This is a genomic window from Cupriavidus neocaledonicus, from assembly GCF_000372525.1.
GTDB classification, from domain to species: Bacteria; Pseudomonadota; Gammaproteobacteria; order Burkholderiales; family Burkholderiaceae; genus Cupriavidus; species Cupriavidus neocaledonicus.
The window spans coordinates 113377-155371 of the sequence record NZ_AQUR01000097.1 but is presented as its reverse complement, the minus strand read 5'-3'; the positions used below and the strand labels follow the sequence as shown (position 1 = coordinate 155371).

Below are 41995 nucleotides of genomic sequence, written 5' to 3'. Positions count from 1 at the left end.
TCTATCGCCGCCCGGGATGGGCGCAAAAGGCGTGGGAGCATTGGTGCGAACAAGCAAGGCAGAGCCGAATACCTGCCCTCGAACTGTTCGCCCAGCGCCTGAAAGCGTATTGGCACGGCATCCTTGCCCGATGCCGCCATCCGCTGAATACCAGCGTCGTTGAGGGCATCAACAACACCATCAAAGTCATCAAGCGCCGAGCCTATGGCTACCGTGACGAGGAATACTTCTTCCTGAAGATCAAGGCTGCCTTCCCCGGAATTCCTCGTTGAACCTAAAAAAAGCCGGCGGAATGTTCCGCCGGCTTCCGGCCTTATGCGCGCCAGGTGCTGCCCGTGGTGGCACTGGTGGCGCTGCCACCGCTGGTGGCGGTCGCGCTGCCCGTGCTGCCCGTGCTGCCGGGGCTGGCGGAGCTGCTGGCGCTGCCCGCGCTGCGGGCGCTCGATGACTCGCCGACGCGCTCGCTGTCGCGGCGCACGCGGATGTCATTGTTGACTTCCTTGACGCCGTAGGTGCCGTCGGCCATGTCCTCGATGTAGTACTTCTGGCCGCGGTCACGCACGGTGCCGGTCAGCGACACCACGCCCTCGTTGACATCGACGCTGACATCGCTCACGTCCACGCCGCGCGCGTAGCTGAGCCGCTCGCAGATCTGGTCGCGGATGCGCTCGTCGCTGCGCTGGTAGCCGCGCGGGCCGGAGCGCCGTTCGCGCTCGTCGGGCGTGCCGAACCAGTCGCCCACCACTTCGCCGATGCGACGGCCAAGGTTGTAGAGCACGCCGTGTTCGCGGTCATCGTCGCGATCGTCATCGCGGTCTTCATCGGTCTCCCAGCCGCGCCGCTGCGCGTACTGTCGATAGCCCGGACTGTGGCTTTGCACCATGTAGCGGTGTTCTTCCTCTTCGTCCTCGTCCGGTTCGGTCCAGTAGCGGCGGTCGCTGCGCAGGTCGCTGAAGTAGCGCTCGCGGCCTTCGTCGCGGGACGAGCCAGGGCCCGCATAACGCTCGCGCGCCTGGTAACGCTCGCGCGGCTCGCGGGCGCGCTCCACGCTCTGGCGCCATTGCTGTTCCGCGTATTCATCGTCGCGCTCCCAAGCCTGCGGGTCGCGCCATTCGCCGGCGCGTTCCCAGCCGTAGCCCCCGTTCAGGCCATAGCGCAGGTCGCTGCCGTAGCGCTCCTCGCGCGGATAGTCGGGATAGCGCCGGGCGCCGTACTGCTCGTTGAATTCCCGGGCCGGGCGGGCAGGGCCGCCGTAGCTGGTCTGCCCCGGGGTCATTTGCTGGCGCCTGCGCTGTGCTTGCCAGCGGTCGCGTTCCGATTCCGGTTGCCAGTCATCGTCGTCCCATGCCTGGCGGCGTTCTCGTGAATCGCGCGCTTCACGCTCATCGTAGTAGTAGCCCATGCTGATTTCCTGACAAGGTGACGCCCATGTGCGGAAACCGGCGCAAAATCACGCCGGCACCGCGGGCGGATACTCAGGAAGGGGCAAGATTCGTACCGTGCGGCCGAGGGCCCCGCGGCGCCGGCAGACGGGGCACCGGGCGGACTGGCATCCGTGCAACGGTTTCAGAGCGTGTAAGGGATGCAGCCTTGGCGGCGGTGTGTGGCGTAGCCCGCACGCAGCGTCGCAGGCGCACGGGGCGAGGGAGCCGGCGGCTGATCCGGGTCGGCCGCCGGCGCCATACCGGCGTGGGCCAGCTTACTTCTTGCTGGTCTTGGTCGACTTCGACTTGGTGCCGGTGGCGGCCTTCGACGGGGCGGTGGCGGCCGGGCTTGCCGGCGCCGCTTCGATCTTCGACTTGGCAAAGGCGAAGTAGCATTCCTTGTTGCTGCTGTTGTACGACTCGGAATCGCTGGTGGCCAGCACGCCGGTCACGTTGATCTTGTCCCCGGTCTGCAGGTTGCTGATCTTCTTCTGGTTGACCAGCATCGCATCGCGCATCAACGCCTTGCCAGTGCACTGCGGATTGACCGAATCCTTGAAGTAGACCGCGATGGTGTCGTTCGTGATGCTCAGGCCATCGACCTTGGTGATGCGCGAGACCGTGCCCGACACCAGGATGGCCTGCGCGTCCCACTTCTTCTTCGCCGTGATTTCGTTCTTCTTCCAGTCGGCCCAGATGTCGCCCAGCGAAGCCGGCTTGGGGTCGGCCAGCATGCGGAAGTCGCCGCTGAGCACGTCGCCGGTGCCGTCGAGCACGCCGTTGATGGAGGACATGGCGCCATCCATCGATTCACAACCGGCCAGCAACCCGGCCAGGACCAGCCCTGCCATCAGTTTTCCCGTCTGCATTTTGCTTCTTCTCCAGGTCCGCCAGCTCTGTCGGCTGACGCCGGGGCATTGTATGCGTACATCTTGCAAAATCCAACAGAACTGCCAAAAGCGCTGTAACGGTCGAGAAAACCAGAGCAGGCATCCCCCGAACGGGCCAGCCGCAGCGCGGCCGTTGCCGGATGGCGCGCGCCGTGCCGTCGTGCGATCGGTACGCGCTGCGGCGTTTACCCTGAAGGGGCGCGCCAGGCCGTCCGCGCGCGGGCGGGATATGTCAGAATCCGCCGTCGTGCCGGCGCACCTTGCGCAACCAGCGCACCGCGCGGCAACACAGGGGACGCAGCGCGGCGTGGCGCGGGAATACAGGCATGGCAAGCACAACGAGAGTCCTCATCGTCGAAGACGATCCCCCGGCGCTGCGCCGGCTGGTGCAGGCCGTAGACCTGCATGCGGCGGATGCCGCGGTGGCGGGCTGCGCCTCGACCGTGGCGGAGGCGCTGGCGTGGCTGGCGCAGCACGAGCCCGACGTGCTGCTGTGCGACCTCGGCCTGCCCGACGGCAGCGGCATCGACGTGATCCGCAACGCGCGCGTGCGCTATCCCGCCTGCGACTGCATGGTCGTGACGGTGTTCGGCGACGACCAGCATGTGCTGGCCAGCATCGAGGCCGGCGCCATCGGCTACCTGCTCAAGGATGAAACCACCGACCGCATCGCCGCCTCGATCGGCGAACTGCGCGCGGGCGGCTCGCCGATGAGCCCGCTGATCGCGCGGCAAGTGGTGAACCGGCTGCGCGGCGCGCCGCCCGAGGCGGCTGCGCGCGATGCCGCGGCCCCCGGCGCGGTGGTGCTGTCAGTGCGCGAGAACGAGATCCTGGACCTGATCTCGCGCGGCTACACCTACGCCGAAACCGCCCGCTACCTGGGGCTGAGCGTGCATACCGTGCAATCGCACATCAAGAACATCTACGGCAAGCTGGCGGTGCGCTCGCGCGGCGAGGCCGTGTTCGAGGCGGCCAAACTCGGCCTGCTCAAGTCCCTGTAAGCGCGCCATGCCGTCCTGGCCGCCCTGCCTGCGCACCATGCTGGCCCTGCTGCTGGCGTGGGCCGGCCTGCTGCTGCCCGGCATGGCGGCGGCGGACACCATGGCGCTGGCCGAGGCCACGCGCGCGGCCACGCTCGCCGACGGCACCGTGCTGCCGGCGCGCGCGCTGTCGCTGCCCGACTACTGGGACCGGGTGATGCCGGGCAAGTCCGGCACCGTGGTCTACGAACTGCGCTTCGACCGCAACTGGCCCGCGGCGACGCCCGGGGGACTGTTCGTGCCATGGGCCGGCGGCAGCTACGAGGTGCGCCTCAACGGCGTGCTGATCGCCGCCGGCGGGCGCCTGGACGCACCGGCGTCGGCGCTGGCCAAGCGCCCGTATTACGTGGCGGTGCCGCCCGAGCTGGCCAACACGCACGGCAACCTGCTGCGCATCACCGTGGCCGCGCGCGCCTATGCGCGCTCGGGCCTGCTGCCGGTGACGGTGGGCCCGGCCGCCGAGGTGCGCGCGCAGTATGAGCGTGCCTTCCTGCTGCGCGTGGTCGGCCCGCTGATCGCCGCGGTGCTCAGCGTCGTGCTGGGCGGCCTGGCGCTGCTGATCTGGTGGCGCCAGCGCGATCCGCTGTTCGGCCTGTACGGGTTGGCCGAGATTGCCTGGAGCGTGCGCCTGCTCGACTATTTCGTCGATGACCTCGCCATCCCGGCGGAACTGCGCGGCTATATCGTCGCCGCGGCGCGCGAAGTGTTCCTGGGCGCCATCGCCAGGTTCTGCCTGCTGGTGATCCGGGTGCCGTGGCGCTGGCTGCATCGCACCCTCAACGCCTACCTGTGGCTGGCGCTGCCGGTGATCGCGCCGCTCGCCGCCATCTCCAGCCATCCGCTGGTGTTTCCGCTGAGCTGGCTGGTCAAGGTCGGCATCATCCTGACGGTGGCCGGCGCGATGGTGTGGGGCGCGCTGCGCCGGCCCAGCCGCGAGGCGACGCTGCTGGCCGTCACCGTGGGCGTGTCGGCGGTGCTGTTCCTGGCGGACTGGATCAAGGTCTGGCTGACCGGCGACTATTACTGGGTCCATTCGATGACCCGCTATGTCTCGGTGCCCTTCAGCGTGGTGATGGCGTGGATGCTGGTGGAACGCTACACCAGCGCGGTGCTGAGCCTGCAGAACGCCAACCAGGTGCTGACCGAGCGCGTCGCGCAGCGCGAGGCGCAGTTGCGCGCGGCCTTTGCGCGCACGCAGAAGATTGCCGCCGAGGAAACCGCGCTGCGCGAGCGCGGGCGCATCCTGCGCGACATGCACGACGGGCTGGGCAGCCAGCTGGTGACGACCTTGTCGATGCTGGAGTCGGGCAAGGCCAGCAGCCCGGAAGTGGCCACGCAGGTGCGGCATGCGCTGGACTCGCTCAAGCTGTCCATCGATGCCATGCAGGACACCGGCGGCGACCTGGCCGCGGTGCTGGGCAACCTGCGCTATCGCCTGGGGCCGCGCATCGCCGATGCCGGGCTGCAGATCCGCTGGGAGGTAGAACGCCTGCCCGCGCTGCCGGATTTCTCCGCGCGCAAGGTGCAGGAGCTGCAATACCTGCTGCTGGAAGGCATCACCAACGTGCTGCAGCATGCGGCGGCGCGCACGCTCACGGTGACCGCGCAGGCGGACCCGCCCACGCAGGCGATCCGCATCACGCTGGCCGACGATGGTCGCGGCTTCGATACCGGGGCCACGCGCGGCGGGCGCGGGCTGCGCAATATGCAGGTGCGCGCCGCGGCGATCGGCGGCCGGCTGCAGATCCGCTCCGCGCCCGGCGGCACGGCGCTGACGGTCGAGGTGCCGCTGGCGCCGGCGCAGGGCGACGAGGCGGGCACGCCCGGGGCCGGGGCCGCGCCCGCGGCATAAGCCTGGTTCCGGCTCACTGCGCCGCGCGCTGCGGCAGCAGCCGCACCGCCAGCGCGGACAGCGCCGCGGCGGTCGCGAGCGCGGCCACGCCGGTCCAGCCGAAGCGCGCCAGCACCAGGCTACCGAGCGCCGCGCCGGCGGCCATGCCGGTGAACATGCAGACGAACAGCACGGCATTGAGGCGGCTGCGCGCGCCCGGGTCGATGCCATAGACGATGGTCTGGTGCGCGACCAGCGCCACCTGCACCCCCAGGTCGAAGCCGATGGCGCTGGCGCCAATCAGCCACAGCTGCGCTTGCGGGGGCACCAGCGGGGTCAGCAGCATGGCGGCAAACGACAGCGCCGCCAGGGCCGCGCCGGCGCGGGTCACCCGTTCCGGACCGCCGCGATCGGCCAGGCGGCCCGCCAGCGGCGCGCCCAGCGCGCCGGCGGCACCGGCCAGGCCGAACGCGCCGGCGGCCTCGCTGCCCAGGTGGAAGGGCGCGCCATGCAGCATCACCGCCAGCGTCGACCAGAACGCGCTGAAGCCCACCGAAAGCAGCCCCTGCGCCAGCGCCGCGCGGCGCAGCGCGCCATGCTCGCGCCACAGTGCCGCCAGCGAGGCCAGCAGCGCGCGATACGGCAGCGTCGTGGCCGGGGCAAAGCGCGGCAGCTCGCGCCGCGCCACCAGCGCCACCGCCGCGATGCTGGCCGCCGCCAGCATGAACATCGCGCGCCAGCCGAAGTGCGCGGCGACGAAGCCGCTGACCACCCGCGACAGCAGGATGCCCAGCAGCAGCCCGGTCATCACGGTGCCGACCACCTTGCCGCGCTGCGCGGCCGGCGCCAGCGCCGCCGCGGCCGGCACGATATCCTGCGCCAGCGTCGCGGACAGGCCCACCACCAGGCTCGACACCAGCAGCATGCCGATGCCCGGCGCCAGGCCGGCCAGCAGCAAGGCGCCGACCAGCGCCACCGCCTTGGCCACGATGATATGGCGGCGGTCATAGCGGTCGCCCAGCGGCGCCAGCAGCAGGATGCCCAGCGCATAGCCGAGCTGCGTCAGGGTAGGGATGGCGCCGGCGGTGGCATCGCTGGCGCGCAGGTCCGGGGCCATCACGCCGAGCATGGGTTGGCTGTAGTACAGCGATGCCACCGCCAGGCCGGCGCCGGTGGCAAGCAGCAGCACCAGGCGCGCCGGCACGGCCGGGCTGGCCAGCGTGGCCGCGGGGGAGGTTGCGGGAACAGGGGACATAGCGGGTTTGCGCGGTTCGCGAAGCGGTTGGGATGGCCCGAAGTGTTGTCCACGCGCGCCGATTCTGGTAGACGTGCGGGGTGAACAATGGCTATACGAGACGCGTATGAAAGGCCTGCCAGCCACTAACCCCGCCGCCGCCCGCGGCGCGCCCGGCGCGGACCGGATCGACCTGATGCAGACCTTCGTGCGCATCGTCGAGGCCGGCAGCCTGTCGCTAGCCGCCGCGCAGCTGCAGACCACCCAGCCCACCATCAGCCGGCGCCTGCAGACGCTGGAGCGGCTGCTGGGCGTGCGCCTGCTGCAGCGTTCCACCCATGCGATGAAGCTTACCGAAGACGGCGCGCGCTGCTACGAGCGCGCGCGCGAACTGGTGGCCGACTGGGCCAGGTTGGAAGCCGACGTGCGCGGCGTGGGCCACGCCCCCAGCGGCACGCTGCGCGTGGTGGTGCCGCACGCGTTCGGGCAGGAGTTGCTGGTCGGTCCGCTGGCGGACTACCTGCGGCAGTATCCGCAGGTCGCGGTCGAATGGCTGCTGCACGACCGCACCCCGGACTTTATCGCCGAGGCCATCGATTGCGCGATCCATGTGGGCGAGGTGCATGAACCCGGCCTGGTGGCCGTGCGCCTGGCGGACGTGCCACGCGCGGTCATCGCCGCGCCGTCGCTGTTCGACGGCAAGCCGCTGCCGCGCCGCCCGCAGGACCTGGAAAGCCTGCCCTGGCTGGCGCTGCGCACGTTCTACCGCAACGAGATCGCGCTGCAGCACCTGCAGACCGGGGCGCGCCACGGCCTGTCCTTCGCGCCGCGCATGAGCACGGACAGCCTGTACGCGCTGCATGCGGCGGCCCGGCTGGGGCTGGGCGTTGCCGTCGGCTCGTCGTGGATCTTTGCCGACGACATCGCCAGCGGCAGGCTGTTGCACCTGCTGCCGCAATGGCAGGCCGATCCGCTGCCGATCTACCTGGTCTATCCGCACGCGCGCTTCTACCCGGCCAAGCTGCGCCTGTTCGCCGACGCCATGCGGCAGGCCATCCCGACCGCCGGCATGGTCGAACGCAGGCCCGCGCCGCGCGCGCGCGGCGCGGGCCGGATGCCACAAGCGCGCCGATAACGCCTATCCTGTATCGGCCACTACATCCGCCGCGGGCCACCCCGCGCTCCACATCATGGTGCCTGCGTGATCCGCCGCGTCTTTCCCCGGTTTCGGACAAGGGGCCGCATGCTCGCGTTTGCCGCCGCGGTCGTGTTGCTTGCCCTGGCGGGCATCGTCGCCTACAACCTGGTCGGTGGCGAGAAGCGCATCGAGAGGCGCCTCGATCGGCTCTACAGCGTGGCAGACCCGCAGTTCGCGCGCGAACTGGGCGTGTTGCTGGGGCCGCCGCTGGTCGACGGCAACCGCTACCGCGTGCTCAGGAACGGCGACGAGATCTTTCCGGCGATGCTGGGCGCGATCCGCGCCGCACGCAAGACCATCAATTTCGAGTCGTATATCTACTGGTCGGGCGATATCGGCCATGATTTCGCGCAGGCACTGGCCGAGCGCGCCAGGGCCGGCGTCAGCGTCAAGGTGCTGCTGGACGCGGTCGGCAGTTCCAAGATCGACAAGGGCGCGCTCGGCCTGATGACCAGTGCCGGCGTGGATGTGCGCCACTACCATCCGGTGCGCTGGTACACCGTGGGCAAGCTCAACAACCGCACCCACCGCAAGGTGCTGGTGGTCGACGGCCGCATCGGCTTTACCGGCGGCGTCGGCATCGCGCCCGAGTGGACCGGCCACGCACAGGACCCCGACCACTGGCGCGACACCCATTTCGAGGTGGAGGGGCCGGTGGTCGGCCAGATGCAGTCGGTGTTCCTCGACAACTGGATCAAGATCAGCGGCGCGGTCCCGCATGGCCCCGACTATTTCCCCGAGCTGGCGCCGGTCGGCAACGGCCGGGCGCAGATGTTCAGCAGCTCGCCCACGGGCGGCAGCGAGAGCATGGCGCTGATGTACCACCTGGCGATCACCGCGGCGGCGCGCACCATCGATTTGTCGGCGGCGTATTTCGTTCCCGACGCGCTGACCGAGAAGGCCCTGCTGGCAGCGCTGGCAAGAGGCGTCAGGGTGCGGGTGATCGTGCCGGGCGAGCATATCGACTCCGAAACCGTGCGCTCGGCGTCGCGCGCGCGCTGGGGCGAACTGCTGAAGGCCGGCGCGCTGATCGCCGAGTACGCGCCGACCATGTACCACTGCAAGGTGCTGATCGTCGACGACCTGCTGGTCTCGGTGGGGTCGACCAACTTCGACAACCGCTCGTTCCGCCTCAATGACGAGGCCACGCTCAATATCCTCGACGCGGCGTTTGCCGCGCAACAGACGCGGATCTTCGAGGAAGACCTGAAGCTGTCGCGGCCGATGACGCATGAGGCGTGGCGCAACCGTCCATGGCAGGAACGGCTGCGCGACCGCCTGGCCACGCTGATCGGCGCGCAGCTTTGACTGGTCCGGCGATGCCGGAAAAACGGCTCGCCAACGGGGCAGCATGCCCCTGATCGGCGCGCCGTTCGCCCCACTTCAGCGCTTTTGTCGCACCGCATTTGCGCATCGTCAAAAACCCGGACATCTGTGCTTCAGCACGGCCGAACCGGGCCGATAGCAGGGGAAAACCGAGCCCCTCTGGACGATCCATGCCTGCCCTGTTCCTTCCCGCCGAGCGCCTGATGGCGCGCCTGAATATCCGCCGCAAGCTGGCCTTGATCGCCGTGCTGTTCCTGGTGCCCCTGCTCGGCGCGCTGTCCGTGGCGCTGCGCGACGCGGCGCAAGCGCGCAGCACTACCGGCCAGGAGATACGCGGGCTGGCGGTAGTCGGGCACGCGCTCGACTTCATGCGCGAGACCCAGGTCCGGCGCGGCGCCGCGCATGCAGTGTTGTCGGGCAACGCCGCCTTCCGCGCCACCTTCGACAAGGCCGATGAAAAGGCGGCGGCCAGCCTCGCCGCACTGTCGCGCAGCATTGCGCAGAATCCCGACTTTGACCTCGCGGCCGGCATGCGCCAGCTGGAGCAGGACTGGCAGCAATTGCGCGGGCCCGGCCTCGGCACCGCGGCCGGGCCGCTGTTCGAGCGCCACAGTGCGCTGGTGGGGCAAACGCAGGCGCTGATCGCCGACGTCGCCGAGCGCTCGCAACTGGCGCTGGACGGCGAGGCGGGCTCGTACTACCTGGTCAGCCTGCTGGCCGGCCCGATGCCGCGCCTGGCCGAACTGAGCGCGCTCGCGCGCGGGCGCGGCGCCGGCATCATCGCGCGGGGCGGCTATGCCGATGCCGCGCAGCAGGCGGGGCTGGGCGCGCTGGCCGAACAGATCCACGCAGGACTGGACACGGTACGGCGCGACATCGCGCGCGTCGGCAAGGCAGCGCCCGTTTACCGCGCGCGCCTCGATGACGCGCTGGCAAGGGTGGGCGCGATGGACCGCTTCCATCGCACGTTGCAGGTGCGCATGCTGGGGACGGCCGGCATCGACATCGAGGCCAGGGCCTACTTCGACGAAGCCACCGCCGCCATCGAAGGCGTGGCCGAAGCCAGTCGCGAGTTCGCCGCGATCGCCGCCGGGATGCTGGCGCAGCGGGCCGCGGCGCAAGCCCGGCAATTCGCCTGGCTGGCCGGCATAGCGCTGGTGATGGTGGGTGCCGCGTTCTACCTGTTCATCGGCTTCAGCCGCGGCATGCGCGCCGACGTGCGCGAGGTCGCCGCGATGGTCGCGCGCATCAATGCCGGCGACCTGACCGCGGGGCATGCGGTGCGCGGGCGCGACGAGCTCAGCGAGATCAAGCGGCACCTGCTGGCGCTGGCGGCGGGCTGGCGCACGCTGATCGGCGACACCAAGGCCGGCGCGCACAACGTGCTGGCCGCGGCGGACGAGATCGCGCAGGGCAATATCGACCTGTCGCAGCGCACCGAGCAACAGGCGTCGTCACTGGAGCAGACCGCGGCCAGCATGGAGCAGCTGACCGCCACCGTGCAGCAGAACGCCGGCAACGCTGGGCACGCCAGCGCGCTGGCGCGCGAAGCCGCTGCCGCGGCGCGCGCCGGCGGCGACGCGGTCAGCCGCATGCAGCAGACCATGCAGGCGATCGACGCCGACTCCAGGCGCATCGCCGACATCATCGCGGTGATCGACGGCATTGCCTTCCAGACCAATATCCTGGCACTGAACGCGGCGGTGGAAGCGGCGCGCGCCGGCGAGGCCGGCCGGGGCTTTGCCGTGGTGGCCGGCGAAGTGCGCGGGCTGGCGCAGCGCGCCGGCGCCTCGGCCAGGGAGATCCGCATGCTGATGTCGCAATCCGGCGAGCGCGTGGCCGCGGGCAATACGCTGGCGCTGGACCTTTCTGCGACCATGGCCGGCACCGTCGCCGCCATCGGCCGGGTCACGGCAATGATGGATGAGATCAGCCAGGCCTCGCGCGAGCAGAGCAGCGGCATCGGCCAGGTCAACCAGGCGGTGGCGCAGATGGATCAGGTCACGCAGCAGAACGCGGCGCTGGTGGAACAGGCCGCGGCCGCGGCGCAGTCATTGCGGGAGCAGGCGCTGCGGATGCAGCGGGCGGTGGCGGTGTTCCGCACCGGGCTGCAGGCGGACTGATGGCGCGCGGTCAGCGCCGCAGGAGCCAGATCACCACCGAAACCACCACCGACAGCAGGATGCAGGTCGTGATCGGGAGGTAGAAACTGAAGCCGTCGCGAACGATGTGGATATCGCCGGGCAGGCGGCCAAGGCGGTCGAACGGCAGTTTGGCGAGCCAGGGCCAGGCGGCGCCGGCGGCAAGCAGCACGGCGCCCAGGATGAGAAGCAGGCGTTGCATTGGGATGGGAGAGGGCGAGGCCAACCTGAGCATTTGACCGGCGGTCGGCGCCTTGATTCCGGCCTGCGGCAAAGCCAAGTGCCCGATGTGAAAGATTCCCCCAATGTAAATTGAAGGCTGGTGCTTTCGATATGAAATTTCCTTATTGACCGGCCAGTACCGGGTGGAAAATTTCACCTCCACATAAATTTATGGAAGAAAGTACCTTTCAACGGTTCTGGAAACATTTTTTGGGGCGGGATAAGGGGAACAAGTGGTGAATCCTGGCTCCGAAATCCAACGGCTTTTGCCGGGTTAACGCCAATTCTTGGCGCCGATCCCCGTTGCCTAAGATTCGTTCAATTAGAGAACGATAGTTCGCTATTAGAACAACTTGAGCTGGTCATGCCTGCTGGCAGGCGGACCGCGCGATTTCCAAGGCAGACGGAGACAACAGTGCCTCAACCCCTCCCATCCAAGGCTGGCGTCGCGGACGTCCAGGCCCTGATCGACGGACAGCGATTCACTGGCTACCAGTGGCTCATTCTTGTGCTGTGCTTCCTGGTGGTCGCCGTCGACGGCTTCGATACGGCCGCCATCGGGTATATCGCACCGGCGCTGGTGCAGGACTGGGGGATCGAAAAATCGGCGCTCGGGCCCGTCATGAGCGCGGCGCTGTTCGGCCTTGCTTTCGGCGCGATCTTTGCGGGTCCGCTGGCCGACCGCATCGGCCGCAAGAAGGTGCTGGTGTTGTCGGTGTTTTTCTTTGGCGCCTGCAGCCTGGCCACGGCCTACGCGCCCACGCTGGGCTGGCTGACGGTGCTGCGCTTCCTGACCGGCCTGGGCCTGGGAGCTGCCATGCCCAATGCCGTGACGCTGACCGCAGAATTCGCGCCGCAACGCCGCCGGGCGGTGCTGGTGAACACCATGTTCTGCGGCTTTCCGCTCGGCTCCGCCGCCGGTGGCTTTGTCGCCGCCGCGATGATCCCGCACTTCGGCTGGCCCAGCGTGCTGCTGCTCGGCGGCATCGTGCCGCTTGCGCTCGCGCTGCTGCTGGTGATGCTGCTGCCCGAGTCGGTGCGCTACATGGTGGTGCGCAACTATCCCGCCGACCAGATTCGCCGGCTGCTGCGGCGCGTAACCGGCGCGGACGTGGGGGCAGTCAACACCTTCATCACCGGCGAGCAGGCGCCCGCGACCCGCTCCGCCATCGGCACCGTGCTGGCGCCGGGCTATCGCCTGGGTTCGGCGATGTTGTGGTGCACCTACTTCATGGGCCTGGTCATCTTCTACCTGCTGACGAGCTGGATGCCCACGCTGATGAAGGACGCCGGCTTCTCGATCCAGCACGCGTCATTCCTGACGGCGCTGTTCCCGCTCGGCGGCGGCATCGGCACCATCGCGGCCGGCTGGTTCATGGACCGTTTCAATCCGAACAAGGTGATCGCCATCACCTATGCCGCCACCGGCGTGCTGATCTACGCCGTGGGCCAGGGCACCGGCAGCCAGGTGCTGCTTGGCGCGCTGATCTTCCTCGCCGGCACCGCGATGAACGGCGCCCAGTCCTCGATGCCTTCGCTGGCCGCGGCGTTCTACCCGACGCAGGGCCGGGCCACCGGGGTGGCATGGATGCTTGGCATCGGCCGCTTCGGCGGCATCACCGGCGCGTTGCTGGGGGCGGAACTGCTGCGCCTGCAGCTCGGCTTCGACACCATCTTTACGCTGCTCGCCGTGCCGGCATTGCTGGCCGCCGCTGCGCTGGTGGTCAAGCATGTCAGCGGCAGCCGTGCGCCAGGTGCCGATGCCGCCGGCAGCGCAGGGGTGGCCGCTCATTGAGCCTTTACTGTCCCCTGACTGCCCCCTCACCGCGCGGCAGGCGGCATGGCCGCGGCGCGGATGCAGTCGGCCAGCGCTTCGGCCATCGGGCTCAGCGTGCGGTCGCCGTGCCGCAGCAGGCCGATCGGTTCCTCGGTGCCCTGCGTATCGAGCGGCAGCAGGACCAGCTCGTCCTCGGCCACCGCGCGCCGCGCGGCGGACAGGGGCGCCGCCCACACGCAGTCGCTGTGGCGGGCCAGCAGCCGTCCGAGGTAGGCATCCGACGTTTCCACGCATCCGCCCGGCAGGGGCAAGCCGTGGCGGGCCAGCAGGCTTTCGGTGTTGTGGCGGGGGATCGAGCCCGCGGCGGGGATCACCAGCGGCCATGCCAGCACGTCGAGCAAGGTCGGTCGCGAGACGGCGGCAAGAGGATGCCCGGGGCGTACCGCCAGCGCCAGCGAGTCGGGCCCCAGCGATTCGAACCACAGGCTTTCCATGGCAACCGGGTCATCCATGCGGCCAATCACCAGATCCAGCACATCGGCCTTGAGCTGGTCGATCAGGCTCCGGTTCATGCCGGTCTGGACGGCCAGCCCAATCTCGGGATGCGCGGCGCGAAAGCGCAGCAAGGCATCGGTCAGCACCGCCGGCACGACGCTGGGCAGCGCCCCCAGCCGGATGCGCTCCCGGGGCTGCGCCTGCTCGCCGGCCATGCTGTCGGCCGCCGCATCGATATCCGCAAGGATGCGCAGCGCGTGACGCAGGAAGCGCGTGCCGGCGGTGGTCAGCTCCGTGCCCGCACGCTGGCGCACCAGCAGGCGGGTGCCGGTCAGTTCCTCCAGTTCGCTCAGGGTCTTGGACACGGCTGGCTGCGTCAGCCCGAGGCGGTCGGCGGCGCGGCCCAGGTGCTGGGTCTGCGACACCGCGACGAAGCAGTAGAGATGCCGCAGCCGAACGCGGTTGCGGAAGATTTCGAGCGCGGGCCGGGCGGTGGTTTTCATGCGGGAAAGTTATCGTAATTCTCAGAAAACTCAATTTACATGACTTTATGCGTTGCCTAAAGTCCTGCCATGCCAACCACAAGGAGACTGCGCCATGACGCGTATTGCCCAATATCGCCGTCCCTACTGGGACACCCAGCCCGAATACCGCTTCGACCCCTACGCTTCCACGCAGAAGCGCTCGCCCGGCCAGCCGCTGATTGCGCTGCCGCAGTCGCTGTCCGAAGTGACCGGTCCCGCTTTCGGCGCCGAGTTCGTGCACGAGGGGGATAACGATCTCACCATCGGCAATGGCGGCGAGCCTGTCGGCGAGCGCATCCTCGTGTCCGGCCGCGTGCTGGACGAGAATGGCCGGCCGGTGCCGAACGCGCTGATCGAGGTGTGGCAGGCCAACGCGGCCGGCCGCTACGTGCACAAGCGCGACCAGCATGACGCGCCGCTGGATCCGCATTTCTCCGGCGAGGGCCGTACCGTCACCGACGCCAACGGGCACTACCGCTTCAAGACCATCAAGCCCGGCGCCTATCCCTGGCGCAACCACCACAATGCCTGGCGGCCGCAGCATATCCACTTCTCGCTGTTCGGCAACGCCTATGCCACGCGCCTGGTGACGCAGATGTACTTCCCCGGCGATCCGCTGCTGCCGTTCGACCCCATCTTCAACTGCGTGCCGGACCAGAAGGCGCGCGACCGGCTCGTCGCCAGCCTCGACTGGGAGACCACCCAGCCCGAATACGCCCTCGGCTACCGCTTCGATATCATCCTGCGTGGCCGCGATGCCACGCCGATGGAGTAAGACCATGCTTTACGCCACCGCATCCCAGACCGTCGGTCCTTACCTCCATATCGGCCTGAGCGGGCTGAACTGCGCCGACCTGACCGCCAGCGCACCGACATTGGCCGGCCAGCGCATCGTGATCGAAGGCCGCGTCACCGACGGCAACGGCGAGCCCGTGCCCGACGGCATGGTCGAAATCTGGCAGGCCAATCCCGCGGGCCGCTACCGCCACGCCGAAGACACGCGCGAGCTGCCGCTGGTGCCCGGCTTTACCGGTTTCGGCCGCGTGCCGACCGAGCCTGACGGGTCGTTCCGCTTCGTCACCGTCAAGCCGGGCGCCGTGCCGGGTGCCGACGGCCGCCCGCAGGCGCCGCACATCATGGTGTCGGTGTTCATGCGCGGGCTGGTCAGGCACGTCGCCACGCGCATGTACTTCCCGGACGAGGCCGCGGCCAATGCAGCCGATCCGGTGCTGGCGCTGGTGCCGGCCGAGCGGCGCGGCACGCTCGTTGGCATCGATTCCGGCAACGCTGCCGGCAACGGCACGCTGCGCTGGGATATCGTGCTGCAAGGCCCGGGCGAGACGGTGTTCTTCGATATCTGACACGCCGCGCCGGCGGCCGGGGCATGTCCCGGGCCGCCGGCGACAAGCATAATCAGGTGGTCGTCATCGCCACGACCCCTATCGATCGCCCCCATGCCAACCGTCACGCGTCTTACCGATCCCATGTTCGGCAGCCCCGCGGTGCTGGACATTTTCTCCGACGCCGGCACCGTGCAACGCATGCTTGCCGTCGAGGCCGCGCTCGCGCGCGCCGAAGCGCAATGCGGCGTGATCCCGGCCGCCGCCGCGACCGTCATCACCGACATCTGCCGCGACCTCGGCGCCATCGACCGCGAAGCGCTGGCGCAGGCCGCGGTCGCTGCCGGCAATCTCGCCATTCCCTTCGTCAAGCAACTGACCGCGGCCGTGGCTGCGCGCGATGCCGATGCGGCGCGCTTCGTGCACTGGGGCGCCACCAGCCAGGACATCATCGACACCGCGCTGGTACTCCAGCTTGCCGACGCGCTGCGCGTGCTCGATGCCGACCTGATAAGCCTGGGCGAAGCCTGCGCCGCGCTGGCCAGCGCGCACCGCGCCACGCCGATGGTGGCGCGCACCTGGCTGCAGCATGCACTGCCGACCACCTTTGGCTGCAAGGCCGCCGGCTGGCTCGACGCGCTGCGCCGCGACCTCGCCCGCCTTGATGCGGCCCGCGCGCAGGCGCGCGCGCTGCAGTTCGGCGGCGCCGCGGGCACGCTCGCCAGCCTCGGCGATGCCGCGCCCGGCGTTGCCGCCGCACTGGCCCGCGAGCTTGGCCTGGTCGCACCCGTGCTGCCGTGGCATGCGCATCGCGACCGTATGGTCGAAGTGGCCACCACGATCGGCATGCTGACCGGCACGCTCGGCAAGATGGCGCGCGACATCTCGCTGCTGATGCAGACCGAGGTGGCGGAAGTGGCCGAGCCCGCCGGGCCCGGCCGCGGCGGTTCCAGCACCATGCCGCACAAGCGCAATCCGGTGGGTTGCGCGGCGGTGCTGACGGCATCGGTGCGCGTGCCGCCGCTGGTGGCCACCATGTTGTCCGGCATGGTGCAGGAACACGAGCGCGCCCTCGGCGGCTGGCAGGCGGAATGGGACACGCTGCCGCAGATCGTCACGCTGGCCGCGGGGGCGCTGCGCCAGATGGGCGAGGTGGTGGCGGGGCTGCAGGTCGATGCGGCGCGCATGCGCGGCAATCTCGATCTCACGCATGGGTTGATACTCGGCGAGGCAGCGATGCTGGCGCTGGGTACACGCATCGGTCGCTTGCCGGCGCACAAGCTGGTGGAAAACGCCTCGCGGCGCGCGGTGGAGCAGGGCACGAGCCTTCGCGACGCGTTGGCGGCGATGCTTCGCGAAGATCCCGCGCATGCCGGGCTGCTGGATGAGGCTGCGCTGGAGCGGCTGGCCGATCCGGCCAATTACGCGGGGCAGTCGGCGCAGTTCGCGGATGCGGCGGTGGCGGCGTGGCGGGAAGCGGTGGCGAGGGCCTCGGCTTCAGCTCGGTGTACTCCCTCTCCCGCTTGCGGGAGAGGGCCGGGGTGAGGGCGGGCGTGCCGACGAAATCTGGCGCAGCAGCATGCCACCGTCTGCCCTCACCCCACCCCTCTCCCACTGCGCGGGAGAGGGGAGCGTTCACGGCGGGCGGCCAGTTCCAACGCATGCGTTTCATATTGGCTCCTCCTTGCACAGTCACCAGTGACCGCCTGCTGAACCCAACACACCAACATCCAGGGAGACTTCCTTGCCTTACTTAGACCACGCCGGCGCCCGCCTCTTCTACACCGTCGACGGCCCCGATTCAGCCCCCGCCATCCTCTTCTCCAACTCGCTCGGCACCGACCACACCATGTGGGAGCCGCAGGCCGCCGCGCTGGCCGGGCGCTTCCGCGTGGTGCGCTACGACACCCGCGGCCATGGCCGCTCGACCGCACCCGGTGATGCCTTCACCGCTGAACAACTCGGCCAGGATGTGATCGCCATACTGGATGCATTGGGCATCGGCCAGGCCGTGTTCTGTGGCCTGTCGATGGGCGGCCTGACCGGGATGTGGCTCGGCATCCATGCGCCCGAGCGCTTCTCCCGCATCGTGCTGGCCAATACCGCCGCAAAGATCGGCAACGCGGAAGGATGGAACACGCGCATCGACACCGTGCTGCGCGACGGCATGGGCGTGATGGTTGCGCCTTCGGTCGAGCGCTGGTTCACCCCCGCGTTTGCCGCCACGGCCGGGCGCGCGCTGGATGGCCTGCGCAGCGTGCTGGCAGGACTCGATCCGCGTGGCTATGCGGCCTGCTGCGCGGCGGTGCGCGACGCCGACTTCCGCGAGACGGTGTCGTCGATCCCGGTGCCGGTGCTGGTCATCGCCGGCAGCGACGATCCGTCGACCACCGCGCAGGATGGCCGCGCGCTGGCCGATGCGATTCCCGGCGCGCGTTTTATCGAATTGCCCGCCGCGCATATCTCCAGCTTCGAGCAACCCGGCCGCTTCACCGCCGCACTGATCGATTTCGTGCGCGGGCGCCTGCCCGTGACCGACGACCACGCGCGCTACGATGCCGGCCTGTCGGTGCGGCGCGAGGTGCTCGGCAGCGCGCATGTCGATCGCTCGCTGGCGCGGCTGGCGCCGCTCAACGAAGAATTCCAGAACCTGATCACGCGCTATGCCTGGGGCGAGATCTGGACGCGCGAGGGCCTGCCGCGCCATACGCGAAGCCTGCTGACCATCGCCATGATGGTCGCGCTGAACCGCGCGGATGAACTGAAGCTGCATCTGCGCGCCGCCGCCAACAACGGCGTGACGCGCGACGAGATCAAGGAAGTGCTGTTGCAGACGGCGATCTATTGCGGTGTGCCGGCGGCGAATTCGGCCTTCCACATGGCCGAGGAAATCTTCGCCGCGATGGACCAGCCCGCCTGATCCGTCAGCGCACCGCGAATGCCGGCAGCCGCGCCCGCCCCGATTGCCGGAACTCCGTCGGCGCCTGTCCCACCTGCCGCGCGAAGAAGCGCGAGAAGTACGCCGCATCGGAGAAGCCGAGCGACAACGCGATGTGCTTGATCTCCAGGTCGCTGAAGAGCAGGTCGCGCTGCGCTTCGGCGAGCACGCGCGCGTGGATCATCTGAAGCGCGGACTGGCCCGAGGCCTGGCGGCATACGCGGTTGAGCTGCGTGGGCGTAATGCCGATCGCCCCGGCGTAGTGCCCGATTTCCTTCTGCTCGCGGTAGTCCGATTCCAGCAGTTGCTGGAAGTGCTGGAAGTGCCGCGCCGGTCGGCTGCTGCTGCGCACGGCTGCCGGCTGATCGGCATTGCCCAGCCGCGCAATGCCGATCAGCACCAGCGTCAGCAGCGCCGACAGCGACGCCCCGCGCCAGGCGGACACCGCTTCCATCTCCCCCCGAAACAGCGCCAGCGCATCGGCCAGCGCGTGGCCGCGCCGCACGCGGTCGTGGCGCGGGTGGTCGAACAGCGGCAGCGCATCCGGCACCCCCGCCAGCAGCGTGCGCAGGTGGCTGTCGGTCATGGTGACGACCATGCCGTCAGTGTCAGGCGTAAACACAAAACCGTGGATGTGCCGCGGCGGCATCGTCACCAGCGAGCCGCTGCGCAGCGGCTCCCGGCGCTCTTCGAGCAAGGCTTCGCCGCCACCCGCATGGATGTACAGAATTTGCAGGAAGCGTTCATGCCGGTGGGGCTTGATCTCCCACCCGTGCAGGCGGCTGCGCGCGGCAATGGACTCGAAATGCAGCTGGTCGGACAGCGGTTCTGACGAATTCACGCCGTACAGGGAGTAGGTCGGGACAGGTCTCACGGGGGCGTCAGTGTTTACCAGCAATGTTCCGATTGTCCTGTCATTGGTTCGGTCTGTCCATTCCGTAGCGAGCGTCCGGCAACTATCGTTAGCGCCAGCAGATCGATACACAAATGGAGACAAGACATGCGCACCCAGGTTGCCATCATCGGCGCCGGCCCCGCCGGCCTGTTGCTCGGGCAGTTGCTTACCAAGACAGGCATCGACAACATCATCGTCGAGCAACGCAGTCCGGAATACGTGCTGGGACGCATCCGCGCCGGCATCCTCGAGAGCGTGACCGTCGATGCGCTGGAGCGCGCGGGCGTGGCGGCGCGGCTGCACGAGGAAGGGCTGGTGCACGACGGCATCGAGCTGTCGTTCGATAGCCAGCGGCATCGCATCGACCTGCACGCGCTGGTCGGCCGCAGCGTGACCGTCTACGGCCAGACCGAGGTCACGCGCGACCTGATGGCGGCACGGCAGGAAGCGGGCATCACCACGGTCTACGAGGCGCAGGATGTCAGCCTGCATGACTTCGATGGCGCCAGGCCGGTGGTGCGCTACCGCAAGGGTGGCGTGGCGCACGAGATCCGATGCGACTACATCGCCGGCTGCGACGGCTTTCATGGCGTCAGCCGCCAGAGCGTGCCGCTTACCGCCACGCAGCTGTTCGAGCGCGTCTATCCGTTCGGCTGGCTTGGCATCCTCTCGGACACGCCGCCGGTGGCGGACGAACTGATCTATGCCAGCCATGAACGCGGCTTTGCGTTGTGCAGCATGCGCTCGCGCACGCGCAGCCGCTACTATGTACAGGTGCCGTCGAGCGAGCGCGTGGAGGACTGGTCCGATGACCGCTTCTGGGACGAACTGCGTTGCCGCCTCGACCCGCAGTCGGCGCAGTCGCTGGTGACGGGCCCGAGCATCGAGAAAAGCATCGCGCCGCTACGCAGCTTTGTGTGCGAGCCGATGCGCTTCGGCAACCTGTTCTTGGCCGGCGACGCCGCGCATATCGTGCCGCCCACCGGCGCCAAGGGGCTGAACCTGGCCGCCAGCGACGTGCTGACCCTGGCCGACGGACTGGTCGCCGCCTGCCGGCATGACGACAAGCGCGAACTGGATGCCTATTCGGCGCGCTGCCTGCGCCGCATCTGGAAGGCCGAGCGCTTTTCGTGGTGGCTGACTTCGCTGATGCATCGCTTCCCCGATGCGGATCCGTTTGCGCTGCGCATGCAGCGGGCCGAGCTCGATTACCTGGTGGGTTCGGAAGCGGCTTGCCGGGCGTTGGCGGAGAATTATGTGGGGTTGCCTTATTAGCGGCGCTGAACGAAAGCCACTACCGCCAGCGAAGGCTTCCCTCTCCCGCGCAGTGTGAGAGGGCAGCAAACCGGCAGCGCGCCAGCCTTGTCGCGACCCCATGCCACTGCAGTGGTGCGGCGGCATGGTGGGACGGCGATCGCCGTTGTCCGATTTCGGATCAAGGCCTGTCGCCTGCCGGTTTGGCCGCTGACTGCGCCATCCCTAGACTCAAGCCGTTCGAGTCAAGGAGAACGCGCCATGGCAAACCTGCCACCCATCTTTCCCAATCTGCACGCCTGCCTGCTCGGGGTGCTTTGCCTGGCCCCGGCCGGCGCCGCCGTCGCCCAGGACTGGCCCATCAAGCCGGTCACGCTGGTGGTTCCGTTCCCGGCGGGCGGTGGCACCGACCTGCTGGTCCGCACCATCCAGCCCCGGCTGCAGGCGGCGCTCGGCCAGCCCGTGGTGATCGACAACCGCAGCGGTGCGGGTGGCACCATCGGCGCTACGTTCGTGGCGCGTGCCGCGCCGGACGGCTACGTGGTGGGCGTGGCGACCACCAGCACGCATGCGGTCAGCGCCAGCGTCTATCCCAGGCTGCCGTACAAGCCCGCCGCCGACTTTGCCTACGCTGGCTTTATCGGCACGTCGCCTTACGTGCTCGCGGTCAATCGCGCACTGCAGGCACCTGACGTGAAGGCGCTGCTCGACCGGTTGCGCCACGACAAGCCCGCGCAGTACAGCTTTGCCTCGGTCGGCGTGGGCACGGTATCGCACCTGATCGGTGTGCAGTTCCAGGCGTTGTCCAGGGTGCCGCTGACGCATGTGCCGTATCGCGGCGCGGCGCCCGCTTATACCGACCTTATCGGTGGCCAGGTACAGCTGATGTTCGACAACCCCGCGGGACTGGTGCCGTATCTCCGCGCCGGCAAGCTGGTTGCGGTCGCCACGACCGCTCCGACGCCGCTGCTGCCCGGCGTGCCGACCTTCGCCAGCCAGGGCGTGCCGGGCTTCGCGCAGCAGCTCTGGTATGGACTGGCATATCCGCGCGGGACGCCGGCGCCGATCGTTGCGCGCATGAACCAGGCGCTCAACCAGGTGCTGGCGGACAAGGACACCGTCCGCGAACTCGCCGACAAGGGCGTGACGGCGCGCCCGGGCACGCCTGCGGAGATGCTCGGCACCGTGCAGCACGACTTGTCTTACTGGGGCGAGATTGCCCGGTCCGTGGGAGCGACGATTGAATAAGCCACAGCTGCACACCATGCCCGCGCGCGGCCGCGCGGCGCTGATCGACGTGTTCGTGCGGGCCCCCGGCGGCGGCAACCCGGTACCGCTGGTGGCCGATGCGCAAGGCATGTCCGAGGCGGAGATGCAGCAGGTCGCGGCACGGCATGGCCATGAATCCGCCTTTGTGCTGCCGCCGTCGGCGGAGGGGGCGGACCTGCGCCTGCGCTTCTTCGTGCCGAGGCACGAGATGGAGATGTGCGGCCACGCCACGGTGGGCGCATTGTGGGCGCTGCGCCAGTGGGGCCGCTGGACCACGCCGGCCGCGCGCGTCGAGACGCTGAGCGGCATCGTGGCGGCGCGCTGGGACGAGGCGGCGCAGCGGGTGTGGATTTCGCAGCCGCCGGTGCAGGCAAGCGCGCTGGATGCGGCCCGGCGCCGGGCGGTCGCCGCGGTGCTGGGCCTGCCTGGCGAGGGCGGCGGCCATGCCATGACCAATGCCTGCACCAGCCGCGTCAAGACGCTGGTGGCGATGCCGGATGTGGCGGCGCTGGCCGCGTTGCGGCCGGACTTCGCACGAATGGCGGCGTTGTGCGATGCGATCGGGTCCACCGGGCTGTACCCGTATGCGGATGCGGCAACCGACGATCCCCCGGCTCCGCCAGCCACGCGGGCGGTCCATGCACGGCAGTTTCCGCGCGCTTCCGGCTACCCGGAAGACGCCGCCACCGGCATTGCCGCCGCCGCGCTGTGGGGACACCTTGCCGGCTATGCCGGAGGGAGCGCGCCAGTACTCGCGGTACGGCAGGGCGAAACCATGGGCCGGCCGTCGGAAATCCTGGTGGCGCCGCGCGTGGCGGCCGACGGCACGGCGCAGGGTTGCTGGCTTACCGGCGCGGTCCATTGGAGCCAGCCATGAGCGCCACCACGCCGGAAGACCGGCTCGCGGCCGCGGGCTTTGCGCTGCCGGACGCGCCCGTCCCGCGCGGCAGCTACGCGCCGGCCTGCCTGATCGACGGACGCGTCAGCGTCAGCGGCCAGACGCCCCGGCGTGACGGCATTGCCATGGCCGGCTGCTGCGCCACGGAAGCCGATCTCCCGGCCGCTCGCCTTGCCGCCGAGGTGGCGATGCTGAATGCGCTGGCTGTATTGCGGGCAGCCGCCGGTGGCGAACTGGCGGCGGTGCGGCAGGTCACGCGGCTGCGCGGCTTCGTGCGTGCGCACGGCGATTTCACCCGGCATTCGCTGGTGGTGGACAGTGCCTCCGCGCTGCTGGCACTGGCTTTCCCCGATCAGGCGCTGCCGGCCCGCACCGCGGTGGGGGTGGCGAGCCTGCCGGACCGTGCCTGGATCGAGATCGAGCTGGAGGCCTGCCTGGCATGACCGGCAGGAATGCCCGGCTGGTGCCCTCAGCGCGCTGGCGGAACCTCGCGCAGCAGGCGCACGAGATGGCCGCTGCTGGCAAAGCCAAGGCGCTCGCTGACGCGGGCCAGCGGGAGCCCCTCTGCCAGCAGGCTGCGCGCATGCGCCGCGAGCACGCGCCGGCGGACCGTGACCGGGCTCGCGCCGAACTCGAGCTGGCAGGCGCGCTGCAGCTGCCGCGCCGATGCGCCCAGGGTGCAGGCCGCGGCATCGATCGACGGCAGCGCCTGGTCGCGCTCCAGCGCCGCGCTGAAGCATCGCACCAGCCTGAGCGCGAGCGAAGCCGGCTCCTGCGGCAGCGCCAGCAGCGGGCTGGCCATGATCTGCCCGACGATGGCGCGCACCAGCAGCTCCGCGCTGGCAGGCGCAAGCCCGGGCGTCAGCAGCGCTTCAAGCATTGCCAGCGCGGCGCCGTCGAGCCGCAGCGCGCCGTAAGGCGCGGCGCTGCGCAGCCTGTCGGGGGGCAGGTAGAGTTCACCGTGATGCTGTCGTCCGGCTTCCGCCGCGGTGAAATGGCGCGTCGACGCCGGCAGCAGCACCGCCCCGCCGCGTACCAGCGTGGCCGCGACCGGACCGGGCTGCGGCGTGTCGGGCTGGCTTTCCCACACGCTGCGCAGCCGGCCGGCGCGCGTCCACAGCAGCATGCTGCAGTCGTGCGTATGCCATTCGCGCCGGAATCCCGCGTGGCGGCTTTCATGCAGCGCAAAGCCACGCTCGGCGGTCAGGTGCAGCTTGGGAGAGTGATGTGTCAGGGCAGCCACTTTCGGGACGCGTGCGGGGTGGGTTGGCGCGTGCCGACGATGGTGCCATATCCCGGGGCGGGACGGGGAGTCCCGAGCCTGGACTACGGCGCAGCGGACGACAAGGCCATCACCCGCGGCATCGCCTCGGCCACCACGCCGCCCACCAGCACCACCGCCGGGCTGGCCATCCCGGCGGCCAGCGCATCGGTCAGCGTTTGCACCGTGCCGGCCCAGCAGCACTCTTGCGCGCCGCCTGCATGCATCACCACCGCCGCCGGCGTATCGGCGCGCATGCCGGCCGCCAGCAGCCCGTCGCGGATCGCCGCGAGCCGGCTCATACCCATGTAGATGACCAGCGTGGTGCCGCCGCGCACCAGCGCGTCCCAGTCCGGCGAGCCGTGTTCGCTGGTGTGGGCGGTGACGAAGGTCACGCCGTGGCAGTGGGCGCGGTGGGTCAGCGCGATGCCCAGGGCCTGCGCCGCAGCGACGCCGCTGCTGATGCCGTTGACCACTTCCACCGGCACGCCGTGCGCGCGCAGGAACGCGGCCTCTTCGCCGCCGCGGCCGAACAGCAGCGGATCGCCACCCTTGACGCGCGCCACGGCGCGGCCGGCCAGCGCGTGCTGCAGCGTCAGCTGCTGGATGCGCGCCTGGGTGACCGAGCAGCGCCCGCCGCGCTTGCCGACCCACTCGACATGCGCGCCGGGCCGGGCATAGCAGGACATCTCCGGCGAGACCAGGTCATCGACCAGCCATACGTCGGCGCAGCCGAGCGCGCGCACCGCGCGCACCGTGACCAGGTCGGGACTGCCGGGGCCGGCACCGACCAGCCAGACCTTGCCGGGCTTGAGGGGAGAGTTCATGCAAGGGGCTCCTGCGTGTTCGGTGGCCTGGCATCAGTGACTGGTGCCAGCCGATCGCGTGGTCTTGTTGAAGACGTTGTACTTGCCGATGGGTTTGTCCATCGGGATGCGCTTCACTTCCTGCAGCGTGGCGGCGTCGTAGACGACGATCGCGCCGTCGCGCTCCATCAGGCTGACCAGTGCATGGCGCCCGTCGCGCGTGAATTCCACATGCGCGGCGGTGCGGCCCGGGCTGGGCGTGACGCTGCCGGCGACTTGCAGGGTCTGCTTGTCGATCACCTGCAGCGTGTCGCGCCGCGGGCTCATCATGGCGTCGGCCCACGCGTAGCGGCTGTTCTCGTGGCTGCGCAGGAAGAAGCCGGGCCCGTTGGTGGGGATGGCTGCGACCATACGCCAGTCCTGCATGTCGATCACCGGGATGCGGCCCTGGCCGAGGTCGGGCGACGCCATCACTGCATGGCCGCCCAGCTCCCACGTGATGCCGCTGCCGAGGTGAGGCATGCCGCCAAGCGCCAGCGAGGCCACCTTGCGACCCTGGTCGAGGTCGATCACCTGGCCGCCGCCGCTGCGCGATGCGCCAAGGATGTGGCGGTAAGGCTGGTCGAAGAAGAAATCGTCGAGCACGTCGTCCAGCACGATCGCGCGCGGCGCCAGCGACGCCAGTGGCTTGCCGGCGGCGTCGGCATATGGGATCTCCCAGACTTCGGCGATGTCCTTCAGCGCCGCGACAAAGCTGTGGCGCGGCGCCGCGTCATAGACAGCCGATACCCGCGATACGTCGCCATTGCGGCCCCTGACATCGATCACCCGCACCAGCGACAGGTCGTCGGCGCGCAGCAGCACCAGCGTGCGCGGCAGCGTATTGCCGGCCAGCACCCAGCGTCCGTCATCGCTGACGGCAACGTTGCGCGTGTTGATGCCGACGCGGATCTCGGCGACATAGGCCAGGTTCCACAGGTCGTACTTGCTGACCCAGCCGTCGCGGCTTGCCATGAAGACATAGCGGCCATCGCGGCTGAACTTGGGGCCCCCGTGCAAGGCGAAGCGCGTGGCAAGGCGATGGATCGGCGCCAGCTTGTCGCCGTCGAGCACGGTCATGTGATGGCTGCCTGCCTCGACCACCACGAACAGGTTCTGCGGGTCGGCGCTGAACACGGGGCGCGCCGGCAGCGTGCCGGGCGCATGCATGACCACGTGGCTGGCCCGGATCGCATCGGCGCTCCATTGCGGCGCGGCGGCCGGTGCCGTGCGCAGCCAGCGCGCCAGCGCCTGCAGTTCCGGCGCCGCCAGCGTGGGGCCGAACGCCGGCATCTGCGTCGCGGCGCGGCCGTCGCGCAGCACGCTGTCGAGTTCGCTGGCGCGCAGCCGCTCCAGGCTTTCCGGCAGCAGCGCGGGGCCCATGCCGCCGAGGCGGTCGGCGCCGTGGCAGGCAGCGCAGTGCTGGGCGTAGTGCGCAGCAGGATCGACCGACAATGCGGATTGCATCCCGCACGCCAACGCCAGGGACAGCAGCCATCGCGCAATGCGTGTCATGCCGTCACCTCCGCCTGGAGCGGGCTGGCGATTTCGCCGTCGCTGAGGTAGCAGCCCGGATCTTCCGCCCATGCGTTGCCGGTCAGCGCAAGGGCACGTACTCGCGTATTGCCGTTGCAGATGGCGCGGTGCGCACAGTCCGCGCAGCGTCCCTGCAACGGGCGCGGCCGGCTGGCCAGTCCCGCCATCAGCGGATCGGCGCGGCTGGCCCAGATCTCGCCAAAGGGGCGGTCGCGCACGTTGCCCAGCGTGACATGCCACCACATCGTGTCGGGGTGCACATTGCCGAGGTTGTCGATATTGGCAACCCCCACGCCGGTCGCGTTGCCACCCCACTGTTCCAGCCGCTGGCGCATGTCCGCGACGCGGTGCGGGAAGCGCTGCGCAATCCAGTGCAGCAGGTAAACCCCGTCGGCGTCGTTGTTGCCGGTGACGAAGTCGCCGGCATGTCCCGCGCGCGTGCGCTGCCAGACATGGTCGAACAGCCAGTCCAGCGCGGCGCGCGTGCGCGCATGCCGCGCGTCGTCGGCGCGATGGCTGCGCGCCCGGCCGGCGTAGTTGAAGTGGGACAGGTAAAACTTGTCGATGCCTTCGCCTTCGGCCAGCGCGACGAGATCGGGAAGCTGTGCGGCGTTGGCTTCGGTCAGCGTCATGCGCACGCCGACGCGCAGGCCGGCGGCGCGCGCCATGCGCAGGCCGGCCAGCGCCTGCGCGAAGGCGCCGTCGCTGCGGCGGAAGCGGTCGTGCGTGGCGGGCAGGCCGTCCAGGCTGACGCCGACATAGTCGAAGCCCGCCGCGGCCAGCCGCGCGGCGTGGCCGGCATCGAGCAGCGTGCCGTTGGACGACAGCGACAGGTGGAAGCCAAGCGCGCGCGCATGCGCGGCAATGTCATACAGGTCCGGCCGCAGCAGCGGCTCGCCACCGGACAGGATCAGCGCGGGCACGCGTGCGTCGCGCAGCTGGCCAAGCACGTTCAGCGCTTCGGCGGTGTCGAGCTCGCCCTTGAAGTCGGTGTCGGCAGAGGTGGCGTAGCAATGCCGGCAGTTGAGGTTGCAGCGGCGGATCAGGTTCCAGATCACGACCGGCCCGGCGGCCTTGCGGGCAGGCGGCACCGGCCCGGCATCGCGCAGGGCTTCCATGAAACGGGACAGGCGGAACATCAGCGTGGCTCCTGTGAGGCAGCGCCGGCCGGTGGCAGGCGCAGGCCGGTTTTCTTCAGGATGCGGGTGGACCACAGCACATCATGCGCGCGGCAGGCGTCGCCCAGCAGTGCGGCGATTCGCTCGATCTGCGGCACCGCGTCGGCGCGCGTCCGCGCGTGGACCATCGCGAACAGGTTGTAGGGCCAGTGCGGCAGGCGGCGTGGGCGCAGGTAGCAGTGGCTGACGAAGGGCAGCGCACCCACGCGTTCGCCGAGCGCCTCGACGCGGGCATCGTTCACGTCCCACACCGTCATGCCATTGGCGCGCCAGCCCAGCCGGTAGTGGTTGGGCACCGCGCCGATGCGGCGCAGCATGCCGCGCGCCTGCATCGCCGCCAGGCGTGCAATGACTTCGGTCTCGGTCAGGCCAAGCGCGGCGGCGACCGCGGCGAACGGGGCCGATACCAGCGGCAGGCCGGCCTGGGTGGCGCGGATCAACGCCAGGTCGGTGGAGTCGGCAGCGTCGGCAGCGTCTGGCATCAGGCGGGCAGATAGAGGTTGACGAAGAACTCGCGTTCCTTGGGAAACGGCAACACCTCGACCCCGGCCGTGGCGGCGATGCGCGCGAGCGCCGGCGCGACCTGCTCCGGCCGCGCCACCGCCAGCACGAACCACAGGTTCAGGTGGTGGGTGCGCGCGTAGTGGTGCGCGACCTCGGGGTGGGCGTTGATGGCGGCGATGACGGCGTCCAGCCGCGCCGCCGGCGCGTGGCAGGCGCACAGCACGAAGCGGCCGCCCGCGCGCTCGACCTGGTACAGCGGGCCGAAGCGCGTCAGCACGCCGTTGGCCAGCAGCGCGCGCAGCCGCTCCAGCAGGACGGCTTCGGTGATGCCGAGCGCCCCGGCGGCTTCGGCGTACGGGCGCGGCACCAGCGGCAGGCCACGCTGCAGGGCGTTGACGATGCGGCGGTCGAGTGCATCGAGAGGTTCGGGACGATCGGTTGGATCCATAGCGTCGCAGGACGCGGCGGCGCGATTCATGCCGGCACCTGGGTGGCGTAGCGCGTGCCGCGCTGCTTGTAGCAATGCGTGCCGACCAGCACCGAGCCGGGCACCTGCTCCAGCCCGGCGGCGGCGCGGACCTGCGCCAGCGCGGTCTGGAGGTCCTGCGCGCTGCGGGCGTGGATCATGGCAAACAGGTTGTAGGGCCAGTCCGGCAGCCGGCGCTCGCGGCGGTAGCACAGGGTCACGCGCGGCTGCCGTGCCACGCTCATGCCGATGGCGTCGACGCGGCCGTCGGGCACGTCCCACACGCACATGGCATTGTGGCGGTAGCCGAAGCGCCCGTGGCGCAGCACCACCCCCACGCGCCGGATCACGCCTTGCGCCGACCAGTGCGCCAGCCGCTCGAACACCTGCGGCACGGCCAGGCGAGCCTGCCGCGCCAGCGCATGGAACGGGCGCGGCGTCAGCGGCAGCCCGGCTTCCAGCGCGGCGACCAGGCGCCAGTCGTCGTCGTCCAGGGCCACGGCAGCGGCAGGCGGCGCCAGCGTGGCGGCCCGGCGCGGGCGGGCGCCGTGCTGGCATGCCAGCGGAAAGCCCAGGTCGATGTGGTACTCGCGCGCCATCGGCAGGTCCAGCGGTGCCAGGCCGGTGAGGTCGCCGATCGACGCCAGCGTGGCATCGAGCATGCCGCGCTCGCGCGCGCCCGCGACAAACCACAGGTTGTAGCGATGGCCGCTGCGCGCGTAGTTGTGGCTGACCGCCGCGCAGGCGCTGACGCGCGCCGCCACGCGGTCCAGCTGCGCCGGCGGCACCGACAAGGCGCCGAGCGTGCTGACGCCGATCACGTTCGGCGCGAACACGGCGCCGACGCGGCTGATGCGTCCGGTGCCGAGATCGCGCGCCAGCAAGGTCAGCAACGCGTGCTCGCACAGTCCGGCTTTTGCGGCCAGCGCCTGGTAGGGCCGCGGCTGCAGCGGGAAGCCGCGCTGCAGCTGGTCATAGAGGCTTTGCTCGTTAAACATGGCGCGCCCTACATGCCGAAGCGCTGCGCGCGCGCGGTGAAGAAGATGCCGCTGGGATTGTCGGCCGGCAGCGTGGCCAGGCGTTCCAGGGTGGCGGTGTCGTAGACCTCGACGCGGTTGTCGTCGCGGCAGGACAGCCACAGCGCTTCGCCCTTGGGCGTGAATTCCATGTGCAGCACCCCGCGGCAGGGGCGCAGCGTGCGCACCACCTGGCGCGTGGCGGTGTCGATTATCTGCACGGTGTCGTTGTGCGGAAAGGCGAAATTGACCCAGACCTGGCGCCCGTCGGGCCGCGCCATGGCGAACACCGGCTGGCCCGCCAGCGCCACGCGCGCCGCCTCGCGCCAGCCGTTGGCGGGATCGGCCACCAGCACTTCATGGCGCCCTATCGCCGGCAGCCACGCCATGCCTTGCGCCATGGCCCAGCCGCGCAGGTGCGGCATCTTGTAGACCGGCAGCGGCGCATTGCCGCGGCCATAGCCGGACAGGATGCGGCGCGCAAGCGGCGGCGCCTGCCACAGGTCGACCAGCGCCAGGCCGTCTTCGCCGAACAGGCCGGCCAGGTACCAGCGGCCGTCGGGCGTGACCAGGCCGTCGTAAGGCTCGCGCCCCGCAGGCAGGCGCGTTACCTGCGGCTGGCGCGGATCGCTGGCGTCGATGATCCAGATTTCGCCGGATTCGAACAGGCTCGCGGCAAAGCGCCGGCCCGGCAGGTCGGCCAGCCCGACCACCTTGGCGCGGCGCCCGTCGCTGCCGATCGCCGGCAGGTCTGCCAGCGGCGCCAGCGTCTGCGCGTCGAACAGCCGGATGCCGCCCGGCGCATAGTTCTGCGCGGCGACCACGCGGCCATCCTGCGAGATGGCGCCGCCGATGCTGTTGCCGGCCTGCAGCACGCGGTGGGTGATACGCGCGCCAAGCAGGTCCACGCGCGTCAGGCCCCCGTCGCGGCCGAACACATAGGCATAGCGCGCATCGCGCGAGAACACCACGCTGGCATGGGACAGGTCGCCCAGCCCTTCGACCGTGGCGAGGCGGGTCATGCCGGTGGTCTCGACGATCTGCAGCCGGCCCGCGGCGCGCTCCACCACCACGCCCAGGTCGCCGGTGCCGCGCACGGTGGCGGCGCAACCGGCAGCGAGCATGGCGACGAGAGCCGTGCATGCCGCCGCGGCCAGCCCGCGCATCAGTTGCCTTGCGGCGTGACGGCCGGCGGCTGGCCGGCCCGGAGTCGATCGATCAGCCATCGGGCTTCATCCTGCGTCATGAAAGGTTGCCAGGGCGGCATCGCCGTGCCGGGCCGCCCGTACAGCACGGTGGCCACGAGGCCGTCAGGCGGCTTGCCTGCAAGGCTGGCGGTCGTCAGCGGCGGACCCAGCCCGCCGCGCAGGGTCATGCCGTGGCAGGCGCCGCAATCGTCGCGCAGCCAGTGCGCCAGTTGCGCCTGCCGCGCCGGCGCGGGCGGGTCCGCGGATGCGAGCGCGCTGGCGCAGGCTGAGGCGACCAGCAACGCGACCGCGGCGCGGTGCCATGCAATGCGGTTCAGAGGGAAAGGATCCATTTGGCCAGCGTGTTGGCGTCGGCCGCGCTGACCGCGTTGGCTGGCATCGGCACCGGGCCCCAGCGGCCGCTGCTTCCCTTCAGGATGGACTGGACCATCTGCGCCTGCGCGTCCTTCCTGCCGGTGTACTTGCCCTTGATGTCCTGGAACGCGGGGCCGACCATCTTCTTGTCGATGGCATGGCAAGCCAGGCAGGCCTTGCTTGATGCCAGGGCCTGGCTGGCGTGTGCCGGCATGGCTGTGCCGAATGCCTGCAGGCAGCCGAACGCCGCCAGCAGCGCACGCAGCGCGGGTTGTGTTCGCATGATGGTTTTCTCCATGGAAGTAACGCGGGGACGTCGGCGGCCCTCGCCGCGCCGGGGCGCAGTGAGGGCGCAGGCTCAGTAGACGTCGTGCTGCGTGTTGTAGGCGTTGAACTTGCCGGTCGGCGTGACCAGGCGCTTGTCCTTGATCACGGTCTTGAGCGTGCGGGTCCTGTCGTCGACTACCACCAGCGCGGATTCACCGTCCTTAGTGCCCCACACCGAGAACCAGACCTCGTCGCCGGCCTTGTTGTATTCGGCCTGCACCACGCGCCTGGCGCCGCTGCCCTTCAGGTCGGCCCACTCGGCGATGGGAAGCACCTCGAAGCCGGCGTCGAGGTTGCGCGTGTCGAACACCGCGACCGACTGGTTGAGTTTGGCGTCCGGGTTCAGCGGGGTATCGACCCACAGGTTGGATGACTTGGGGTGGGTCTTGATGAAAAGCGAGCCGCCGCCCTGGCCCTTGACCGTCTGCACCACCTTCCATGCCTGCGCCGGATGGCCGGCGGGGTCGGTGCCGATCAGGCTGATGGTTTCGTCGCCCAGGTGGCTGGTGGCCCAGACCGGGCCGAACTGCGGATGCGTGAAGTTGGCGCCGCGGCCCGGGTGCGGGGTCTTGCCGACGTTGACCAGCGCAGCCAGCTTGTCTTCCTTGGTGTCGACCACAGCGATCTTGTCCGAGGCGTTGGCCGCGACCAGGAAGTAGCGCCCGGTCGAATCGAAGCCGCCGTCATGCAGGAACTTGGCCGAGTCGATGGTGGTGGTCTTCAGGTTGGCCAGGTCCGAGTAGTTGACCATCAGGATCTTGCCGGTCTCCTTGGCGTTGATGACGAACTCCGGATGGAAATGGCTGGCCACGATCGACGCCACGCGCGGCTCGGGGTGGTATTCGTTGTCGACGGTCATGCCGCGCGTGGACACTACCTTGAGCGGCTTGAGCGTGTCGCCTTCCATGATCACGTACTGCGGCGGCCAGTAGGATCCGGCCACCGCGTACTTGTCCTCGTAGCCCTTGTACTTTGAAGTCTCGACCGAGCGCGCCTCCATGCCGACCTTCACTTCGGCGACGATATCGGGCCTGGGCAGCCACAGGTCGATCAGGTCCAGCCGCGCGTCGCGGCCGATTACGTACAGGTAGCGCCCGGACGCCGACATGCGCGAGATATGCACCGCATAGCCGGTCTTGACGATATTGATGATCTGCTTGCTGTCGCCGTCGATCAGCGCAACCTCGCCGGCATCGCGCAGCGTGACCGAGAACAGGTTGTCGAGGTTGTACTGGTTCATCTTCCGCGTCGGGCGCTTGGCCACCGGCACGATGTCCTTGCGGCTTTTCTCGATATCGGCGAGCGAGAATTCAGGTGGCGTCGGCGGGTCGAGCTGGATGTAGCGCGCCATCAGGTCGACTTCCTTGTCGGTGAGGTCGCCCGAGGTGCCCCAGTTGGGCATGCCGGCGGGGCTGCCGTACTTGATGAAGGTCTTCAGGTATTCGGTGCCGCGCGCGCGGGTGATGTCCGGCGTCAGCGCCTTGCCGGTGGCACCCTTGCGCAGCACGCCGTGGCAGCCGGCGCAGCGTTCGAAGTAGATCTGCCGCGCGTGATCGAATTCAGCGGTGGTCAGCGTGGGGATGGCGGCCTTCTGTTCAGCCTTCGGCGCGGTCCTGGGGTCGGCCTTGGTGGCAGCGTGAGGCAGGCCAAGCCAGAGCGCGAGCGGCAATGCCGCGATTGCCGGATACAGCCAGTTTTTTGCTTTCATGGGGTGCCGTGGATCAGCGGTGGGAAAGCGATTGCGCGGTGCGCAGGCGGGTGTGGCCTGGACCTGTCGTCATGTGGCGATCATGCGCACACACTGCCGACATGGGATTGACTGGCATCAAACGAAGCGGGCAGGCTCGCGGCGGCCTGGTCGCGCAGGGCCAGGATAAAGCCGCCGATCTGCGCGATATCGTCCAGCGCCATGCATGGCAGCACGGTATCCATGCGAGCGTCGGTGGCCAGCGCGATGATCGACGGATCGCCCGGATAGTAGGGCGCGCGCCCGTGCGCGGGCCGGTAGACCTCGATGCGCGGGATCGCCTCGCGCCGGAAGCCCTCCACCAGCGTGAGATCGGCCGGACGCAGGCGCGCGACCTGTTCGGCCAGCGTCGGCTCGGCCTCGTCGGCCAGCTCGCGCACAATGGCGTAGCGATAGGGCGAGGCCACCATCACCTCGGCCGCGCCCGCCGCGCGGAAGCGCGCGCTGTCCTTGCCCGGCGGCTCGAGCTCGAGCGGATGGTGGCTGTGCTTGACCACGTTGACGGTCAGGCCCCGTGCGCGGAACCACGGCAGCAGCGCCGTGATCAGGCTGGTCTTGCCGCTGCCGGAGGTGCCGGTGATGCCAAGGGTGAAGGGTTGCATGGGGTCAGCCTTCGCAGGGTTGTGATTGAGCCGGCAGCGGGCACACCAGCGGCAGGAAGCTGTCAGCGCGCTGTGAATAGGCCAGCAGCGCGCCGGCCTGGAGATCAAAGTACCAGCCGTGCAGCGTCAGCCTTCCTGCTTCCAGCGCACGCCGCACGAACGGGAAGGTCTGCAGGTTGCGCAGCGACACCAGGATCGCCGCCTGTTCGCAGGCGCGCTGGCGCTGCGCGGCGCTGGCCGTTGCCAGGGTTTCCTCCACCTGCCGGCGCGCCGGTGCGGCAATGCGTACCCAGGCGCCGAGGTAGTCCGGATCCTCGCCGTCTTCGGGCGGATGGTCGCAGGCATCGGCCGGCTGCGCCAGCAGCGCCCGGATGCCGCCGCAGCCGCCGTGGCCCATCACGATGATGCGGGCCACGCGCAGCTGCTGCACCGCGAACTGGATCACCGCCGACACGCCATGCAGGCTGCCTTCGTGGCGGCCGGTGCAGGGCGGCACCAGGTTGCCGATATTGCGCACGGTAAACAGCTCGCCCGGGTCGCAGCCGAGCAGCAGGCCGGGGTCGACGCGCGAGTCGCTGCAGCCGATCAGCAGCGTCGGCGGACGCTGGCCGGTGCGCAGGGTGTCGAACAGCCCGGGCTCGTCGTCGAAATAGCGTTGCTGGAAGCGTTCGAAACCCTTGAGCAGATGTTCGATGTGATGCACGGCCGCCTCCGCTCGCTACTGCACCAGCGGGCTGTCGGCGCCCTCGAGCTCGATGCCGTCGATGCGCGCGCGGCCGATCAGCAGGCTGGCGTACTGCTTCCAGGCGCGGTCGCGCGCCGCCTCGCTGAGGGCGCGCGCAATCTCGCCGTGCACCGCCTCGAACGCCAGGCGCGTGCCGGGGCAACGTTCGAGGATGCGCACGATATGCAAGCCATAACGGGTTTCAAGCAGCTGCGGCAGCACGCCGTCGTGCTGGGCCGCGAACAGGGCGCGCTCGAACTCCGGCGCGGTCTCGCCGCGGAACACGCGGCCCAGCCGGCCGCCGTTGGCGCCGCTGGGGCAGTTGGACAGCGCGCTGGCATGATGCGCAAAGCTCGCGGGATCGCCGCGCACCAGTGCCAGCGTCTGCGCGGCGATCTCGCGCAACGCGTCCAGCGGCACCCGCGGCGTGACCTGGAACAGGATGTGGTCGGCTTCCACCCATTCGCCTTCGCGGAAACGCTCGGGGTGGTTGTCGTAGTGGCGTCGGCAGCTGGCTTCGTCGGCGTCGGGCGTGGCGGCCTCGCGCGCCAGCAGCGCCCGCGCCAGCGCGTCGTCGTCCATGGCCTCGGCGTCCAGGCCGGTGCGTTCGGCTTCACTGCGCAACAGCAGGCGCAGGATCGCCGAGATGGTGGCCATCCGCGCCGGGTTGGCGGCGTCGTGATGGTGGTCCAGTTCGCGCTCGATATCGGCGTCGCGCAGTTCCACGCCATTGACGGTGACAGGCATCGGATTCTCCTTGTCGGGTTGAGCGTTCAGCGGCTGCGCACCAGCTGCCAGGCACGGCCCAGGTAGCCGAGCGAGGCAAAGCCGCTCCACACATGCACCAGCCGCGTGAACGGGAAGATCACGAACAGGGTCATGCCCATGAACAGGTGCGCCTTGAACAGCAGCGGCGCGTCGGCGATATAGCTGGCGGCGTCGCCGCGCAGCGTGACGAGGTGCTGCGCCCAGGTCATCAGTTGCACCATCATGTGGCCGTCCATGTGGCCGGCCGATTCAAAGATGGTGGACAGGCCCAGCAGCAGCGTCACCAGCAGCCACAGCAGCAGCACCTTGTCGCCGGTGCGGGTCACGGCGGACACGCGGGCGTTGGTCAGCCGGCGGTGCAGCAGGATCAGCAGGCCGGCCAGGCACATGGTGCCCATCACGCCGCCGGCGGCCATCGCCACGCCTTGCTTGAAGCCGTGCGAGACGCCCAGCGCGTCCCACACCGCCACGGGCGTCAGCAGGCCCACCAGGTGCCCGAAGAACAGGCCCAGGATGCCGACGTGGAACAGGATGTTGCCCATGCGCAGGTTGCCGCGATAGAGCACTTGCGAACTGTCGGTCTTCCACGTGTACTGCTCGCGCTCGAAGCGGGCCAGGCTGCCGAACAGGAAGATGGCAAGCGCGATGTACGGATAGATGCCGAAAAGGAATTGGTGGAGGGTAGCCATGGTGTGTTAGCTCGGTAAGTGGACGGCAAGGCTGGGTGTTGGATTGCGTCGGTGGAGCTTGCTTTGCTGTCTTGATCTGCCAACTGTTTTCCCCTCTCCCCTCAGGGGAGAGGGTAGGGTGAGGGGTGGTTTAAGCACTGGCGCTTCGTCGAAGCTCCCGCCCTCACCCCCGCCCCTCTCCCGCAGGCGGGAGAGGGGAGAAAACAGGAGGTCGGCCAACATTTCAGCAAGGCACCGGCACAGGCGCCGGCGCCGTGCCGCGCGGATAGAACTTCACCGCCTGCGGCCCGGTCGGCGGCGCCAGCAGCGGCTCCACGCCATCGGCGCCCGGACCGAAGGTTTCCAGCGCCTCGTCCATGTCCCGCACCGGCGGCTCCTGCTGCGGTTGCGGCTGCACGTCGGTGAGCGTGCGCAGCACCGCGAACACGCTGGCGTATGGGCTCTGGTTGCGCGCGAGCCGGTCGCCGATCGCGGCCAGCACGTGGATGGCTTCGCCCAGCAGCCGTTCGGCGCGTGCCTCGCTGCCGTCCGCCGCAAGCGCGCCGAGGAACTCCAGGAACAGCGGCACATAGTCGGGCAGTTCGGACGCCACGGGCTCGAAGCCCGCGCGCCGGTATTCGTCGATCAGGTCGACCATGGCCTGGCCGCGGTCGCGGCTTTCGCCGTGCACATGCTCGAACAGGTGCAGCGAGTGCGACGGGTTGCGGTCGAAGGTGGCGACATAGTTTTCCTGCAGCCCGATCAGCGTCTCGCCGCACAGCATGCCGGTCACTGGCGCCAGCAGGCGGCGCGCCTGGGGCCATTCGGCCAGTGCGGCATCGATCTCGGGCAGCGCGTCGAGCAGTTCCTGCTCGGGATAGCCGAGCAGCGCGCTGAGGATGGGATAGAGGGGCATGTTGTTCTCCGGTTCGTTCGTGGGCGCTCAGCTCATCACGGGCTTCTTGCGCGACCGGGGCATGTCGACGAAATGCACGCTGCCCTGCGGCTTCTTGCCGAACAGCGCGCCATCCGAGGTGCCGCCCGAGCAGCCGTTGCCGAACGTGAAGCCGCAGCTGGCCTTGTCGTTGAAGCTGTCCTCGACCATTTCCTTGTGCGAGGACGGGATCACGAAGCGGTCTTCGTAGTTGGCGATGGCCATGGTCTTGTACATGTCCTCGACTTGCGCGGGCGTCAGGCCCACCTGCTTCAGGACATCGAGGTCCTGCACGCCGTCGACCACCTGCGAGCGCTTGTAGGCGCGCATCGCCAGCATGCGGTCCAGCGCCGACAGCACCGGCATCACGTCGCCCGCGGTCAGCAGGTTGGCCAGGTACTTGACCGGGATGCGCAGGCTCTTGACGTCCGGGATGATGCCGTTCATGCCCATGTGGCCGGCCTCGGCCGCCGACTGGATCGGCGACAGCGGCGGGACGTACCAGACCATCGGCAGCGTGCGGTACTCCGGGTGCAGCGGGAACGCGATCTTCCACTCGCACGCCATCTTGTAGACCGGCGACTTGCGCGCGGCATCGAGCCAGCCTTGCGGAATCCCCTGGCGCAGCGCTTCGGCCTGTACCTTGGGGTCGTGCGGATCGAGGAACACGTCGAGCTGCGACTGGTACAGGTCGCGCTCGTCGGCCACCGACGCGGCCTGCCCGATACGGTCGGCGTCGTACAGCATCACGCCTAGGTAGCGGATGCGGCCGACGCAGGTTTCGGAGCAGACCGTAGGCTGGCCAGCCTCGATGCGCGGATAGCAGAACAGGCATTTCTCGGCCTTGCCGCTCTGCCAGTTGAAATAGATCTTCTTGTACGGGCAGCCCGAGATGCACATGCGCCAGCCGCGGCACTTGTCCTGGTCGACCAGCACGATGCCGTCGTCCTCGCGCTTGTAGATCGAGCCCGACGGGCACGAGGCCACGCAGGCCGGGTTCAGGCAGTGCTCGCACAGGCGCGGCAGGTACATCATGAAGGTGTTCTCGAAGGTCGAGTACATCTCCTTCTGCACGTCGTCGAAGAGCTTGTCGCGGCCGCGCGAGCTGAACTCTCCGCCGAGGTCGTCCTCCCAGTTCGGGCCCCACTCGATCTTCTCCATCTTGCGGCCGGTCAGCACCGAGACCGGGCGCGCGGTCGGCGGCGTCTGCGAAAGCGGCGCCTTCTGCAGGTGTTCATAGTCGTAGGTGAAGGGCTCGTAGTATTCGTCGATCGCCGGCAGGTTCGGATTGGCAAACAAGTTCGCCAGGATCTTCAGCTTGCCGCCCTGGCGCGGCTCCAGCGTGCCGTCGGCATTGCGCTTCCAGCCGCCCTGCCACTTGTCCTGGTTTTCCCATTCCCTGGGATAGCCGATGCCGGGCTTGGTCTCGACGTTGTTGAACCACGCGTACTCGACGCCGTCGCGGCTGGTCCAGACGTTCTTGCAGGTCACGGAGCAGGTATGGCAGCCGATGCACTTGTCGAGGTTCAGTACCATGGCCACCTGGGCGCGGATCTTCATTGCGTTGCTCCTTCCTTGTTGGTTTCCACCAGCGGCCCTTCCAGCCAGTCGACCTTCTTCATCTTGCGCAGGATCACGAACTCATCGCGGTTGCTGCCCACGGTGCCGTAGTAGTTGAAGCCGTAGGCCAGCTGCGCGTACCCGCCGATCATGTGCGTGGGCTTGGTCACGGCGCGCGTGACCGAGTTATGGATGCCGCCGCGCATGCCGCTGGTCTCGGCACCCGGCACGTTCACGATCTTTTCCTGGGCGTGGTACATCAGGCACATACCCTTGGGCACGCGCTGCGACACCACCACCCGAGCGGTCAGCGTGCCGTTGACGTTGAACACCTCGACCCAGTCGTTGTCGCGGATGCCGTTGGCCTTGGCCTCGGCTTCCGAGATCCACACGTGCGGGCCGCCGCGCGACAGCGTCAGCATGCGCAGGTTGTCCGAGTAGGTGGAGTGAATCCCCCACTTCTGGTGCGGCGTGATCCAGTTCAGCACCAGCTCCGGGTTGCCGTTGGGCTTCCTGCCCAGCATCGGCGCCACGGTCTTGGTGTCGATGGCCGGCTTGTACACGCACGCGCCCTCGCCGAAGTCCAGCATCCAGCGATGGTCCTGCCAGAACTGCTGGCGGCCGGTCAGCGTGCGCCAGGGGATCAGCTCGTGCACGTTGGTGTAGCCGGCGTTGTAGCTGACCTCTTCCGATTCCAGCCCCGACCATGTCGGCGCTGAGATGATCTTGCGCGGCTGCGCCTGCACGTCGCGAAAGCGGATCTTGTCGTGCTCGCGCCCTTCGGCCAGGTGGGTGTGGTCGCGGCCGGTGATCTTCGACAGCGCTTCCCATGCCTTGACGGCGACGTGGCCGTTGGTTTCCGGGGCGAAGGTCAGGATCATCTCGGCGGCGTCGATCGCGGTCTCCAGCTTCGGGCGGCCCTGGCTCACGCCGGGCTCCGTCACCGTGTGGCTGAGCTCGCCGATTTCGTTCACCTCGTGCTGGGTGTTCCAGTTGATGCCCTTGCCGCCGTTGCCGAGCTTGTCGAGCAGCGGGCCGATCGAGGTGAATTTCTTGTAGATATCGGCGTAGTTGCGCTCGACCACCGTCATCGACGGCGCGGTCTTGCCGGGGATCAGGTCGCACTCGCCGGCCTTCCAGTCCCTGGGCTCGAACGGCTGGCCCAGTTCGCCGGGGGTGTCGTGCAGCAGGGGCGTGCAGACCAGGTCCTTGCGCGTGCCCAGGTAGGGACCGGCGATCTCGCTGAACTTCTTCGCGATGGCCTTGTAGATTTCCCAGTCGGTCTTGCTTTCCCACAGCGGCTGCACGGCTTCGGACAGCGGGTGGATAAAGGGGTGCATGTCGGACGTGTTGAGGTCGTCCTTCTCGTACCAGGTGGCGGTCGGCAGCACGATGTCGCCGTACAGGCAGGTGGTGCTCATGCGGAAGTCCAGCACGGTCAGCAGGTCGAGCTTGCCTTCGGCGGCCGGGCGTACGTTGACTTCGCTCGGCCTGATCGCATCGTTCTCGTCGCCGAACACGGCGTTCTGCGTGCCGAGCAGGTACTTCAGGAAATACTCATGGCCCTTGCCCGAGCTGCCCAGGATATTGGAGCGCCACACGAACATGTTGCGCGGGAAGTTGGCCGGGTTGTCGGGATCGTCGCAGGCGAATTGCAGCGCGCCCGACTTCAGTTGCTCGACGGTATAGGCCACCGGATCCTTGCCGGCCTGCTCGGCCGCATCGACCACGTCGAGCGGATTGGTGCCGAGCTGCGGCGCCGAAGGCAGCCAGCCCATGCGCTCGGACTTCGCGTTCAGGTCGAGCAGCGACAGGCCGTCGTAGCGCCTGCGGTCGGCGGTCGGCGACAGGATCTCGTCGACGGCCAGCTTCTCGTGGCGCCACTGGCTGGTGTGGTTGTAGAAGAACGAGGTGCCGTTCATCTGGCGTGGCGGGCGCGACCAGTCCAGGCCGAATGCCAGCGGGGCCCAGCCGAACTGCGGACGCAGCTTTTCCTGGCCGACATAGTGGGCCCAGCCGCCGCCGCTCTTGCCGATGCAGCCGCACATCATCAGCAGGTTGATGATGCCGCGGTAGATCATGTCGTTGTGGTACCAGTGGTTCAGCGCGGCACCGACGATCACCATGCTCTTGCCCTGCGTGCGGTCGGCGTTGTCGGCGAACTCGCGCGCCACCTGTATCACCAGGCGCGCCGGCACGGAGGTGTGCTTCTCCTGCCAGGCAGGGGTGTAGGGCACGTCGTCCTCATACGACGACGCCACGTTGGGGCCGCCCAGGCCCTGGTCGACACCGTAGTTGGCCATCTGGAGGTCGTACACGGTCGCCACCAGCGCGGTGCTGCCGTCGGCCAGCGTGAGGCGGCGCGCCGGCACGCGGCGGCGCAGCAGTTCGTCGTGTTCGCCGCCGAAATAGGGGAAGCCGACCTCGACCACTTCGTCGCCGTGGCCGAGCAGCGACAAGCGCGGCTCGACCGCGCGGCCGCTGCCGCCGTCCTTCATCTCCAGGTTCCAGCGGCCCACCTTTGCCCCGTCGTTGTGCGCAGCCTCGCCCCAGCGGAAGCCGATCGAGCCGTTGGGCGCGACGATCTCGCCGGTGGCGTCGTCGACCAGCAGCGTCTTCCATTCCGGATGGTTGGCTTCGCCGAGGTTGTTGGCCAGGTGCGAGGCACGCAGGAAGTGGTCGGGCACCAGCGTGCCGCCGTGCTCGCGCAGCAGCACCAGCATCGGCATGTCGGTGTACTGCTTCACGTAGTCGCGGAAGTAGGCGGACTTGCCGCTGGCGTGGAATTCCTTGAGCACCACGTGGCCCATCGCCATTGCCAGCGCGGCATCGGTGCCTTGCTTCGGCGCCAGCCAGATATCGCCGAACTTGACCATCTCGCCGAAGTCGGACGAGACCGCGACGGTCTTGGTGCCCTTGTAGCGCACCTCGGTGTAGAAGTGGGCGTCGGGCGTGCGCGTCTGTGGCACGTTCGAGCCCCACACCATCAGGTAGGTGGAGTTGTACCAGTCGGCGGATTCGGGCACGTCGGTCTGCTCGCCCCAGATCTGCGGGCTGGCCGGCGGCAGGTCGCAGTACCAGTCATAGAACGACAGGCAGGCGCCGCCGAGCAGGCTCAGGTAGCGCGCGCCCGCGGCGTACGACACCATCGACATCGCCGGGATCGGCGAGAAGCCGATGACGCGGTCGGGGCCGAATGTCTTCACGGTGAAGGCGTTGGCCGCGGCGATCATCTCGGTGGCGGTGTTCCAGTCGGCACGGACGAAGCCGCCCTGGCCGCGCACGCTCTTGTAGCGCGCCGCCTTCTCCGGATCCTGGCTGATCGATTCCCAGGCGGCGATGGGATCCATGGTCTTGCGGGCCTCGCGCCACATCTCCATCAGGCGGCCGCGGATCATCGGGTACTTGACGCGCTGCGCGGAGTAGACGTACCAGCTGTACGACGCGCCGCGCGGACAGCCGCGGGGCTCGTGGTTGGGCAGGTCCGGGCGCGTGCGCGGGTAGTCGGTCTGCTGCGTTTCCCAGGTGATCAGGCCGTTCTTGACGTAGACCTTCCAGGAGCAGGAGCCGGTGCAGTTCACGCCGTGGGTGGAGCGCACGA

The 41995-nt window shown here is 69.2% G+C and carries 39 protein-coding genes (1 of these 39 cut by a window edge); 15 read left to right on the top strand and 24 right to left on the bottom strand.

Going from position 1 to position 41995, the window contains the following annotated elements; genetic code table 11:
* Positions 1-272 (top strand): ISL3 family transposase (locus A3AG_RS33430; RefSeq protein ID WP_018006485.1); only part of this gene is annotated, 272 nt, incomplete at its 5' end.
* A 41-nt stretch (positions 273-313) separates the two neighbouring features.
* On the opposite strand, the gene A3AG_RS0116485 is transcribed toward A3AG_RS33430, so the two are convergent.
* Both A3AG_RS0116485 and A3AG_RS0116480 read right to left on the bottom strand, forming a co-directional pair.
* On the bottom strand, positions 314-1402 hold the full coding sequence (locus A3AG_RS0116485; protein ID WP_018006484.1) for a BON domain-containing protein: 1089 nt from the start codon (positions 1400-1402) through the stop codon (positions 314-316).
* A gap of 297 nt (positions 1403-1699) precedes the next feature.
* Positions 1700-2293, bottom strand: coding sequence for an OB-fold protein (locus A3AG_RS0116480; protein WP_026164236.1), 594 nt, complete (start codon positions 2291-2293; stop codon positions 1700-1702).
* A gap of 347 nt (positions 2294-2640) precedes the next feature.
* Between A3AG_RS0116480 and A3AG_RS0116475 the strand changes: the two genes are divergently transcribed.
* Complete coding sequence (locus A3AG_RS0116475) at positions 2641-3315, top strand: response regulator (protein ID WP_018006482.1); 675 nt, start codon at positions 2641-2643, stop codon at positions 3313-3315.
* Positions 3316-3322: 7 nt separating this feature from the next.
* Positions 3323-5206 carry a sensor histidine kinase gene (locus tag A3AG_RS0116470; RefSeq protein WP_018006481.1) on the top strand — a complete coding sequence of 628 codons (1884 nt, stop codon included), beginning with the start codon at positions 3323-3325 and terminating at the stop codon, positions 5204-5206.
* Positions 5207-5219: 13 nt separating this feature from the next.
* Here A3AG_RS0116470 and A3AG_RS0116465 read toward each other — a convergent pair whose 3' ends face one another.
* Positions 5220-6440 (bottom strand): MFS transporter, encoded by a 1221-nt coding sequence (locus A3AG_RS0116465; RefSeq protein ID WP_018006480.1) that lies wholly within the window; start codon positions 6438-6440, stop codon positions 5220-5222.
* A gap of 106 nt (positions 6441-6546) precedes the next feature.
* Here A3AG_RS0116465 and A3AG_RS0116460 point away from each other — a divergent pair, with 106 nt between their 5' ends.
* The 3 genes from A3AG_RS0116460 to A3AG_RS0116450 all read left to right on the top strand — a co-directional run bounded on the left by A3AG_RS0116460 (position 6547) and on the right by A3AG_RS0116450 (position 11066).
* Positions 6547-7554 carry a LysR family transcriptional regulator gene (locus tag A3AG_RS0116460; RefSeq protein ID WP_018006479.1) on the top strand — a complete coding sequence of 336 codons (1008 nt, stop codon included), beginning with the start codon at positions 6547-6549 and terminating at the stop codon, positions 7552-7554.
* Between the two features lie 108 nt (positions 7555-7662).
* The gene (locus tag A3AG_RS0116455) at positions 7663-8925 is read left to right on the top strand and encodes a phospholipase D-like domain-containing protein (RefSeq protein WP_018006478.1); all 1263 of its coding nucleotides are present in this window, start codon (positions 7663-7665) and stop codon (positions 8923-8925) included.
* Positions 8926-9113: 188 nt separating this feature from the next.
* Positions 9114-11066 carry a methyl-accepting chemotaxis protein gene (locus A3AG_RS0116450; protein WP_018006477.1) on the top strand — a complete coding sequence of 651 codons (1953 nt, stop codon included), beginning with the start codon at positions 9114-9116 and terminating at the stop codon, positions 11064-11066.
* Positions 11067-11076: 10 nt separating this feature from the next.
* Here A3AG_RS0116450 and A3AG_RS0116445 read toward each other — a convergent pair whose 3' ends face one another.
* Positions 11077-11286, bottom strand: a complete 210-nt coding sequence (locus tag A3AG_RS0116445) for a DUF2905 domain-containing protein (protein WP_018006476.1) — start codon at positions 11284-11286, stop codon at positions 11077-11079.
* Between the two features lie 435 nt (positions 11287-11721).
* Here A3AG_RS0116445 and A3AG_RS0116440 point away from each other — a divergent pair, with 435 nt between their 5' ends.
* A complete protein-coding gene (locus A3AG_RS0116440) occupies positions 11722-13101 on the top strand; it encodes an MFS transporter (protein WP_018006475.1) in 1380 nt (459 codons plus the stop codon).
* A gap of 26 nt (positions 13102-13127) precedes the next feature.
* Here A3AG_RS0116440 and A3AG_RS0116435 read toward each other — a convergent pair whose 3' ends face one another.
* Complete coding sequence (locus A3AG_RS0116435) at positions 13128-14081, bottom strand: LysR substrate-binding domain-containing protein (RefSeq protein WP_018006474.1); 954 nt, start codon at positions 14079-14081, stop codon at positions 13128-13130.
* 94 nt (positions 14082-14175) lie between these two features.
* Here A3AG_RS0116435 and pcaH point away from each other — a divergent pair, with 94 nt between their 5' ends.
* From pcaH to pcaDC, 4 genes are all read left to right on the top strand, one after another.
* Complete coding sequence (gene pcaH, locus A3AG_RS0116430; RefSeq protein ID WP_018006473.1) at positions 14176-14877, top strand: protocatechuate 3,4-dioxygenase subunit beta; 702 nt, start codon at positions 14176-14178, stop codon at positions 14875-14877.
* Positions 14878-14881: 4 nt separating this feature from the next.
* Positions 14882-15463, top strand: a complete 582-nt coding sequence (gene pcaG, locus A3AG_RS0116425; RefSeq protein ID WP_018006472.1) for a protocatechuate 3,4-dioxygenase subunit alpha — start codon at positions 14882-14884, stop codon at positions 15461-15463.
* Between the two features lie 93 nt (positions 15464-15556).
* On the top strand, positions 15557-16987 hold the full coding sequence (locus A3AG_RS0116420; protein WP_081610736.1) for a 3-carboxy-cis,cis-muconate cycloisomerase: 1431 nt from the start codon (positions 15557-15559) through the stop codon (positions 16985-16987).
* Positions 16988-17186: 199 nt separating this feature from the next.
* Entirely contained in the window at positions 17187-18362 is a 1176-nt protein-coding gene (pcaDC, locus tag A3AG_RS0116415) for a bifunctional 3-oxoadipate enol-lactonase/4-carboxymuconolactone decarboxylase PcaDC (protein ID WP_018006470.1), read from the top strand.
* A gap of 4 nt (positions 18363-18366) precedes the next feature.
* Here pcaDC and A3AG_RS0116410 read toward each other — a convergent pair whose 3' ends face one another.
* Positions 18367-19254 (bottom strand): helix-turn-helix domain-containing protein, encoded by an 888-nt coding sequence (locus A3AG_RS0116410; protein ID WP_018006469.1) that lies wholly within the window; start codon positions 19252-19254, stop codon positions 18367-18369.
* Between the two features lie 126 nt (positions 19255-19380).
* Here A3AG_RS0116410 and pobA point away from each other — a divergent pair, with 126 nt between their 5' ends.
* The 4 genes from pobA to A3AG_RS0116390 all read left to right on the top strand — a co-directional run bounded on the left by pobA (position 19381) and on the right by A3AG_RS0116390 (position 23139).
* The gene (pobA, locus tag A3AG_RS0116405; RefSeq protein ID WP_018006468.1) at positions 19381-20550 is read left to right on the top strand and encodes a 4-hydroxybenzoate 3-monooxygenase; all 1170 of its coding nucleotides are present in this window, start codon (positions 19381-19383) and stop codon (positions 20548-20550) included.
* Positions 20551-20790: 240 nt separating this feature from the next.
* Positions 20791-21777, top strand: coding sequence for a Bug family tripartite tricarboxylate transporter substrate binding protein (locus A3AG_RS0116400; protein ID WP_018006467.1), 987 nt, complete (start codon positions 20791-20793; stop codon positions 21775-21777).
* Positions 21778-21793: 16 nt separating this feature from the next.
* Positions 21794-22675 (top strand): PhzF family phenazine biosynthesis protein, encoded by an 882-nt coding sequence (locus A3AG_RS0116395; protein WP_018006466.1) that lies wholly within the window; start codon positions 21794-21796, stop codon positions 22673-22675.
* The gene (locus A3AG_RS0116390; protein WP_018006465.1) at positions 22672-23139 is read left to right on the top strand and encodes a RidA family protein; all 468 of its coding nucleotides are present in this window, start codon (positions 22672-22674) and stop codon (positions 23137-23139) included. Before A3AG_RS0116395 ends, A3AG_RS0116390 begins: the two co-directional genes overlap by 4 nt.
* A gap of 26 nt (positions 23140-23165) precedes the next feature.
* Here A3AG_RS0116390 and A3AG_RS0116385 read toward each other — a convergent pair whose 3' ends face one another.
* The 18 genes from A3AG_RS0116385 to A3AG_RS0116300 form a co-directional block, all read right to left on the bottom strand.
* Positions 23166-23939, bottom strand: a complete 774-nt coding sequence (locus A3AG_RS0116385; RefSeq protein ID WP_018006464.1) for an AraC family transcriptional regulator — start codon at positions 23937-23939, stop codon at positions 23166-23168.
* An 83-nt stretch (positions 23940-24022) separates the two neighbouring features.
* Positions 24023-24784, bottom strand: coding sequence for a uroporphyrinogen-III C-methyltransferase (gene cobA, locus A3AG_RS0116380; protein ID WP_018006463.1), 762 nt, complete (start codon positions 24782-24784; stop codon positions 24023-24025).
* A 33-nt stretch (positions 24785-24817) separates the two neighbouring features.
* Positions 24818-26317: a nitrite reductase gene (locus A3AG_RS0116375; RefSeq protein WP_018006462.1), complete on the bottom strand. Its 1500-nt coding sequence runs from the start codon at positions 26315-26317 to the stop codon at positions 24818-24820.
* On the bottom strand, positions 26314-27477 hold the full coding sequence (gene nirJ / locus A3AG_RS0116370) for a heme d1 biosynthesis radical SAM protein NirJ (RefSeq protein ID WP_018006461.1): 1164 nt from the start codon (positions 27475-27477) through the stop codon (positions 26314-26316). Before nirJ ends, A3AG_RS0116375 begins: the two co-directional genes overlap by 4 nt.
* On the bottom strand, positions 27477-27998 hold the full coding sequence (ahbB, locus tag A3AG_RS0116365) for a siroheme decarboxylase subunit beta (protein WP_018006460.1): 522 nt from the start codon (positions 27996-27998) through the stop codon (positions 27477-27479). The genes nirJ and ahbB (A3AG_RS0116365) overlap by 1 nt, the downstream gene beginning before the upstream one ends.
* Positions 27998-28468 carry an Lrp/AsnC family transcriptional regulator gene (locus A3AG_RS0116360; protein ID WP_018006459.1) on the bottom strand — a complete coding sequence of 157 codons (471 nt, stop codon included), beginning with the start codon at positions 28466-28468 and terminating at the stop codon, positions 27998-28000. The genes ahbB (A3AG_RS0116365) and A3AG_RS0116360 overlap by 1 nt, the downstream gene beginning before the upstream one ends.
* Before the next feature lie 26 nt (positions 28469-28494).
* Positions 28495-29484, bottom strand: a complete 990-nt coding sequence (gene ahbB, locus A3AG_RS0116355) for a siroheme decarboxylase subunit beta (protein WP_018006458.1) — start codon at positions 29482-29484, stop codon at positions 28495-28497.
* A gap of 8 nt (positions 29485-29492) precedes the next feature.
* The gene (locus tag A3AG_RS0116350) at positions 29493-30668 is read right to left on the bottom strand and encodes a cytochrome D1 domain-containing protein (RefSeq protein ID WP_035848962.1); all 1176 of its coding nucleotides are present in this window, start codon (positions 30666-30668) and stop codon (positions 29493-29495) included.
* The gene (locus tag A3AG_RS0116345) at positions 30668-31042 is read right to left on the bottom strand and encodes a c-type cytochrome (RefSeq protein WP_018006456.1); all 375 of its coding nucleotides are present in this window, start codon (positions 31040-31042) and stop codon (positions 30668-30670) included. The genes A3AG_RS0116350 and A3AG_RS0116345 overlap by 1 nt, the downstream gene beginning before the upstream one ends.
* Entirely contained in the window at positions 31024-31347 is a 324-nt protein-coding gene (locus A3AG_RS0116340) for a c-type cytochrome (RefSeq protein WP_115678599.1), read from the bottom strand. Before A3AG_RS0116340 ends, A3AG_RS0116345 begins: the two co-directional genes overlap by 19 nt.
* A 75-nt stretch (positions 31348-31422) precedes the next feature.
* Positions 31423-33099 carry a nitrite reductase gene (locus A3AG_RS0116335; protein WP_018006454.1) on the bottom strand — a complete coding sequence of 559 codons (1677 nt, stop codon included), beginning with the start codon at positions 33097-33099 and terminating at the stop codon, positions 31423-31425.
* 80 nt (positions 33100-33179) lie between these two features.
* Positions 33180-33740 (bottom strand): molybdopterin-guanine dinucleotide biosynthesis protein B, encoded by a 561-nt coding sequence (mobB, locus tag A3AG_RS0116330; RefSeq protein ID WP_018006453.1) that lies wholly within the window; start codon positions 33738-33740, stop codon positions 33180-33182.
* A gap of 4 nt (positions 33741-33744) precedes the next feature.
* Positions 33745-34443, bottom strand: a complete 699-nt coding sequence (locus A3AG_RS0116325) for a carbonic anhydrase (RefSeq protein WP_018006452.1) — start codon at positions 34441-34443, stop codon at positions 33745-33747.
* Positions 34444-34458: 15 nt separating this feature from the next.
* The gene (locus A3AG_RS0116320) at positions 34459-35211 is read right to left on the bottom strand and encodes a peptidylprolyl isomerase (RefSeq protein ID WP_018006451.1); all 753 of its coding nucleotides are present in this window, start codon (positions 35209-35211) and stop codon (positions 34459-34461) included.
* 26 nt (positions 35212-35237) lie between these two features.
* The gene (gene narI / locus A3AG_RS0116315) at positions 35238-35921 is read right to left on the bottom strand and encodes a respiratory nitrate reductase subunit gamma (protein WP_018006450.1); all 684 of its coding nucleotides are present in this window, start codon (positions 35919-35921) and stop codon (positions 35238-35240) included.
* A gap of 223 nt (positions 35922-36144) precedes the next feature.
* Positions 36145-36816, bottom strand: coding sequence for a nitrate reductase molybdenum cofactor assembly chaperone (gene narJ, locus A3AG_RS0116310; RefSeq protein ID WP_018006449.1), 672 nt, complete (start codon positions 36814-36816; stop codon positions 36145-36147).
* A gap of 27 nt (positions 36817-36843) precedes the next feature.
* Positions 36844-38394: a nitrate reductase subunit beta gene (gene narH / locus A3AG_RS0116305; RefSeq protein ID WP_018006448.1), complete on the bottom strand. Its 1551-nt coding sequence runs from the start codon at positions 38392-38394 to the stop codon at positions 36844-36846.
* Positions 38391-41995, bottom strand: the 3' portion of a protein-coding gene (locus A3AG_RS0116300) for a nitrate reductase subunit alpha (protein ID WP_018006447.1). Its footprint extends 133 nt past the window's final position; 3605 of the gene's 3738 nt are visible here — the last part of the coding sequence; its start codon lies off the right edge, out of view — the gene reads right to left on this strand; the stop codon is at positions 38391-38393. The genes narH and A3AG_RS0116300 overlap by 4 nt, the downstream gene beginning before the upstream one ends.

What these genes read in the sequence shown, in the direction of transcription:
- A3AG_RS0116485 (WP_018006484.1), bottom strand. Translation starts at nt 1,402, where the DNA reads ATGGGCTACTACTACGATGAGCGTGAAGCGCGCGATTCACGAGAACGC.
- A3AG_RS0116480 (WP_026164236.1), bottom strand. Translation starts at nt 2,293, where the DNA reads ATGCAGACGGGAAAACTGATGGCAGGGCTGGTCCTGGCCGGGTTGCTG.
- A3AG_RS0116475 (WP_018006482.1), top strand. Translation starts at nt 2,641, where the DNA reads ATGGCAAGCACAACGAGAGTCCTCATCGTCGAAGACGATCCCCCGGCG.
- A3AG_RS0116470 (WP_018006481.1), top strand. Translation starts at nt 3,323, where the DNA reads ATGCCGTCCTGGCCGCCCTGCCTGCGCACCATGCTGGCCCTGCTGCTG.
- A3AG_RS0116465 (WP_018006480.1), bottom strand. Translation starts at nt 6,440, where the DNA reads ATGTCCCCTGTTCCCGCAACCTCCCCCGCGGCCACGCTGGCCAGCCCG.
- A3AG_RS0116460 (WP_018006479.1), top strand. Translation starts at nt 6,547, where the DNA reads ATGAAAGGCCTGCCAGCCACTAACCCCGCCGCCGCCCGCGGCGCGCCC.
- A3AG_RS0116455 (WP_018006478.1), top strand. Translation starts at nt 7,663, where the DNA reads ATGCTCGCGTTTGCCGCCGCGGTCGTGTTGCTTGCCCTGGCGGGCATC.
- A3AG_RS0116450 (WP_018006477.1), top strand. Translation starts at nt 9,114, where the DNA reads ATGCCTGCCCTGTTCCTTCCCGCCGAGCGCCTGATGGCGCGCCTGAAT.
- A3AG_RS0116445 (WP_018006476.1), bottom strand. Translation starts at nt 11,286, where the DNA reads ATGCAACGCCTGCTTCTCATCCTGGGCGCCGTGCTGCTTGCCGCCGGC.
- A3AG_RS0116435 (WP_018006474.1), bottom strand. Translation starts at nt 14,081, where the DNA reads ATGAAAACCACCGCCCGGCCCGCGCTCGAAATCTTCCGCAACCGCGTT.
- pcaH (WP_018006473.1), top strand. Translation starts at nt 14,176, where the DNA reads ATGACGCGTATTGCCCAATATCGCCGTCCCTACTGGGACACCCAGCCC.
- pcaG (WP_018006472.1), top strand. Translation starts at nt 14,882, where the DNA reads ATGCTTTACGCCACCGCATCCCAGACCGTCGGTCCTTACCTCCATATC.
- A3AG_RS0116420 (WP_081610736.1), top strand. Translation starts at nt 15,557, where the DNA reads ATGCCAACCGTCACGCGTCTTACCGATCCCATGTTCGGCAGCCCCGCG.
- pobA (WP_018006468.1), top strand. Translation starts at nt 19,381, where the DNA reads ATGCGCACCCAGGTTGCCATCATCGGCGCCGGCCCCGCCGGCCTGTTG.
- A3AG_RS0116400 (WP_018006467.1), top strand. Translation starts at nt 20,791, where the DNA reads ATGGCAAACCTGCCACCCATCTTTCCCAATCTGCACGCCTGCCTGCTC.
- A3AG_RS0116395 (WP_018006466.1), top strand. Translation starts at nt 21,794, where the DNA reads ATGCCCGCGCGCGGCCGCGCGGCGCTGATCGACGTGTTCGTGCGGGCC.
- A3AG_RS0116390 (WP_018006465.1), top strand. Translation starts at nt 22,672, where the DNA reads ATGAGCGCCACCACGCCGGAAGACCGGCTCGCGGCCGCGGGCTTTGCG.
- cobA (WP_018006463.1), bottom strand. Translation starts at nt 24,784, where the DNA reads ATGAACTCTCCCCTCAAGCCCGGCAAGGTCTGGCTGGTCGGTGCCGGC.
- A3AG_RS0116375 (WP_018006462.1), bottom strand. Translation starts at nt 26,317, where the DNA reads ATGACACGCATTGCGCGATGGCTGCTGTCCCTGGCGTTGGCGTGCGGG.
- nirJ (WP_018006461.1), bottom strand. Translation starts at nt 27,477, where the DNA reads ATGTTCCGCCTGTCCCGTTTCATGGAAGCCCTGCGCGATGCCGGGCCG.
- ahbB (WP_018006460.1), bottom strand. Translation starts at nt 27,998, where the DNA reads ATGCCAGACGCTGCCGACGCTGCCGACTCCACCGACCTGGCGTTGATC.
- A3AG_RS0116360 (WP_018006459.1), bottom strand. Translation starts at nt 28,468, where the DNA reads ATGGATCCAACCGATCGTCCCGAACCTCTCGATGCACTCGACCGCCGC.
- ahbB (WP_018006458.1), bottom strand. Translation starts at nt 29,484, where the DNA reads ATGTTTAACGAGCAAAGCCTCTATGACCAGCTGCAGCGCGGCTTCCCG.
- A3AG_RS0116350 (WP_035848962.1), bottom strand. Translation starts at nt 30,668, where the DNA reads ATGCGCGGGCTGGCCGCGGCGGCATGCACGGCTCTCGTCGCCATGCTC.
- A3AG_RS0116345 (WP_018006456.1), bottom strand. Translation starts at nt 31,042, where the DNA reads ATGGATCCTTTCCCTCTGAACCGCATTGCATGGCACCGCGCCGCGGTC.
- A3AG_RS0116340 (WP_115678599.1), bottom strand. Translation starts at nt 31,347, where the DNA reads ATGCGAACACAACCCGCGCTGCGTGCGCTGCTGGCGGCGTTCGGCTGC.
- A3AG_RS0116335 (WP_018006454.1), bottom strand. Translation starts at nt 33,099, where the DNA reads ATGAAAGCAAAAAACTGGCTGTATCCGGCAATCGCGGCATTGCCGCTC.
- mobB (WP_018006453.1), bottom strand. Translation starts at nt 33,740, where the DNA reads ATGCAACCCTTCACCCTTGGCATCACCGGCACCTCCGGCAGCGGCAAG.
- A3AG_RS0116320 (WP_018006451.1), bottom strand. Translation starts at nt 35,211, where the DNA reads ATGCCTGTCACCGTCAATGGCGTGGAACTGCGCGACGCCGATATCGAG.
- narI (WP_018006450.1), bottom strand. Translation starts at nt 35,921, where the DNA reads ATGGCTACCCTCCACCAATTCCTTTTCGGCATCTATCCGTACATCGCG.
- narJ (WP_018006449.1), bottom strand. Translation starts at nt 36,816, where the DNA reads ATGCCCCTCTATCCCATCCTCAGCGCGCTGCTCGGCTATCCCGAGCAG.
- narH (WP_018006448.1), bottom strand. Translation starts at nt 38,394, where the DNA reads ATGAAGATCCGCGCCCAGGTGGCCATGGTACTGAACCTCGACAAGTGC.